This window comes from Vibrio renipiscarius (genome assembly GCF_000827885.1).
In the GTDB taxonomy this organism is placed as follows: domain Bacteria; phylum Pseudomonadota; class Gammaproteobacteria; order Enterobacterales; family Vibrionaceae; genus Vibrio; species Vibrio renipiscarius.
On sequence record NZ_JTKH01000024.1, the window covers coordinates 749728 to 807398 of the forward strand.

Annotated in this window: 48 protein-coding genes (1 of these 48 running past the window's edge); 15 read left to right on the forward strand and 33 right to left on the reverse strand. The window is 46.4% G+C overall.

Annotated features, from left to right (window positions below; all coding sequences use genetic code 11):
• The 4 genes from OJ16_RS16985 to OJ16_RS17000 all read left to right on the forward strand — a co-directional run.
• A protein-coding gene (locus OJ16_RS16985; RefSeq protein ID WP_040992422.1) for a glycoside hydrolase family 38 N-terminal domain-containing protein crosses the window boundary here: on the forward strand, positions 1 to 1720 show its 3' portion. The gene continues 929 nt to the left of window position 1, outside the view; the window shows 1720 of its 2649 coding nt (coding positions 930-2649); the start codon falls outside the window, past its left edge; it ends in the stop codon at positions 1718 to 1720.
• 23 nt (positions 1721 to 1743) lie between these two features.
• Positions 1744 to 3474, forward strand: coding sequence for an alpha-amylase family glycosyl hydrolase (locus tag OJ16_RS16990; RefSeq protein WP_040992423.1), 1731 nt, complete (start codon positions 1744 to 1746; stop codon positions 3472 to 3474).
• Between the two features lie 12 nt (positions 3475 to 3486).
• Positions 3487 to 4095: a fructose PTS transporter subunit IIA gene (locus OJ16_RS16995; protein ID WP_040992424.1), complete on the forward strand. Its 609-nt coding sequence runs from the start codon at positions 3487 to 3489 to the stop codon at positions 4093 to 4095.
• A gap of 229 nt (positions 4096 to 4324) precedes the next feature.
• Positions 4325 to 5062: a class I SAM-dependent methyltransferase gene (locus tag OJ16_RS17000; protein WP_040992425.1), complete on the forward strand. Its 738-nt coding sequence runs from the start codon at positions 4325 to 4327 to the stop codon at positions 5060 to 5062.
• Between the two features lie 86 nt (positions 5063 to 5148).
• Here the strand turns inward: OJ16_RS17000 and OJ16_RS17005 are convergent, their stop codons facing one another.
• The 11 genes from OJ16_RS17005 to OJ16_RS17055 form a co-directional block, all read right to left on the reverse strand.
• Positions 5149 to 5466, reverse strand: coding sequence for a cupin domain-containing protein (locus OJ16_RS17005; protein WP_040992427.1), 318 nt, complete (start codon positions 5464 to 5466; stop codon positions 5149 to 5151).
• A gap of 140 nt (positions 5467 to 5606) precedes the next feature.
• Entirely contained in the window at positions 5607 to 6230 is a 624-nt protein-coding gene (locus OJ16_RS17010; RefSeq protein WP_040992428.1) for an HAD-IB family hydrolase, read from the reverse strand.
• A 20-nt stretch (positions 6231 to 6250) separates the two neighbouring features.
• Positions 6251 to 6598, reverse strand: a complete 348-nt coding sequence (locus OJ16_RS17015; protein WP_040992429.1) for a MazG nucleotide pyrophosphohydrolase domain-containing protein — start codon at positions 6596 to 6598, stop codon at positions 6251 to 6253.
• Positions 6599 to 6741: 143 nt separating this feature from the next.
• Complete coding sequence (locus OJ16_RS17020) at positions 6742 to 7578, reverse strand: arylamine N-acetyltransferase family protein (protein WP_040992430.1); 837 nt, start codon at positions 7576 to 7578, stop codon at positions 6742 to 6744.
• 252 nt (positions 7579 to 7830) lie between these two features.
• On the reverse strand, positions 7831 to 9534 hold the full coding sequence (locus OJ16_RS17025; protein WP_040992431.1) for a leucine-rich repeat domain-containing protein: 1704 nt from the start codon (positions 9532 to 9534) through the stop codon (positions 7831 to 7833).
• A gap of 293 nt (positions 9535 to 9827) precedes the next feature.
• Complete coding sequence (locus OJ16_RS17030) at positions 9828 to 11066, reverse strand: quaternary amine ABC transporter ATP-binding protein (RefSeq protein ID WP_040992432.1); 1239 nt, start codon at positions 11064 to 11066, stop codon at positions 9828 to 9830.
• The gene (locus tag OJ16_RS17035; RefSeq protein WP_040992433.1) at positions 11059 to 11958 is read right to left on the reverse strand and encodes an ABC transporter permease; all 900 of its coding nucleotides are present in this window, start codon (positions 11956 to 11958) and stop codon (positions 11059 to 11061) included. Before OJ16_RS17035 ends, OJ16_RS17030 begins: the two co-directional genes overlap by 8 nt.
• Positions 11959 to 12059: 101 nt before the next feature.
• Positions 12060 to 13049: an ABC transporter substrate-binding protein gene (locus OJ16_RS17040; RefSeq protein WP_040992434.1), complete on the reverse strand. Its 990-nt coding sequence runs from the start codon at positions 13047 to 13049 to the stop codon at positions 12060 to 12062.
• A gap of 245 nt (positions 13050 to 13294) precedes the next feature.
• Positions 13295 to 15046 (reverse strand): SgrR family transcriptional regulator, encoded by a 1752-nt coding sequence (locus OJ16_RS17045; protein WP_040992435.1) that lies wholly within the window; start codon positions 15044 to 15046, stop codon positions 13295 to 13297.
• Positions 15047 to 15315: 269 nt separating this feature from the next.
• On the reverse strand, positions 15316 to 15936 hold the full coding sequence (locus tag OJ16_RS17050; protein ID WP_040992436.1) for a DedA family protein: 621 nt from the start codon (positions 15934 to 15936) through the stop codon (positions 15316 to 15318).
• Positions 15937 to 16177: 241 nt separating this feature from the next.
• On the reverse strand, positions 16178 to 16699 hold the full coding sequence (locus OJ16_RS17055) for an NADPH-dependent FMN reductase (protein ID WP_040992437.1): 522 nt from the start codon (positions 16697 to 16699) through the stop codon (positions 16178 to 16180).
• Positions 16700 to 16825: 126 nt separating this feature from the next.
• Here OJ16_RS17055 and OJ16_RS17060 point away from each other — a divergent pair, with 126 nt between their 5' ends.
• Together OJ16_RS17060 and OJ16_RS17065 are read left to right on the forward strand one after the other, a co-directional pair.
• On the forward strand, positions 16826 to 17725 hold the full coding sequence (locus OJ16_RS17060; RefSeq protein WP_040992438.1) for a LysR family transcriptional regulator: 900 nt from the start codon (positions 16826 to 16828) through the stop codon (positions 17723 to 17725).
• A 277-nt stretch (positions 17726 to 18002) separates the two neighbouring features.
• Positions 18003 to 18443, forward strand: a complete 441-nt coding sequence (locus OJ16_RS17065; RefSeq protein WP_040992439.1) for a BLUF domain-containing protein — start codon at positions 18003 to 18005, stop codon at positions 18441 to 18443.
• A 156-nt stretch (positions 18444 to 18599) separates the two neighbouring features.
• On the opposite strand, the gene OJ16_RS17070 is transcribed toward OJ16_RS17065, so the two are convergent.
• The gene (locus tag OJ16_RS17070) at positions 18600 to 19808 is read right to left on the reverse strand and encodes a NupC/NupG family nucleoside CNT transporter (protein ID WP_040992440.1); all 1209 of its coding nucleotides are present in this window, start codon (positions 19806 to 19808) and stop codon (positions 18600 to 18602) included.
• A 616-nt stretch (positions 19809 to 20424) separates the two neighbouring features.
• Between OJ16_RS17070 and OJ16_RS17075 the strand changes: the two genes are divergently transcribed.
• The 5 genes from OJ16_RS17075 to OJ16_RS17095 all read left to right on the forward strand — a co-directional run bounded on the left by OJ16_RS17075 (position 20425) and on the right by OJ16_RS17095 (position 27566).
• Complete coding sequence (locus OJ16_RS17075) at positions 20425 to 21960, forward strand: DEAD/DEAH box helicase (RefSeq protein ID WP_040992441.1); 1536 nt, start codon at positions 20425 to 20427, stop codon at positions 21958 to 21960.
• A gap of 975 nt (positions 21961 to 22935) precedes the next feature.
• Positions 22936 to 24456 (forward strand): putative glutamine/gamma-aminobutyrate antiporter GadC, encoded by a 1521-nt coding sequence (gene gadC / locus OJ16_RS17080; protein WP_082030269.1) that lies wholly within the window; start codon positions 22936 to 22938, stop codon positions 24454 to 24456.
• Positions 24457 to 24470: 14 nt separating this feature from the next.
• Complete coding sequence (glsA, locus tag OJ16_RS17085) at positions 24471 to 25430, forward strand: glutaminase A (protein ID WP_040992442.1); 960 nt, start codon at positions 24471 to 24473, stop codon at positions 25428 to 25430.
• 14 nt (positions 25431 to 25444) lie between these two features.
• Positions 25445 to 26839 (forward strand): glutamate decarboxylase, encoded by a 1395-nt coding sequence (locus tag OJ16_RS17090; RefSeq protein ID WP_040992443.1) that lies wholly within the window; start codon positions 25445 to 25447, stop codon positions 26837 to 26839.
• Positions 26840 to 26951: 112 nt separating this feature from the next.
• On the forward strand, positions 26952 to 27566 hold the full coding sequence (locus OJ16_RS17095) for a trimeric intracellular cation channel family protein (protein ID WP_040992444.1): 615 nt from the start codon (positions 26952 to 26954) through the stop codon (positions 27564 to 27566).
• A 53-nt stretch (positions 27567 to 27619) separates the two neighbouring features.
• Here OJ16_RS17095 and OJ16_RS17100 read toward each other — a convergent pair whose 3' ends face one another.
• Positions 27620 to 28543: a DMT family transporter gene (locus OJ16_RS17100; protein ID WP_040992445.1), complete on the reverse strand. Its 924-nt coding sequence runs from the start codon at positions 28541 to 28543 to the stop codon at positions 27620 to 27622.
• Between the two features lie 489 nt (positions 28544 to 29032).
• Between OJ16_RS17100 and OJ16_RS17105 the strand changes: the two genes are divergently transcribed.
• A complete protein-coding gene (locus OJ16_RS17105) occupies positions 29033 to 31768 on the forward strand; it encodes a DUF2339 domain-containing protein (protein ID WP_040992446.1) in 2736 nt (911 codons plus the stop codon).
• Positions 31769 to 31900: 132 nt separating this feature from the next.
• Here the strand turns inward: OJ16_RS17105 and OJ16_RS17110 are convergent, their stop codons facing one another.
• The 10 genes from OJ16_RS17110 to OJ16_RS17155 all read right to left on the reverse strand — a co-directional run bounded on the left by OJ16_RS17110 (position 31901) and on the right by OJ16_RS17155 (position 43850).
• The gene (locus OJ16_RS17110; protein ID WP_040992448.1) at positions 31901 to 33223 is read right to left on the reverse strand and encodes an L-cysteine desulfidase family protein; all 1323 of its coding nucleotides are present in this window, start codon (positions 33221 to 33223) and stop codon (positions 31901 to 31903) included.
• A gap of 290 nt (positions 33224 to 33513) precedes the next feature.
• Positions 33514 to 35457 (reverse strand): diguanylate cyclase domain-containing protein, encoded by a 1944-nt coding sequence (locus OJ16_RS17115; protein ID WP_040992450.1) that lies wholly within the window; start codon positions 35455 to 35457, stop codon positions 33514 to 33516.
• Positions 35454 to 35990 carry a YfiR family protein gene (locus OJ16_RS17120; RefSeq protein ID WP_040992451.1) on the reverse strand — a complete coding sequence of 179 codons (537 nt, stop codon included), beginning with the start codon at positions 35988 to 35990 and terminating at the stop codon, positions 35454 to 35456. Before OJ16_RS17120 ends, OJ16_RS17115 begins: the two co-directional genes overlap by 4 nt.
• Before the next feature lie 14 nt (positions 35991 to 36004).
• The gene (locus OJ16_RS17125) at positions 36005 to 38152 is read right to left on the reverse strand and encodes a TonB-dependent receptor plug domain-containing protein (protein WP_040992453.1); all 2148 of its coding nucleotides are present in this window, start codon (positions 38150 to 38152) and stop codon (positions 36005 to 36007) included.
• A gap of 393 nt (positions 38153 to 38545) precedes the next feature.
• Positions 38546 to 39205 (reverse strand): HAD family hydrolase, encoded by a 660-nt coding sequence (locus tag OJ16_RS17130; protein ID WP_040992454.1) that lies wholly within the window; start codon positions 39203 to 39205, stop codon positions 38546 to 38548.
• A gap of 2 nt (positions 39206 to 39207) precedes the next feature.
• A complete protein-coding gene (locus tag OJ16_RS17135) occupies positions 39208 to 40227 on the reverse strand; it encodes an ABC transporter ATP-binding protein (RefSeq protein WP_040992455.1) in 1020 nt (339 codons plus the stop codon).
• Positions 40227 to 41012 (reverse strand): ABC transporter permease, encoded by a 786-nt coding sequence (locus OJ16_RS17140; protein ID WP_040992456.1) that lies wholly within the window; start codon positions 41010 to 41012, stop codon positions 40227 to 40229. The genes OJ16_RS17135 and OJ16_RS17140 overlap by 1 nt, the downstream gene beginning before the upstream one ends.
• Positions 40999 to 41910, reverse strand: a complete 912-nt coding sequence (locus OJ16_RS17145; protein WP_040992457.1) for an ABC transporter permease — start codon at positions 41908 to 41910, stop codon at positions 40999 to 41001. The genes OJ16_RS17140 and OJ16_RS17145 overlap by 14 nt, the downstream gene beginning before the upstream one ends.
• Positions 41907 to 42737, reverse strand: coding sequence for an alkaline phosphatase family protein (locus tag OJ16_RS17150; protein ID WP_040992458.1), 831 nt, complete (start codon positions 42735 to 42737; stop codon positions 41907 to 41909). The genes OJ16_RS17145 and OJ16_RS17150 overlap by 4 nt, the downstream gene beginning before the upstream one ends.
• A gap of 36 nt (positions 42738 to 42773) precedes the next feature.
• The gene (locus tag OJ16_RS17155) at positions 42774 to 43850 is read right to left on the reverse strand and encodes an ABC transporter substrate-binding protein (protein ID WP_040992459.1); all 1077 of its coding nucleotides are present in this window, start codon (positions 43848 to 43850) and stop codon (positions 42774 to 42776) included.
• 237 nt (positions 43851 to 44087) lie between these two features.
• Between OJ16_RS17155 and OJ16_RS17160 the strand changes: the two genes are divergently transcribed.
• Both OJ16_RS17160 and OJ16_RS17165 read left to right on the forward strand, forming a co-directional pair.
• On the forward strand, positions 44088 to 44798 hold the full coding sequence (locus OJ16_RS17160) for a UTRA domain-containing protein (protein WP_040992460.1): 711 nt from the start codon (positions 44088 to 44090) through the stop codon (positions 44796 to 44798).
• A 127-nt stretch (positions 44799 to 44925) separates the two neighbouring features.
• Positions 44926 to 45345, forward strand: coding sequence for a DUF3010 family protein (locus tag OJ16_RS17165; RefSeq protein WP_040992461.1), 420 nt, complete (start codon positions 44926 to 44928; stop codon positions 45343 to 45345).
• A gap of 175 nt (positions 45346 to 45520) precedes the next feature.
• On the opposite strand, the gene OJ16_RS17170 is transcribed toward OJ16_RS17165, so the two are convergent.
• The 10 genes from OJ16_RS17170 to OJ16_RS17215 all read right to left on the reverse strand — a co-directional run bounded on the left by OJ16_RS17170 (position 45521) and on the right by OJ16_RS17215 (position 55676).
• Positions 45521 to 47062: a DHA2 family efflux MFS transporter permease subunit gene (locus OJ16_RS17170; RefSeq protein WP_040992463.1), complete on the reverse strand. Its 1542-nt coding sequence runs from the start codon at positions 47060 to 47062 to the stop codon at positions 45521 to 45523.
• Position 47063: 1 nt separating this feature from the next.
• Positions 47064 to 48173 (reverse strand): HlyD family secretion protein, encoded by a 1110-nt coding sequence (locus OJ16_RS17175; RefSeq protein ID WP_040992464.1) that lies wholly within the window; start codon positions 48171 to 48173, stop codon positions 47064 to 47066.
• A gap of 316 nt (positions 48174 to 48489) precedes the next feature.
• Positions 48490 to 49398, reverse strand: a complete 909-nt coding sequence (locus tag OJ16_RS17180) for a helix-turn-helix transcriptional regulator (RefSeq protein WP_040992465.1) — start codon at positions 49396 to 49398, stop codon at positions 48490 to 48492.
• 72 nt (positions 49399 to 49470) lie between these two features.
• Complete coding sequence (locus OJ16_RS17185; RefSeq protein WP_040992466.1) at positions 49471 to 49689, reverse strand: hypothetical protein; 219 nt, start codon at positions 49687 to 49689, stop codon at positions 49471 to 49473.
• A gap of 2 nt (positions 49690 to 49691) precedes the next feature.
• Complete coding sequence (locus OJ16_RS17190) at positions 49692 to 50978, reverse strand: FMN-binding protein (RefSeq protein WP_236688450.1); 1287 nt, start codon at positions 50976 to 50978, stop codon at positions 49692 to 49694.
• Positions 50979 to 51054: 76 nt separating this feature from the next.
• Complete coding sequence (locus tag OJ16_RS17195) at positions 51055 to 51366, reverse strand: hypothetical protein (protein ID WP_040992468.1); 312 nt, start codon at positions 51364 to 51366, stop codon at positions 51055 to 51057.
• Positions 51366 to 52880 (reverse strand): 4Fe-4S dicluster domain-containing protein, encoded by a 1515-nt coding sequence (locus OJ16_RS17200; RefSeq protein ID WP_040992470.1) that lies wholly within the window; start codon positions 52878 to 52880, stop codon positions 51366 to 51368. Before OJ16_RS17200 ends, OJ16_RS17195 begins: the two co-directional genes overlap by 1 nt.
• Before the next feature lie 19 nt (positions 52881 to 52899).
• On the reverse strand, positions 52900 to 54006 hold the full coding sequence (locus OJ16_RS17205; protein ID WP_040992472.1) for a tetratricopeptide repeat protein: 1107 nt from the start codon (positions 54004 to 54006) through the stop codon (positions 52900 to 52902).
• Between the two features lie 204 nt (positions 54007 to 54210).
• Positions 54211 to 55047: a helix-turn-helix domain-containing protein gene (locus tag OJ16_RS17210; protein WP_040992473.1), complete on the reverse strand. Its 837-nt coding sequence runs from the start codon at positions 55045 to 55047 to the stop codon at positions 54211 to 54213.
• Between the two features lie 35 nt (positions 55048 to 55082).
• Entirely contained in the window at positions 55083 to 55676 is a 594-nt protein-coding gene (locus OJ16_RS17215) for a LysE family translocator (protein WP_040992475.1), read from the reverse strand.
• A 323-nt stretch (positions 55677 to 55999) separates the two neighbouring features.
• Here OJ16_RS17215 and OJ16_RS17220 point away from each other — a divergent pair, with 323 nt between their 5' ends.
• Positions 56000 to 57604: an ABC-F family ATPase gene (locus tag OJ16_RS17220; protein WP_082030286.1), complete on the forward strand. Its 1605-nt coding sequence runs from the start codon at positions 56000 to 56002 to the stop codon at positions 57602 to 57604.
• Positions 57605 to 57671: the final 67 nt, after the last annotated feature.

The window sequence follows — 57671 nt, forward strand, 5'->3', positions numbered from 1 at the left end:
AGCCAAAGCGCAAGGCATGACTGTGCACACAGAGCTGGTGGATATGGCGTGGAAGAAGATCCTAGAATGCCATGCCCATGACAGCATGGGCGGCTGTAATAGCGACGCAACCAATGCCGATATCATGCATCGCCTTAAACAAGCGGAAGAGATCTGTCATGGCCTGTATAACTTAGTGGTGAAAGAGATTGCCGCCAATGCGTGCCAAGACAATGACGTGATGATCTTCAACGCTCGCCCTGCGCCTTATTCAGGCGTAGTGAAAGTGGTCGCTTTCTCTCAATTTGAGCACATCGCGCTCAACGATGGCACGCAACGTTTAGACAGCGAAATCGTGAGCCGTGAAACCTTAGACGGCGGCAAAGTGATTGAAGTAACCAAAGACGGTGAGAAAGAAAAAGACGTACCGCCTTACTACCGTTTTGAACTCAACGTCACAGTGGCCGATTTACCCGCGCTGGGCTATCAAGTATTCCAAGTGACCCCAAGCGAAGCGACAAAGATTGCTCAAGAGCAATCGGTGAACCAGTCTGCCAGTATTGAAAACCAAACGTTGAAAGTGCACTTTTCAGCAGGGCAACTAACGCTAGAAGACAAGCGTTCTGGCCGTGTAGTGAAGCAGTTATTGAGCTTTGAAGAACAAGCCGATGATGGCGACTCTTATGATTTTTCACCGCTAGAAGGCGATACGCCGCTAATGTGCCAAGAGATGACTTGCCTGTCAGTAACACAAGGTGTGACAGAGCAACGCATGTTGCTGCGCGGTGAGTTGGCGGTACCACAAGATTTAGACGCACGTGTTGCCGGAGAAAAGGGCGCGCTAGCCCGTTTTGATGTTGTCCTGACTCTCGTTCAAGACGAACAACAACTGCGCGTGGAGATTACAACCCTTAACCAAGCGTGTGACCACCGCGTGCGAGTGGTGATTAACTCGGACGTGAATAGCCAAGAATCGCTCAGCACTCAGCCGTTTGCTTTGATGACTCGCCCTGTTGCGCCGTCAGTGGAAGGTTGGCGTGAGCGCTTCCGTGAATGCCCAATTGATATTGAAACCACCGAAGGTGCAGTTGCGATTGCTCAGGCAGATAAAGCGATGATCATTAATGGTCGCGGAATTAAGGAGTTTCAAATTCTTCCTGCCGATATGACGTTCGCGCAAGAGGGCACGAATGCGATTGCTTTAACGCTGTTTAAATCGACGGGCCGCTTAGGTAAAGATGATTTGTTATGGCGTCCGGGCCGTGCATCAGGCATCAACAATACCGTGGTGTATACCCCAGATGCGCAGTTGCAAAAGTCGATGACGTTTAATTTCTCGATTGCGTTGAGTGAAGAGGCGAGTCACCAAACGGTGCGTCGCTTAGAGCAAGCGTTTTTAGACCAGCCATTTGCTTACCAAAAACAAACGCTGAACAGTTTTGAAAATCGCTTGGAACGTTTCCAAGTACGCTTTGATGCGCGTGAAGCCAGCCAACGCTTTAGTCTGTTTGAGCTTGAGCAACCATTGCAACTGTCGAGCATTGGCCACTCTTTCTACCAAGACAACGCGGTGATCGTGCGTTTGTATAACGCCACTGATAAAGCGCAGGTGTTGGACACCACAGCCTTTGCACATTTTGCTGAAATAGAGCGTGTTAACCACCGTGAACATACGGTTGAGCAAGAGTGGCAAGTGAAGCCAAACAACAGCATTGATGTTCGCGTTAGCTTTAAAATTTAAGTCGCAGGTTAGGAATAATAAAAATGATTAGAGAACAAATCTATACCAAAGTGGCGGGTCTTTACCCTGCGGTTGATTCGGCTGGAAACGTATCTGAGAACGGCGGTGAAGCGTTAGCAGAATCGATCACCAATGACATTTTAGCGCTGATTGAAAAATGGCGTGGCAAAGCGCCGCAGTACCCGCAATGGGTGGATCAAACCACGTCCTATTTGATTACCTACGGTGACAGCTTTAGCCGTCAAGGCGAGCCAACCCTACAAACCATGAAGTGCTTTGCCGATAAGTATCTAAAAGAGGCCATTAGTAATATCCATATTTTGCCAATGTTCCCATACACTTCAGACGATGGTTTTAGTGTGGTTGATTACCGCAAGGTGGATGAAAACCTGGGTGACTGGGCAGAGCTTAATGCGCTCGCAGAAAACTTTGATTTGATGTACGACTGCGTGATCAACCATATCTCGAAAAGCAGTGATTGGTTCCAAGGCTTTTTAGCGGGCGACGAAGCGTATCAAGATTACTTTGTCGTTTCTGACCCTGAGCTTGATTACTCAAGCGTGACACGTCCACGTGCTTTGCCTTTGCTGACGCCATTTACCAAAGCCAACGGCGAAACGGCCCATGTGTGGACGACCTTCTCAGACGACCAAATCGACATTAACTTCCACTCACCTAAAGTGCTACTGGAAAGTATTGATATTTTGCTGATGTACGCCGCAAACGGTGGGCGTTCTATTCGTCTAGATGCGATTGGTTTTATCTGGAAAGTGCTCAACACGAGCTGTATCCATCTGCCTCAAGCACATGAAATCATCAAGCTGTGGCGCATTGTCATGGATGAAGTGATGCCGGGTAGCTTGCTGATCACTGAAACCAACGTGCCGCATCCAGAGAACGTGGCTTACTTTGGTCAAGGCGACGAAGCCCACATGGTGTATCAGTTCCCACTGCCGCCGTTAACGCTACACGCGTTTTTGGGCCAAGACAGCCAAGTATTGACCAAGTGGGCAAAAGGCTTAACCGCCGAGGCGATGGCATCGTTGGAAGAAGGCCGTAAAACGACCTACTTCAACTTCCTTGCTAGCCACGATGGTATTGGTGTGCGTCCAACCGAAGGCATCTTAACCAATGATGATCGCCAAATGATGTGCGAGCAGGTAGAGCGCAAAGGGGGGCGAGTTAACTACAAGAACAATGGTGACGGTACGCAATCGCCATACGAGCTAAACATCAACTATTTGAGTGCGATTACCGAGCCAGACGATAATGCCGAAACCAAGGCGAATAAGTTCTTGGCCGCGCAATCCATTCTTCTGTCATTTGTTGGCGTGCCTGCCCTGTATTATCACAGCTTGCTCGGCAGTGAGAATGATGTGCAAGGTATGGTGGAATCAGGCATTAATCGCCGTATTAACCGTGAAAAGTTTGCACTTGAAGATCTTGAGGCGGAATTGGCTCAAGTTGGTTCACTGCGTAACCGTATTTATACCGAGATGGTACGCCTATTGGATTTGCGTAAGCAACAAAGCGCGTTTGCTCCAACATCTAAGCAGGTCGTGCTTGAGTTGTCTTCGCAGCTATTTGGTTTACAACGTGGCGAGGGCGATGAGGCGATTCGTTTTGTGGTCAATCTGTCTGCGACAACGCAAGCGGTATCATTGATGGCGGGTGGCCGCGATCTTGTTTCAGGTGAAGCGTTCGATGCGCAGTTTACTCTGAACCCATATCAATTTGTTTGGCTAGCGAACTAACAGGAGCCGATGATGAAATTAGCACAACTTACCTCTCCAGATTTGATCATGCTTGATGCGGTGTTTGAAGACCGTTTCGCTGCGATTAACGCGCTGACTGACCGAATTGATCAAGCGGGTAAACTGACTAACCGTCAGCAGTTTTTAGAGGCCGTATTGCTGCGTGAAGAAGAAGGCCCAACCGCTCTAGGTGAATACCTAGCGGTTCCTCACGGTAAATCAGACGCGGTTATCGAACCGGTTTTTGCCTGTGCTTTCGTGAAAGAAGAGCTGCAATGGCAAGGTCTTGATGGCGATGAGCCGGTCAATATGATCTTCTTGCTAGCCATTCCACCGGCCGAAGCGGGATCGACCCATATGGCGGTATTGACCACGTTGACCTCTTCTTTGGTTGAAGATGATTTCCGTGAGGCATTGCTAAAAGCCAATACCACCGATAAGGTAATGGCTCTGTTTGGTGCGGAAGAAGAGTCAGTGCCTGCTGTTGATCACGTAGAGTGCGAACCAGAGCAAGTTGAACCAGACGAGCCTGAAATGGCGCGCGACATTAGTGGCAAAGCGTACCCAATGGTGTTGGGGGCGGGGATTCTGATTTCGGCCATCTTGTTCTTAATGATTTAGAACATTCGATCGCACGTCATGAGCCCTCTATTCATGACGTCATATTGAGACGGCAAGCATGCTCTATTACCCATAGGGCATGCTTTTTTTGCTTCTCAAAGCGATTCTCAATATGAAATCAAAACCGGAAATGGCGCTAAGTGATTAATAAAGTTTGTTTTATTGATTGGCTTACTCTTTGCATTTGAACTGTATCGAATAAAACCAACGGTCAGTGTAGAGAGGGAATATGAATGACACGGTAAAGTTATTGTCCACAGAGCAAACGCAAGCGTTCGACACCGAATACGTTGATGATGAGATGTTTGAATTAGTGGCTAAGCAGCTTCAACACTATCATATTACCCAGCAAGACTTTCAGTTGATGGATGTTGGCGGCGGGAACGGAAAATACGTTGACCGCATCTTAAGCCGTTTTCCTCAAGCAAGTGTCACGCTCGTCGAGCCTGAGCCGTCATTGGTGGCTAAAAATACGCCCAATACGCGCAAGCACATTATTCCTTCGACCTTTCAAAATCTTGATTTACCGAGTCAGTTGCAAGTGGTGCAATTTAATTGGGTGTTGCATCATTTTGTCACCGATGGCTACGCCAATACCTGTCAATTGCAGCAAAAAGCCATTGAAGAAGCGTATCAAATTTTGGCACCCGGAGGGGTGATCCTTATCTATGAAAATTTCTATGAAGGCGCGTGGCTGAAATCACTTCCAAGTTGGATGATTTATCAACTCACGGCCAGTCAGCGCTTTGCGCCCTTCGCCGAACGGCTAGGGGCCAATACGGCTGGTGTTGGTGTGTGTTTCCATTCCGCCAGTTACTGGCAAACATTATTGCAGCGAGCGGGGTTTTTGACCATTCAAGAAACCCATTGCTATGATTTTGGTACGCTTTCACCGCTGAAAAAATTAGGGCTCATGCTGAAAAAACAAAGCGTTGGTTTGCTGATTGCGCAAAAACCGCATTGCTAGCCGGTCCTTCGTTATCCGGCCATTGCGATTCGTCCGGCGCTTCCCGTTCATCGCTCTTTGCGCAAAGACGTAACGGTTTTTGCCGATTAGGCTGGGTAAAAAACGGCTAACCAAACGGTGGTTTCTTGCGATGATGTGGCCGCAACTCGATGCTTTTGATGGGCCGGAATATTGAGATAGTCACCGTGCTTGAGCTGAAAAAGTTGTCCGTCATCGTACTCAATCACGCCAAAACCGGATAACACCAACACCCATTCATGCTCTGTTTGATCATACCAACCTTGCTCAGGCGAGGTGTGTCCGTGTGAAACAATACGCTCGATCCGAACGCCTTTTGTATTCACTAATTCTTCAAATAATTCGTCGGGTAATGAGTCTGGGATTTTATTCAATAGGTTGTTCATTTTTGTCCTTATCAAACGCATTGATATTGAGCTTACTTGAATTCACTGCAGTGACGTGACGGCAGTATCGATGAGCAGATCCAGTTTAAGGTTGAAGTGAGACGCGTAAACCGGGATTCATTTATGCCATTCTGTCTGACTCATTGTGACAGGTTTAGGATGTCATCTTGATGATCAAAACGTTGCCATTGATAGAATTTATGATCGGCGAGAGCCAGCATCGGCAGATCTTCGTAGGTATCTCCGTAAGCGTAAATCACCGGATAAGCCGCGAGATCGACGGAGCGTTTAACCGCGGTGACTTTATTGTCTAAACTGCAGTCGCCATAAAGATACCCGCCAGTGTAGTGGCCGTTTTTGTGCGCCAGTGTGCTGCATAACAGTTTGATGCCTTGCTGCTGGCACCAAATTGACAGGTACGGGCTGAGCGATGCGGAAACGACATAGATGTCATCGCCTTGCTGCTGATGCCAACGAATTTTGGCGAGAGCGTTAGGGCGAATCATGTGGACGAGACGCTCGGTGACAAACTGTTTTGCTCGCGCGTCGAGTGATTCAATGGCTCGACCGCCAAAGGCCATTTTGGTTAAGATTGGTCGGGTATAGCGCGCTGGCAACCATTTTAAATGGTACAAAGCGATGATTGGCGAGACGAGTAGTCCACCTAACATCAGCCGTATTTTCGGTGTCGCGTAAAATAAGAAAGCGGTGTAGGCATCTTCATTGGTGATGGTGCCATCAAAATCAAACAGCGCAAGGTTCATGGGGTTGGTTTTCATTGTGGTTATGACGGTGAGGTTTTCTTCGTATTAGCCGGTTGCCAAGTGCGTTGCTTGTTTTTTTCTTCTTTGGCCAAAAATGCGCTTTCAAGATCAATGTCATAACGGTTCGCGATAGAGCATAAGTAGATGAAGATGTCCGACAGTTCATCGCCGATCTCACCGACTTTAGCATTGGGATCGATGGCGATGCCTTCGGCTTTGCGTATGGCTTGAAATAATTCGCCCACCTCTTCCCCGAGGAGTAAGCACTTCTCTATTACGGGTTGATTAGCAAAATTTCGTTCCACTTCTAACTCCGCCACATAGTGCTGAAAATCGGCTAATGTCGGTTTTGATGTGAGTTTTGGCATGGGGTTTCCTTTGGCATCCATAGTGAAAGCGATTCTTACTGCCTAGCGTATCGATTTCACGCTCAGATTGCTATTTAAGGCGGTAGCTATCAACGTGAGCACGACATTGCGCTGCTCAACGTCGATAGACCAAGACGGAACGATTAGTCGAGTTTGACGCTCTCTTTTGACGCAAGGAATTGAACTTGATGATCAAACAGTTGTTGGGCTTGCTGCTCATCAAAATCCAGTTGGAAAGTTTGGCGAAGTAATTGATGTAATTGCTGAGCGCTTTCAATGTTCACCACTCGCTCATTTCCCAATTCGTCATCGTATTGGCGCCACTCTAAATTTTTGAGTAGGTTACGTTGAGTTTGGCTTAGGTTTGAGATGACCAAATTACGGTAGAAGCCACTCGCTGGATTCTGTGAGGTGTAGAAATGGCCAATATCGCAGTCCATTTCTGTTACTTCACTTAAGTCGAAGCGGTATAACGCCTGCCAGTGATCATCTTGCCAAAGCTCCAGTCGAAAGTGTGTCTGCGCTTTTTTCAGGCGAAACTGTTGGGATAAATACTCAAAGTTGTGTGTTTCAAGTGGAATCGCCATGCGTGGGGTTTGTACGCCAAAACCCACATCAACGAGGTACTGTACACCATTCAGTTCAAGTAAAGTCACACGATGAGTGCGTCCATTGTCTTCATTGCCGTTGAGCAAAACACGAGCAAGGAGCGGGCGCGTAGTAAAGCCCAGTTCGCTTAGCAGTGTATGGAAGAGCTTATTGTGTTCAAAGCAGTAGCCGCCAGTGCGTTGTTCGATCAGGCGTTGATAAACCGCTTCAGTATCAAGACTAAGATCGCGTTTTAGTAGAACGTTGGCACTGCAAAAAGAGAAGTGCTCTAAGTGGTGAGCAATCAATTGGTTGATGAAAGCCAAGCCCTGAGCAGATTCTGTTTGTAGAGGTTTGGTTAAGTAACGTTCAATAAAGAGTGGCGTCGTCATTGGTGACCTTTTAATTCGAAGTAGTTAACGATAGCGCTATCGCACTATTACATAGTAGCTGACGGTATCGTGCTGCTGAGCCAATGTATGCAAAGCATTAGTATCAATATCAGTATTGGCGTTACTGTAAAACCTCAACCTAACTTTAGGTAAAGCACTTTTTCGTTTGACCACGTTATTCGGGGTAAATCGAATGTAGGGCGACAAAGCCAATACCTTTATTCTGTGGTGGTTGGGCAGTTGTGCCTTTCGCTATCGACAATCATATTTGATGAGTGATCGCAGTTTATCGCGAGGCAGAACGCTGGTGATATTGGTTGTTGTTGGTACATAGTAAAGGCAGATTTCTTTTAAGTTAGGCACATTTCTGATAACCAATTTTTCCAGTGGCGCTTGGAATATCTGAATCTGCTCCAGAGCAGGCATGTCTTCCAGTGTTAAGTGGCGAAGATCGGAGTGAACCACGGTGACCTTGGTCAGTTTTGGCGACTGTTGCATCTTCAGCTCAGGCACACTGACATCATCGAGCTCTAGCTCTTTAAGGCTAGGTTGCGGCGCGATGGTGAGTGTTTCTAACTCGTTTAAACGGTCAAGCTCAAGATCATTGAGTTTGGGCAAGGTCGGTATAGTGAGTGATTTGACGTTGCTGTAGCCAAAGTAGGCCGTTTTGAGCGCAGAGTCGCTTGGCCATTTCAGTGTGACCAGATTGTCGATAGTCGCGTTGAGATATTTGAGATCGGATAAGGTCGATAGATCCAATAGACCATTATCAAATTCGGCTCTTAGCGTAAGTGATTCAAGGCTATTGTATTGGGTAAAGTCACCACTTTCGGCAACGTTACCATCATTATTGCAATGTATTTCCGTAATTTCGGCCATGTAGGGGAGTTGTTCCCCGGCGGAGACGCAATAATAGAGATGGGTATTTTTTGGGAACTGATCTTCCACTTTGGCCAGTGGATTATTGTCGAGGGAATAAGAGGTAATGTTGGGAATGAGCTGAAAATCAAATGATGTCAGCTGGTTATTCTCCAACCCGAGAACCGAGATAAAATTAGGTTGTGCGTACTGTATGGTTTTAAGTTGGTTTTTGGCGAGATACAGATTATTCAATGCTGGTAACGTTCGGCCATCAAACGATTCTATCTGGTTATTTTGCGCTTCTAAATAGTGCAGTGCTGGCAAATGAGTAAGTGTTAAATCAGAGAGTTTATTATCCGATAATCTGACTTCCGTAAGGTTTGGCATGTCAGTTAACGTCAATGATTTTAACCCGGTTTTGGTTATCTCAATATTTTCTAATTGATGGCTGTTGTTGAGTGACAGAGTCTCTAATCCTGGGGTTTGAATAAAGAGTCTAGTCAATGCAGGCAAATCAAGCTCGAGCTTTAGCTTTGCGGGTAAGCGGTGATCTTTTTCGGTATCGATTATGCCCAAATCACGTAATTTAGAGTGTTGTAGCGACAGGGTAAAATCGCCTTTTATTGGCGTGCCGATAAAGGACAAGTCTTCAAGGCTCGGTAATTGCTTTTCAAACGTCGCAGGCGTGATATCGGTTTTTGAAAGATCATCACCGTCGACCGTTAAATGGGTCAGCTCAGGCAGGGTTCCGAGGGTGAGTGATTTTAATCCCTCTTCCGTTATTTGTGCCCACAGCTCAAGGTGCTGCAATTTTTGGTTGGCGCTGACATCCAGTTGGGAAATAAAGTTGCTGCTAAGATCTAGGTAGTTTAATTGAGGGAAATACTCAATTTCATCAGCACTTTCAATATCCATGCGCGAGCATTCAAGGCGAGTGACTTGGTCTAATTCTTCAATGCCTAAATCTAAGACACATTTTTCAAAGTTGTCATCAGAAAAACGAATATCAGAGACTTTCTCTGGTGGAGTACAGCCGACGAGGCCGACTAACATCGAGAATCCAATGGCGATTTTGCCGAGTTTATATTTGAACATAACGACTTTGCTTACTCACTGCTTATGATATGTGCCATCCCTATCTCGTCAGCATACTATGTTGCTTGCATACCTTTCACTCTGTTAATTATCAAATTTGGCCATCACAAGCACGCTGAACAATCGGTTATTGCGATTTTAAAGGCATTTTTGCAGCAGTAACGAGCAAGTTAGCCTGTTTATCCCTGTTTCGAAGCGGATGTCTTTGGGGCCAATGGTTAACTCGGTTGTAAAGAAAGAGCGCCAGCTTGGGCTGACGCTCGTTGTTAGAGATGACTAGAAGAGTCGGCGAGTTAGCTGGCTTTTTCGGCCGTGGAGACGGGTGTTATTTCCTCATTATCAGCACTTGATGGTGTTTCTGAGAACAAATCGGCGACGGCGCTGCGTTCAAGCTCGCCTTTCAAGTTACCGTCTTCATCAACCACAGGCAGCGAGAAATCGCTGGAAATGGTTTCCGTTAGAACGGTTTCAATGACCGCATCAGGTGAAATCGATGGTACAGATTCATAAGTCACATCGCTGAGTTCATCGATATGCGGAGCTTGGGAAGCATCAATCAATCCTTCCTTGGTAATTAACCCTTGGTAGCCTTCGTCGGTCACATGATAGCCGTAATCTTGCTTCGACTTTTTCATTTGGTTGAGCGCATCTTCAATGGTTGAAGCGGTAATGCGTAGCGCGGGTGGCTGCATCACGGTTTCGACCGTCAGTGCGCGGGCGCGGTTGACGTCTTTTACAAACGCTTCCACATAATCGTCAGCAGGATTGAGCAGAATGTCATCGGGTGTGCCTTGCTGAACCAGCACGCCATCTTTTAAGATCGCGATGCGATCCCCGATGCGCAGCGCTTCATCTAAATCGTGGGTAATGAAGATAATCGTTTTGTGCAGTGTTTCTTGCAGCTCAATTAACTGATCTTGCATTTCACTACGAATCAGTGGGTCAAGGGCTGAAAAGGCTTCATCCATCAGAAGTATTTCGGCATCTGTCGATAACGCGCGCGCTAAACCGACACGTTGTTGTTGACCGCCAGACAGTTGAGCAGGGTATTGTTTTTCATAGCCTTGGAGGCCGACGGTGTTCAGCCAGTCAGTGGCGCGCTGAATACGCTCACCTTTTTCAATGCCTTGAATTTCTAAGCCATACGCAACGTTATCTAACACGGTGCGGTGTGGTAATAGACCGAATCGTTGGAATACCATCGACATCTTGTGGCGACGAAACTGCTCCAGTTCTTTGTTAGACAGTTTCATTACATCAATGCCTTCGACTAAAATCTGCCCTTCGGTTGGGTCGATTAGGCGGTTAAAGTGGCGGATTAGAGTTGATTTACCTGAGCCGGACAAGCCCATGATAACGAAAATCTCACCTTGCTTAATGCTGAGGTTAATGTCTTTCAACCCCACGGTGTGGCCAGTATTTTTCAGGATCTCATCTTTGCTATCACCGCGTTTCACTTGATCCATTACTGAGCTCGGGTTGCGGCCAAACACCTTGTATAAACCGCTAATTTCAATCAATGCATCAGTCATGTTTTAGATCCCCTAAGTGAGCTTGAGTTCGCTTGGCATACGCTTGAGAAGCGCGGTCGAATAAGATGGCCAAGGCCACAATGGCGAAGCCGTTAAGAAGACCAAGGGTGAAATATTGATTGGTGATGGATTTAAGAACGGGTTGGCCCAGGCCTTTTACGCCAATCATTGAAGCGATCACAACCATAGACAGGGCCATCATAATGGTTTGGTTAATACCGGCCATAATGGTGGGCATGGCTAAAGGTAGCTGTACCCCAAACAAACGCTGTTTGTTGCTCGCACCGAAGGCCGTTGCTGCTTCTAGTACTTCTTTATCCACTAAGCGAATGCCTAAATTGGTTAAGCGGATGACGGGAGGAATAGCGTAGATCACCACGGCAATTAAGCCCGGAATTTTACCAATGCCCAATAGCATGACGACGGGGATCAGGTAGACGAATGCGGGCATGGTTTGCATCACATCCAGCATTGGCGTCACGACAGATTGCACGCGGTTTGAACGCGCCATGGCGATCCCAATTGGAATGCCCAGTACGATGGCCAACATGGTACAAACGGTAATGATACTGAGTGTGCGCATGGTGTCGTCCCACATGCCGAAATAGCCAATTAGCATCAACGATATCACGCAGCCAACCACCAATTTCCAAGATCGACTCGCGACATAAACCAGAGCGCAGCAACCGGCTAAAACGAGAAACCACGGTGCGGAAAGGAGCAATTTTTCAAACCACACTAAGAAAGAAAGCAGCGGGTCAAAAATGGATTCAATCAGATCGCCATATTCCCGAGAGAAGTCGCGATAGGCGCCGTCTAATGTTTTGCGAATAGCGCGTAGGTCCGCGCGATCCATCGCGGGGAATTCACTAAACCAGTTAGTGTCAGACATGTTAATTTCCTTATCAATACTGAAGCGGCTCCTGCCGCTTCAGAACTACAGATGTATGACTAGAGAAGTCTTGTTCGTCTGCTGAGGTTAGGTGGTGGGTATTAGATAGCCTCGTTGATCTTATCCGCGACGGCTTTTGGCACCCATTGTTGCCAAACGTCAGGGGACGTTTCTAGGAAGTGGAACATGGTATCTTCACCACTGGCTTGATTGTCTTCCATCCATGCCAAGAGCTGGTTCATTTGTGCGTTCGTGAAGCCACGTTTGTTTAGGTACTCTTGAACTTCTGGTGCGCGAGAGGCAAATTCTTCCGTGACAATGGTATGAACCGGTGATGGTGGGTACATGGTGGTTTTTGGATTTTCACAACCATCACGTGAGGTACAGTTTAAGTATTCTTCAGTATCAACCCCGCTGCCAAAGTCGACTTTAACCATATCGAATTTACCGAGAATCGCAGTGGGTGCCCAGTAGTAACCAAACCAAGCTTCTTCACGGGTATAAGCTTTGGCTAAAGAACCAGAGAGACCCGCGCTTGAGCCTGGGTCAACCACGGTAAAGCCGGCATCATCAAGGTTCATCGCATTAAATAAGTTACCCGCACTGATCTGGCAGTTCCAACCTGCGGGGCAAGTATAAAATGCGCTGGTGTCAGGATCTTCAGGGTGCTCAAACAGTTTCGCATGTTTTTTCACCCCTTCGATTGTGGCGATTTCAGGGTATTGTTTAACAAGGTAGGCTGGCACCCAAAACCCTTCTTCACCGCCTTCAACCAATGCTTTGCCGGCGTAACGTAGACGCTTATCAGCGACACCTCGGTCTAGTGCTTCTTTTAGGCTGTTACTCCACATTTCAGGGGCAATATCAGGTTGGCCTTTTTCGATCATAGAAGTGCCGGTTGGCATCGTATCGCCTGGGATCAGTTCCGCATTACAACCATAGCCTTCAGTCAAAATGAATTGATCAAGGTTGGCAAAAAAGCTTGCGGAGCTCCAGTTCATTTCGGCGATGGTGACGTCACCACACTCGTCTGCAGAGGCTTGAGTAGCGGTTAAACCCGCCAAAATAAGAGTGGCTAATTTTAATTTCATTTCGATTTCCATTCTAATGAGTACATCATAAGGTTATAGAAATGTTCGTGATAATTCAAATAACTGTTAATAAGTTTGAGGTTTGTGTTTTCCAGAATTAACAAGGCTTAAGCGCCTAAATAGAAGCGTTAGACGCGGTATTTAGGCACATTTTACGGCGTATTTTGCGAGCAAATTTATTTTCATCTTTGAATGTATCGAAAAGTGTACATTTTGTTGATGTATGAGTTGTACGAGCCCGAAAACTAATCAGCAGACCAAACATTTCTAATGTCTGGCCACCCCCAATTGGTGAGCGCGACATCCTTAAGTACCCCGTGAAAACGCAAGGTTTGGCTGTGATGGAAAAGTGGTAATAGCCAATATTGATTGACCAGCGCAGAGGCGATGGGTTCTAACTCGTGCAGGTAATCGGTGAGCGGTGTCGTTTGGCGCAATGTTTGTAGGGATTGCGATAACCAAGCGCGGGCTTCTTTGCCGATGCAGCCGTGCACAATGGCGTTGTGGTAAAGGCTATTGAACGCCGAAGCATGACGATTGTCATCAAGGTTGATATTCGTGAGCACAAGGTTTTCTTGAAGTTCTGTTTGTGCACAGCGGCTATTGAGATCCCTAAAGGAGTAAGTATTCACTTGCACCTTAATGCCCAATAAACTGAGTTGGTCGGCGATAGCTTGGGCACAATTGACTAATGCATTGTAGTCATACACGGCGATTGAAAGGTGCTGCGGTAGATCGGCCTGGTGCGATTTCGGACGCAGTATTTTGTGCCAGTTAGGCAGAAGATGGTAAGCGTGTTCGCTGCCAAATGCTTTGCCGTTTTGTGTGAGATGATGATGAACGGTTTCTGGTGTGATCAGGCTAGAAAGGTAACGGCGCTGCTGATCGGTAAGGGCATTGGTGCTGTGTTGATTAAATAACACGAACAGGCAACCATCTTCGGTTTGAGTGTGTTGAATCGATGGGGATTCTAGATTCTGTGCCTGGTCCGTTAAATAATAATGGCAGGTTTGATCTCGTTGTTTTTCTGGATGATTGGTTTCAATTTGTTTTTGTTTTAATTCGCTTTCATCGAGCTGCCAGATCGTGACGAGATCGGTCAACGCTCGGCAGGCGTAGTACTGCTCAAATGCTTGCAAACACAGCTTGATCTCTGAATGCTCGACGACCTCAAACACTCCGCTGCCGATAACTTGCCCCTGAAAGTCAGCTTGCAATTGCTGTAGGGGTTGAATTGAATATTTCACGCCAGAAAGCAAACCACCAAAACCAAAATCGGGCTCAGACAGTGTGAAGACAACCTTGTTCGCCATTGGCGCGCTGACATGGTCTAAATGATTGAGCTCTCTTTGATAGTTGGGATGACGGCGAAGTTGTATAAATAGGTCTGCAATATGGCCCGCATCGATGGGTTTTCCATTATGGAAGGTGAGGCCAGGTCGGAGATAGAAGGTCCATTGAATGCCCTGTTCATCATGGTGCCAGTGATGGGCTAATTGCGCTTCTAACTCACCATTGGATTGACTGGTGACCAAGCAGCAATACACTTGTCGGATCAGATAGCGCTCGCTGGAACGATGTAATAAATGCGGCAATAATTTTTCAAATGGCCGTTTGTAAGTCAACTGAATATGCAGACGGCCCTCGCGGATCGATGCGCCAGAAGTGGTTTGTAGCAGTTGACCAAAGGCATGTTCGTCGTTGTCGAGTATCGCGAGTGCTTTTTCATATTTACCTTGCTGGATACGCTTGGCAGCAAGTTGAGCTTTCAGTGTTTCAAGGCTCAATTTTAATATTAAGGTTGAGCGCTGATTACGGCCGACTTTAGGTTGCCAACTGAGCCATTCTTGTTTTTGCATTTCTCCAAGCAGGTTGCGAGCGTGACGAGCACTAGTAAAGAGCGTTTCCGCGACCTCCGCTAAGGCTGTTTTGATCTCTGAGCCCACGCCGAGTGGTGTAAGACGAGCGTAGTAGCGAAGGAGGTTGAGATCAGACATGCAAATAGACTCTTTTTAAGAAATGAAGCAATGAATACGACAGTGATTTCCGCAATTAGGCCATTATACGGATAATTTTGCTAAATTTAGTCGAAATAGGTCAAATTGAGGAGCAAGAAATATAAAACTGAGCAGTTTTTCATTTCCTAATTATAGGCAAGAATAGTGAGGTGAAAGAGTAGAAAGAGCAGTGGTGAACAGACTGTCGCTCCTGTACCCCCAAGAACGCCTGCTTACTGCTGCTTTTTGTACTCTTTTTCAGCGAGCGATTAACTCGTTGAGTTGCGTTTTTTGGATCGTTTACGGCGGAGAATAAGTCCGATTAAACCGATAAAGAACAGCGCTGAAGCGGCCCATACGGCAAACGGATGAGCGGTATAAAAAGTGCTGATTTGGTGCAGATGAGAAAAAGCCACATTGCTCAATAAACTGAAGACAGCAACCCAAATAGTGGCGGCTAACGCATTGCCCCATAGAAACTCGTGCCGTGGCATTTTGGCTATCCCGCACGCCAGCGGCATAAACTGCTTCATTCCTTCAATAAAGCGGCTTACAACTAAACAAATAGGCCCATATTTTTGAATGTTAACTTGCAGCTTTTTCATCTTATCGCCCGATATGTAGCCTTTTTTATCCAACCAACCTTCAAAGTAATAGCCGATTAGATAGCCACAGGTATTGCCGATAAAACAGGCGAGCCATGATACGACCATCACCAGTGGCAGATTCATCACCCCGCGTGAGGCCAGTATGGATGCGGCGATCATTAACGATTGGCCGGGCATCGGTATGCCTATACCTTCAAGAGAGATACTCACGGCTAATGCCAAATAGCCATATTGGGCGAGTATTGGTGACATGGCATTGAGTAATTCGTTTATGTGTTCCACATAAAACTCCTAAGAGACAGAAATGTATAACGACGCCTGGAGAAACGTTCAATTAATCATGACGCAAGATGGGTCTGAAAAGCCAGCCTCGATTTGATATTTGAGCGGCGAAATGGAACGGTTTGGTTTTGATTACTGTACTTTGCTCTCGCTAAAAATAATACAAAAATGCCCGCCAAGTCAGCTTGGCGGGCATTTTTTATGCAGCATAATGTTTAAGGCAAATGGCATTATGGCTGGATTATAGTGTTTCAATCGCGTCTAACAGTTGACGGTTGAACTCTTCAGAAGTGACTTGCGCCGTTTCCATATCGAAGTTGTCGTAGAAGCTTGGTAGTGAGATGCTCGCTTTTACATCTGCGGCAAAGTAAGGCGCGGAGCCTGATGCTGCTGCTAATACGCTACTTGCACCGCCAGGGCCAGGAGACGTTGCAAGCATAATGACTGGCTTGCCTTGGAATACTTTCATGTCGATGCGCGTTGTCCAATCAAATACGTTTTTGTAAGCCGCGGTGTAAGAACCGTTGTGCTCAGCAAAAGAGATGACAATCAGGTCAGCATCGCTGATGGCTTGGAAGAACTGCTTCGCTTGCTCAGGTTGGCCGAGCTCTTTTTCACGTTCATCACTAAAGATTGGCATTTCCAGCTGGTGGATATCAAGCATGTTCACTTCTGCATTTGGTACTTGCTTTGCAGCGTAGTGAGCTAATTGCTGGTTGATTGAGTTTTTGTTGTTGCTAGCGCCAAATGCTAAAACTTTCATATTCTATTCCTAAGTGCTTTTGCTGAATTCGTTTGATGGAGAGAGTTTAGTTTGATTCCATATTTTGATTAATAGGGTAAATGTGTAATTATTATTTCCATATGACTCGCAATAGGATGAAAGACGATGCTTTCACAGACAAATTTACTGGATGGGATGGTGATATTCACCACTGTCGTCGATCAAGGTAGCTTCACCAATGCGGCCAATGTAACAGGGCACTCAACGTCTTTTATCAGTAAAGAAATTAATAAGCTCGAAGAGCGTTTGGGTGTGCGTTTGCTACACCGTACCACTCGTACTCTCAGCCTCACGCCGGAAGGAAAGCTCTATTTTCAGCAAAGTAAGCAATTGATAGAAAGTGCTCAAGAGCTAGAGCAAGCGATTAACGGTCGTCAGCAAGAGCCGAAAGGCGTGCTGAAAATCAGTTGTCCGGTGAGTTTTGGGGCGGATCAATTGAGCCCTATTTTGGCAAAATACATGCAGATGTACCCTAAAGTAACGCTGGAAGTTTTTGCCAGTGATCATAAAGTTGATTTGATCGGAGAAGGGTATGACGTGGTTTTACGCTCGTCGGCCACGGCAGAAGACTCGAGCTTGATCAGTCGACGAGTTCAGCGCTCGTGTACCCGCACGGTGGCATCGCCCAGTTATTTACAACAGCACGGCACGCCAAAGCACCCTAGTGAGTTAATCAAGCATAAGTTACTTTGCTACAGCAATCACAAGCAACCGTATGTGTGGAACTATATTGATAGTGATGGCTCACTATTGCGCGTAGATGTGACGAGTGTAATGACGACGAATAGCCCTGAAATGGAGCTCAGTTTATGTGTATTGGGGCAGGGCATTTGCCGTTTGCCAGAAGCGCATGTGCAAGGGGGGATTGAACGCGGCGAGCTTGTGGAATTATTTACCGATTTACCCGTGCACAACATAGAGATGTGTCTGGTTTATCCGAGCCGTAAACACATGTCAACGAAGGTGCGTTGTTTCATTGACTTGGTGGTAGAAGAGTTGACGTAAGTATTTATACCCGTTGATTACAGTTTTTACGGACTTGATAACGTGATAAACGCGCCAGCAATAATGAATTTAAACCGGATCACGGGTGAATCGTTTTATCGTTAAAATGCGAACCTAACGCATTGACCTGAAATTTTGTCGGTAAACTTGCTGTGATTTCATCAAACGGTCATGATCGAAATCACGCTTTATTATCCCTAAACTTTTGTTTTATTTGATGTGCTTGTCGATTCGTAAGTATCAACTACACTTGCTGATAATAACAAAGAGAGGGATTATGAGTTTAACAAGGCTTATCTACGTTAGTACGATTACTTCTGAGTTTTCTCTTGGTGATATAGATAAAATATTGGAGTCGTCATACCGACGAAATTCGGCAAATAATATCAGTGGCGTACTGTATTTTAGCACTCGCTATTTCATGCAGTATCTTGAAGGTGATCGCGCTGATTTGGAAGAAACCTACGCTCGAATTATTCAAGACCGCAGACATGCGAACTGTATTGTTTACGAATTAGAGCCGATAGAAAAACGCGAATTTGAAGATTGGTCGTTAGCTTATATCCCTCAATCTGAGAGTCTGAGATCGTTAAATTCACGATTTATGCAATCTGCCCAATTCAACCCTTATGACATCCCTCAACAGAATGTTTTTGCTTTTATACTGGAGTTAAAAGCGTATTTGCCTCGTGTCTATTTAGAGGGGCTGACTTGTTAAACCTCGTCAGAACATGACTTCGTAATCACAAATCGCAAATCACAGCAACGCTAAGCGGAAAATGCAAAAAAGCCCACACGTGAATGGTGTGGGCTTTGAGTATCGTTCAAACGCGCAACCGGCATGAGTACTCAGCCGTTGCGACTCTCGATAAGATTAAAGGGCGATAAATAGACCCGCTAGTGCAGCACTCATCATGTTGGCCAGTGTTGCCGCTGTCACTGCTCGGAAACCAAGCTGCGCGACATCTTGGCGACGCTCTGGAGCCATAACACCGATAGAACCCAGTTGGATAGCAATCGAACCGATGTTAGCAAAGCCACATAGAGCAAAGGTGACGATCACTTGGCTGTGTGCAGATAAGGTGTCTTTTACGCTGATGAAATCCAAGAAGGCTACAAATTCGTTAAGAATGGTTTTCTGACCAATTAACGCACCTGCGGTTAGCAACTCGTTCGTTGGGATGCCCGCAAAGAAAGCCAGAGGTGCAAATAGGTAACCAAAAATCAGCTGTAGTGATAAGTTATCAATACCAACCCAGTTGCCTACGTTCTCAAAGCCTGCGTTAACCATAGCGATCACGCTGACAAACGCCAGTAACATCGCACCTACCGCAACCGCGACTTTCACACCATTCATTGCACCAGAAGCCAGCGCATCAATGATGTTCGCATCGGTACTTGCTTCTAATTCAATCGGGTCATCTTGGCTTAGCTTTTCACGCTCAGGTACCAGCATTTTTGCCATCAAAAGACCACCAGGCGCTGCCATGAAACTTGCTGCGATTAGGTATTTTAACTCGATGCCAAGTGCTGCGTAGCCACCAAGCACTGAACCAGCTACTGATGCCATACCACCAACAATAACCGCGAACAATTCTGAACGGGTCATCTTTGGTAGGAATGGGCGAACAATCAGTGATGCTTCACTCATTGAAAGGAAAATGTTGCTGGTTGCGGCTAGAGATTCCACTTGAGAAGTGCCAAGTAGACGGGCAATTGCGCCACCGATGACTTTGACTAACTTTTGCATGATGCCAAGGTAGTAAAGTAAAGAAATAATAGAAGATAAGAAAATGATTAGCGGTAAAACGCGAATGGCGAAAATGAAGTTACCAGAAGCGAGGTCACCAAAAAGGAAGCTAATACCTTCGTTTGCAAAGGCTAACAAACCGGATACTGCGTCGCTGACCGTAATCAGTAAAGATTGACCCAGAGGGAAATAAAGTACCAGAGCAGCAAAACCTGCCTGTAAAGAGAATGCGCCCACAATGGTGCGCCAGTTGATGTCACGACGACTGTCTGAAAGTGCATAAGCACATGCTAATAAAGCCAATATGCCGGCCAAGCTGAAGATGATTTGCATTATGTTGTCTTTGCTATGTTGTTGCAATTTATAGACGAGCAAAGAATTAAACGCGAACAAGCATAAGGTGACACCGCTGAAAATTACGCCATGTCCTCTTTGCCTGAAAGCGAATTCAAGCCCTGTAAACGCTCACAATTGCGCTGGGCCCATTTCCTTGGGGCAAATTATCCGTTTTTCAGTCGAATGAAAGCTGGTGAATGAGTGATTCACGTCAAAGGCTTTAACGTGAGTTAACTTCATATCTAACCGGGCGCGGAGTATACGCAGGCTTTTTGCATGTGACAATGATCACTTTTGTTAAAGTTATGCACGCTAGGTAAACGTTGGCGCAAACGGTTGGCGAGAGTGCTCAATATTAATGCAATGATTGGTGTTTTAATGCTCGTCGCGTAAGCGATAAGAAATTAAATTTGCGCGATATTGTGTGGTTAGTGTCTGATTAATAAGCATCTGGATCGTTGAGCATAGAGGGCGGGAGATAATAGAGAGGGGTTATTTGCAATGTTATGTTGATACGAGGGGGTAAAAGCCTCAGAATGGCGGACTTTTCTGCCTGAGAGGCCCTAATGGGGGCTTTTTAGGCTAGAACCACTATATATTGAGAATCAAATTTATGGGTTTTACCTCGTTAGCTCTTTCTGCTCCAATCCTCAAAGCTATTCAAGAACAAGGATACGATACACCATCGCCAATCCAAGCGCAGGCGATTCCTGCCGTTCTTAAAGGGCAAGATGTCATGGCAGCAGCCCAGACGGGCACGGGTAAAACAGCGGGCTTTACACTTCCAATTTTAGAATTGTTAAGCAAAGGTCAAAAAGCGAAAAGCAACCATTGCCGCGCTTTGATTCTAACACCAACGCGTGAGCTTGCAGCGCAAATCCAAGAGAATGTGCATAACTACAGCCGTTACTTGGATCTGAACTCTACCGTGGTATTTGGTGGCGTAAAAATTAACCCACAAATGATGCAACTGCGTAAAGGCAGTGACATCTTAGTGGCAACCCCTGGTCGTCTTCTGGATCTATTCAACCAAAAAGCGGTGAACTTTTCACAACTTGAAGTACTGGTTCTTGATGAAGCTGACCGTATGTTGGACATGGGTTTCTTCCGCGACATTAGCCGAATCTTAAACTTGCTGCCGAAGAAGCGTCAAAACCTGCTGTTCTCTGCAACGTTTTCTCCAGAGATTCGTGAACTGGCAAAAGGCTTGGTGAATAACCCAGTCGAAATCTCAGTTGCGCCAGCAAACTCAACGGCTGAAAAAGTAGAACAATGTATCTACCCTGCGGACAAAGGCAAGAAGCCTGCGATGCTGCTTAAGCTGATTACCGATGGTAACTGGCGTCAAGTGTTGGTGTTTAGCCGCACCAAGCACGGTGCGAACCGTCTAGCGCATTATCTTAATGAGCAAGGTGTGACGGCTGCACCGATCCACGGTAACAAGAGCCAAGGTGCTCGTACTCGTGCACTGGCTGATTTTAAATCAGGCGAAGTGCGTGTATTGGTTGCGACCGATATTGCTGCGCGTGGTATTGATATTCCTCAGTTGCCACAAGTTGTTAACTTTGACTTACCAAACGTAGCAGAAGATTATGTACACCGAATTGGTCGTACTGGTCGTGCGGGTGAGGCAGGTAAAGCGGTTTCTCTCGTTTGCGCAGATGAAACGGACGAGCTATTTGGCATTGAACGTCTAATCCAAACTTTGCTACCTCGTATGGATCTAGAAGGCTTTAAGCCAAGCAACCCATTGCCAGAATCTAGATTAGATACTCGCCCATTCAAAGCGAAAAAACCAAAGAAAGCGAAGAGCCCAAGAACAGGCCACGCGGATGGTCAGCGCTCAGGTGATAACGCTCGCGGCAACAAACCAGCTGGCAAAAACAAACGTCATTTCGGTCCTAAGTCTGCTGATGGCCAGAAAACTCAAAATGGCAAGCCAAACACGGGTTCTAAGCCTGCGGGTAATGGTCAAAAGCCTGCGGCAAAATCAGGCGGCAACACTGGCGGCAATTCTGGCGCGAATAACGCTAACCGTAGCGCGAACAACAGCGGCAATCGCTCACGTTCTGGTGGTAATGCGAATGCGGCGGGTAAACCGCAACAAAGCCGTCGCCCTCGTCCTGCGAACAATAGCAGTCGCGGTTAAGAATAAGCCAAACAGTTAAAGCGATATGAATTGAAGCCAGTGACTTGTCACTGGTTTTTTTATGTCATTTGATCACTAAACGAGAGATCTATGCTGGAATTTTTGGTAAAAAAAACCGGTCGTTATAATTTACAGTATGGCGTTTATTTTTAAATAGGTCATGTTTTGGAAATTAATTGGAAAATAAATTCGTTTAAAATTATCAATATTTACGCACTTTTTGGCAAAACATTGGGTTATGACTTGCAACCTAAACTTTGTAACTAAACGTGACATTAACGATTGTTGTTATTGATCTTTCGTCGTTCTTATCAAAATGCGGCTTTAGCGTTCAAGCCCAATAGATAAAGGCTCGGTGAGCCGCTCCCCCTAGGTTTTTATACTGAACCGTTATTTCCTTGAATGGGGTAATGCCGGTTTTTAGGGGGTTAGGCACAATAAAAAGGTCAATGAGTTAAAACGAAGGATTAATTAAGAAGGCAAACGCATAGCATTGTCGCTTTAATCGCGTGTTGTCTCATTCATGTCATCGATAACTATATACCCGTCCTACTTGAAGTTGCAGCGGTGTTGACTGGCACTCTCAAGCCTCATCACATAGCGCACCTATGCTCAGAGGCTTTGTTCGCTTGTCGCCTACCTGCATCTTCAAGTTGTTTGGGTATAGGTCGTTTCAATGAAATAACGAATTTCGGCTTATTGATAGAAATAAAGGCCAATATTCCCATTATTCCGAGCTTTGTACGGTCGGACTTTTTTCGCGTCCTTTCTCATGTAACACGAGGTTTCACAACCTCTATCTGTGCAACATTAATTTGTCCGTCTTGGAATTTTCAGTCTAGGCTCATAGTGGTACTTTGCGGGCTCTAGGTTTCTCCTGTGTCCATATAACTCCGTGTTAATTATGGGGTTATAAGCCTACTCGTAGTACCTGACCTGTCTAAATAAAATATGATGAATATGAGGTTGGTTAAGATGGCAAAAACGGAAACGATCAAAAAAGGGGGGATAGGAATATTCGCCCTCGCAATGCTAAATATTGTCGCCGTGGTGAGTTTGAGGGGGCTTCCTGCAGAAGCGGAATATGGTCTTAGTTCTATTTTCTACTACATATTTGCTGCGATTGTTTTTCTTATTCCTGTCTCACTCGTTGCGGCTGAGCTGGCAACAGGTTGGTCAGAAAAGGGCGGTATTTTCCGCTGGGTCGGTGAAGCGTTTGGGCCTCGCTTAGCGCTTGTTGCGATGTTCATGTTGTGGATTGAAGTGACAGTGTGGTTCCCAACTGCACTCACATTCGGTTCGGTTTCCCTTGCGTTTGTTGGCCCTGATCAATCATGGGACCAAGCATTGGCACAAAATAAGTTCTTTGTACTGGGTATTGTGCTCGCGATTTACTGGATTGCGACCTTTATTGCGCTACGCGGTACCGATGCGTTTGCTAAGGTAGCCAAGTGGGGTGGCCTTATTGGTACGGTTATTCCGGGTATTGTGCTTATCGTACTGGGCTTTTCTTATCTTTTCTTTTCGGGCAAGCAGCCAGAAATCGAATTGTCTTGGGCTCAAGTGATCCCGGACTTCTCTAACTTCAATAACGTCGTTCTAGCGGCCAGTATCTTCCTATTTTATGCCGGGATGGAAATGAATGCCCTGCACGTAAAAGAAGTGGATAACGCGGCGAGAAACTACCCGTTAGCGATTATGATCGCTGCGATTGGTACGGTGAGTGTGTTCGTTCTCGGAACGCTGGCGATTGCGTTTGTGATTCCTCAGCAAGACATCAGCTTAACGCAAAGTTTGCTTGTGGCTTACAACAAAATGTTTGCTTGGGCTGGCATCAGTTGGGCATCACCGATTATGGCAAGCTGTTTAGCCTTAGGTGTGCTTGCGATGGTCGTTGGTTGGGTTGCGGGTCCATCGTCAGGTTTGTTGGTGGTAGCAAAAGGCGGCTATCTTCCTCGTTTTTGGCAGCAAACGAACCAGCATGGCATGGCGACGCATATCATGATGGCGCAGGCGCTACTCGTGACGATGATTTCCACCGTGTTTGTTGTACTGCCTTCAGTGCAGGCCGCTTATCAAATCTTGAGTCAGTTGACGGTGGTGCTTTACCTCATCATGTACCTACTGATGTTTGCTGCGGCTATTCACCTACGTTACACCCAGCCGAATCGTCCTCGCCCATATAAAATCCCGGGCGGCAATATCGGTATGTGGATCGTCGCTGGCCTTGGCTTTATTGGTTCATTGATTGCTTTCGTGTTCTCGTTCATCCCACCAAGCCAAATTTCGGTGGGCAGTCCAGAAGCCTACATTGGTATCCTTGTGGCGTTAACGATCATCTTTGTCGCCGTTCCATTTGTGATTTACAAAGCACGTAAACCGCATTGGCGCGACCCTGCCGTGACCGACTTTGCACCGTTCACATGGGAAATTGAAGATATGCACCCGGGTGTCATCAATACATCAGACAAAGTTACGCACACATTGAATTCGTAAGGTAGGGTTTTGTTATGTCACAACGTGAACTCTCTCAATCTCACGGCGATCTTGCTGCTGCAATGCAGCAAGCATTGGACAATAGCGCCAGTAATCATGATGGAGAAAACGCATCGTACATTCCGTTTTTGGCATCCGTTCCTTCTCAATTGGCGGGTTTGGCTTTTGTCTCGGTAACGGGTGAGGTTATTCAACTGCAAGATGCGGGCTATCCGTTCGCAATAGAGTCCATATCAAAAATCATGACGTTGGCGCTCGTTTTGGAACAATCTGGTGCGGATGAACTGCACAATAAAATTGGTTCGGAGCCAACCGGCATGCCATTTAACTCAGTGTTGGCATTAGAACTTCATCAAGGCAAGCCACTCACACCACTGGTGAATGCCGGAGCGATTGCGACGGTGAGCTTGGTGAAAGCGACAGACGCCGAAGATCGTTGGCAGCAAATATTGGCGTTTCAATCCGCACTTGCAAATAGCGACATTGTGCTTTCCGATGAAGTGAATCAATCGGAGCAAACCACCAATACTCATAATCGAGCCATTGCATTATTGCTTGAATCGTCAGGTTGTATCTACTCAGATTCAATGCAGGCGTGTGATGTTTATACCCGTCAATGTTCGACCCTGTTTAATACGGTGGAATTGGCAACCGTAGGCGCTACGCTTGCCAATGGCGGTAAAAATCCGTGCTCAGGTAACGTGGTGATTCAACCCGACAATATTCCCCATATTCTGGCCGAAATGGCGATGGAGGGCCTTTATGATACGTCCGGTGATTGGGCTTATGATGTGGGTCTGCCAGGGAAAAGTGGTGTCGGCGGTGGCTTAGTTGCCGTGATTCCCAATGTCGGGGCATTAGCCGCATTCTCTCCGCGCTTAGACCAATTTGGTAATAGTGTGCGTGGCCAGCAAATGATCAAACAAGTTGCTCAAGCGATGGGCTGGAATTTGTTTAGTAGTCAGCAACATTAAGGAAGGTAAAAATTATGGCACTTCATCGTGTAAATCGAAATAACGACCCAATTTTTGGCTCAGAAGACATCCACAGCGTTGCGGCTGCTAAGAAGCTACCACAGCAAGAACAAGCGCCAGCGGTTATTTATCAGATGATTCGAGACGAGCTTTACTTAGACGGTAATGCGCGCCAAAACTTAGCGACCTTCTGCCAAACATGGGAAGAAGACGAAGTTCATAAACTGATGGACCTATCGATCGACAAAAACATGATTGATAAAGATGAATATCCACAATCGGCAGAGATTGAAAGCCGTTGTGTGCATATGTTGGCGGATCTTTGGAACGCTCCAGACGCAGAGACGACGGTCGGTACTTCGACGACTGGGTCAAGTGAAGCGTGTATGTTAGGCGGCTTAGCGGCGCTATGGCGCTGGCGTGATCGCCGCCGTGCGCAAGGTTTGCCTATCGACAAGCCGAATATGGTGTGTGGTCCGGTACAAATCTGTTGGGACAAGTTCGCGCGCTACTGGGACGTGGAAATTCGTCAAATGGACATGGAGGAGCACCACTACTTCATGGAGCCGGAAGACATGCTGAGTATGGTCGATGAAAATACCATCATGGTGGTTCCGACGTTTGGCCAAACCTTTACCGGTTTATATGAAACCGTTAAACCGCTTGCAGACGCTCTAGACGGCTACGAGAAAGACACGGGCATTTCTATTGATATTCACGTTGATGGTGCCAGTGGCGCGATGCTTGCCCCATTCTGTGCGACTGAAATTGATGAATGGGACTTCCGCCTAGAACGCGTTAAATCAATCAGTACTTCAGGCCATAAATTTGGTTTATCCCCAGTGGGTGTGGGCTGGATTATTTGGCGCAGCAGCGAAGACTTACCGGAAGGCTTGGTATTCCATGTGAACTATCTTGGTGGTGACATGCCGACCTTTGCTTTGAACTTCTCTCGTCCAGCGGGTCAGATCATCGCGCAATATTACAACTTCTTGCGTTTAGGCTATGAAGGCTATCAACGTATTCACTCCGCCAGCTACGATGTGTGCGAATACTTGGTGAAAGAGCTGAATAAGTTTGATTTGTTTGAGTTCTTGTTTGATGGCAATCGTGAGAAAGGCATTCCGGCCATTGCTTGGCGTCTAAAACCCGGTGTGGAAGTGAACTACACGCTTTATGACTTAGCTGATCGCTTACGCACACGTGGTTGGTTAGTGCCAGCATACAGCTTGCCTGCGAATATTGAGACGATGGTGATACAACGTATCTTGGCTAAACAAGGTTTAACCATTGATCTTGCGAATCTATTAATTGCTGATTTCAAACGAGCGATTGAGTTCCTTGATAAAAATGGCTCAACCAATTGCAGCGCAGAAGATTCGAGTTCTTTTGACCATAGCGGCCATTAAATCATTGATATCGATGCCTCGGTATAAAATGAAGAACTAACGTAAAGGCCAATTGTCCCCGCAATTGGCCTTCTTTTTTTGAAGCTCCCTAAACGCAGAAGAGTGAAAACGCATGTTTGTTCATATCACGGAAATTATCTGTATTTGCGCTTTTGCATTGAGCGCCGTGTTGAGTGAAGCGAATAAAGGCAAAGACATTATTAGCGTGTTAGTGCTTGGTTTAGTCACCGCATTAGGTGGCGGAACGGTGCGTGACGTGATTCTCTCGACCGATCAAGTTTTTTGGATTCAGTATCCGGATTACTTTTGGGCGGCGATCGTCAGTTCGTTGATTGGTTTTTTTATTGCCGAGGAATTGAGAAAGCTTAAAGCTGAGCGCCTTATTTTGCTTTTGGATGCGATCGGTATTTCGATTTTTTCTATCCTTGTGACCAAGAAAATGATTCACCAAGATTACGCGGCTTATGTGGCCATTACGATGGGGGTGATCACCGCCGTCTTTGGGGGAGTGGTGCGCGATATTATTGTTAATCGTCCGACTATGTTCAACAACACGGAGTTCTACGCCACTCCCGTTATCATGGGGTGCTCGCTGTTTGTGTTGTTTTCTCATTTGGGGATGAATGTTGATGTGAACACCATCGTTTGTATCGCCTTTATTATTATTTTCCGCGTCTATATTGTGGTGACAAAGAAAAGCTTTCCAAGTTACTTGCTGCTTAAGTAGAGACCCTGCCTATTTCTTAATTGTTGGGAAACATGATGATTACGTTTGCTTGGTTAAGCGTATTTGGCTTTGAGCCAGCGCCACAATCGCCCATCAATCGCCGATAGCCCAAGAGCAATGAGTAACATGCCAACAAAATGAATGGGTTGCAGTGATTCATTTAAAAATAGTGAACCAAGTAGTATCGCTGAAACGGGCACCAGTAATGTGACTAATAAGACGTTCGTTGCCCCCGATAAGGCCAATATTTTGAAATAAATAATGTAGGCCAGCGCCGTTGAGACTAAAGCGAGCGCGATGATTGCAGCCCATGTGTGGAGAGTAACTTGCTGTAATTGAGGAGCGCCATCAATGGCCCAAGTAATAGGCAATAAAACGAGGGTCGACGCCGTCACTTGCCCCGCCGCTGTGACGATAGGGTTAACCCCATAGCGTTTGAATCTTCGACCGTATACCCCCGCAAAAGAGTAAGAAAGCGCTGCACCAATAATGGCGAGTTGGGGGAGAACATGGCTGACGTCTGAACTGGCGGGCACGCCAATCATGACTACAACCCCCATGAACCCAGCCGCCACACCCAACAGTTTTAAAGGGGTGATACGTTCATCGGGTAATAACGCCCCAGCAACAACGACAGCGAAAATCGGCGTGGCTGCATTTAAGATAGAAGCAAGTCCAGAAGCGATTTGCGTTTGCCCCCAAACGATGAGTGCAAACGGAATAACGTTGTTGAGTAGTCCCATACCGAGAAAAGCCCGCCAAACACTGGGATCCGTGGGTAATGCAATATTACCGGCGGCAATCACCAACCAAAGTGTTAATGCCGCTAAGCCAACTCTGAGTGTGACAATGGTCAAAGGGGGTAATTCAGTGACGGCGACGCCGATAAAGAAAAATGATCCCCCCCAAAGTATCGACAGCAAAATCAGCATTGCCCAAGCGCGCCCACTCATGGATGTATCGATGGTTGTGGTCATAGTTTCTCATTTGAGTTAGGGGGACAGAGTGATGAGTTTGGCAGATAAAATGATCGTTTGGGCAAGGAGTTTGAGCGCTTGTGATGAAAATGGAATATTCCGCATGGTTAGAGTGCGCGAAATACTATGCGTAATATCTAATCAGAAAAAGGCCGTTAGAAGAAAACCGCCATCGAAAGGAAGCTTGGCTAAGTTCCTCAGAAGAAAAGCAACGAAATCTCGATGATCACCGTCTATGCTGATTGAGGTGAGGGCTCTCCACTCAATCATGCGGGTATATGGATTAAGAGTGATGCATGTAGACGCCGCGGTGGTGTTATTTGTTTCGGTTGAATTGTTCAATGCTTAAGGCGATTTGCATAAGTTGACATAGAGTAGTACAGCCGACGTCATACATTGACGATACGGGAAAGGAGTTGAAAAGCGAATTGATTACAATGGTTTGCTGATGAAGTTGACGCTTGAAGAGTGGTAGGAGGGACATCAACGATGGAAGTTATTTTGCTACTCGTAGGGTTGGTGGTGATTGCGACCCCCATTTTTGCGATCATGGCCTTTTTTAAAGCCCAATCACTCGCGGCACAAGTGGCCATTCTGACACAAAAAGTAGATGAGCTTCGTTCGGCTTCTGGTGATTCCCATATTCCTATCAAAACGAGCGACACAAATAAAGACAACCCGGTTATCCCTGCATCTGAATTGGACTCGCCCCACGGTATGGTTGACCAAGCTGCCATGCACATCCAGGCAGTCAAACCGGCTGAAGCTGCAGCGTCCAAAATAATATCGTCCCCCAAAGCTCCGCCTAAAACAGCATCGGCCAAAATCGCAGAGCGACATCCACCACATTCTGAACCTGCACAATCGCTCGACCACGCTGCCGTTCACACTTCACACCAAGAAAAGTCATTTTTTGTTCGCGGCATGGCGCACCTAAAAGAGAATTGGCTGGTTTGGGTTGGGGGAATCGCGATGGTGGTTGGCGTGACGTACTTGATTGAAACCGTTGGCAATAATTTTACGATTCCTCCTTATATTCGAGTGCTCCTTGCCACGGTGCTATCGGGTTCGATGATTGGGCTGGGAGAATGGTTGCACCGGAAAATAACGGTGCTCGATGGCAAGTTTTTGCATCAACAAGCAGATGCCTACATTCCCGCCGCTGTCTATGGGGCGGGGATGAGTGGTCTATACGGCACGGTGATATTTTCTGCTTTGGTGCACGCTTTTATCCCTCAAAGTGCGGCGCTGGTATTGATGGCTGTACTGGCAGTGACGGCGTTGGCGTTGACTTGTCGGCTCGGGCCTTTGATGGCCGTATTGGGGCTCTTTGGCGGGTATACCGCACCGCTTTGGATTGGCGGTACGGAGTCTAATTTCATCTTACTTTCTTGCTATGTGAGTAGCATTACTCTTGCCGGAATGTGGGTGCAAAAGCAGTCCCGCATCCGTTGGTTGACCTATGGGATTATTGCGCTGCATAGCTTTTGGTTTATTGCGATCGCAGCGGCTCTGTCACCTTCGCAATTATTGCTGTGGTATAGCCTATTTATCCCTCTTTCAATTTACGCTTTAGTGTTTGTCCCCCAAATGGGCTGGATGTTGCGTTTCCATTATCGTTATCGCACGCGTCGCCCATTTTTTTATGCGGTTATTCCGGCGGCGGTTTTCGGGGGGATCTCACTGCTACTACTCGAAAGAATGCCTGCGCTGGAGTCGAACGCGCTGATCTATTTCATGACGCCATGGCTTTTGCTTCTGCTTCCTATCTTAAGGGCGGGGCGTGCTGTACGAGCACTGTCATGGGTCAATATTGTGGCCACGATCAGTTTTGTTTACACCGCATTATGGTTGATCCACGCAGACAGTGACACGGTGTCTCAAGATCGAGTGGTTCAAACGCTGCTTGTGAGTGCGGGCACGATTCTTTTGGTATTGTTCAGAACGGTAGGCCAATGTTGGCAGGGTGATAAGTCACTGCTTAGTGCTTGGCAGGCGGTGATATTAGCACCGCTATTGATGGTGAGTTCGCTGTTCTATGTCGATCTCTTTCAACCAGAATACCGTTTGGCGACGACGCTGTTTTTGTTGATTGGTATCGCTTTGTTAGGGTGGTTTGCCAGCAAACTGCATCGACTACGAGCTGAGCTTTCTGCGGCAATGCACGCCATCCTACTGAGTATTAGTGTGGTCTACAGCGACGGTGGTGAATTAACGTGGCTGATTGCCGGGCAAATGTTATTGATGTCGATTCAATATTTTTATTATTGGTTAATCCCTAACATCATGGCCTTTAAAGCGCTTGGCGCTTTGCTGCTCATTCGCTTGTCGATATTGCCGTTTTTCCCAGATCTTCAAACGTTGCCGCTGCCACAATGGAGCTGGTTGTTGTGTACGATTTTGCCAAGTGTTGCCGTGTTTGCTTGGATTCGCCATATTCTGAAGCAAAGAGGCCATTTTTTAGCGGAATGGTTTAATGCGGCGATACTGCATCTCGGAGTGATCTTACTGTTTGCTCAAACGAATTATCTCTTACTCGGCAATTTTAATTTCCTTGACCAATTGGCGTTTGAAAATATTGCCATCTTTGCAGGGCAAGGGCTTGCTTTGGCTGGGGTGTATCAGCTTAAAGCCACGTCCAGTCAATCCATCGGGCTATTTTACCGTGCTTATAGTCTCTTGCTTATCGTGTTAAGTGCTTTGTGCATTGTCTTACTCAATACGGTGTTTCAACCTTTCATGACATTGAATGTGCTGGGCAGCGATTGGCCAATATTGAATTGGTTAATGGTCGGCTGGTTGTTCCCTGCGGGTATTTTGATTGCGATGGTTCGCTTTGGGCTGTATCCGCGCCAAGATCGCTGGGTATATGGCGCGGCAGCGTTCAACATCGCACTGTGGGCAATTTATAGTATTCGTCAATTTTGGCAAGATGGCCCACTCACCCTCGATATGCCAACCAGTATGGCGGAATTGTTTAGCTATTCCGTTGCGTTAATTTTTGTAGGGGTCGCGCTTACCTATCATGGCTTGCAGCGGGAGTGGCCGTGGCTACAAACGATAGGTTTTATTACGCTGGGTATTGCGGTGTGTAAAGTTTTCTTGTGGGATGCGGCGGCGTTAGAGGGCCTGTGGCGAGCCATTAGCTTTATGGGGCTGGGTGCCTGCTTGATTGGCTTAGGGTGGCTGTTTCAGCGATTAAGATTGACGTTGGATGATGAATAATCAATACAGCACGAAACTCGTGATGGTATTAATATCGATGCGTCGATCTGAAGGTATTGAATGAAATGCCCCTATAGCACACGGCTTTTTCATTAGCGCGCTATAGGGGAGCAATAGTTTATGTATTAACGTTTATTTTTGTACCATGATTTCTAAAATCTGCACATCAGTCTGGGTCATTGCCCCATTGGCTAACGCAGACATATTGCGAATAGTGGCGTCGACATCGTTTTCAACAATACCTTCTGAACCCGTCACACGAATGCCATCTAGCGCCATCATGGCAGCTTTGATTGCTGCGCTTGCTGAAGATGACACCTTCATGGCGCAGCTTGCTTTTGCACCATCGCAGATAATGCCAGTGATATCGCCAATCATGTTACAAATGGCGGAACTAATGTGAGTGAATTGACCACCCAATAGCCATGTCATACCGGCGACTGCGCCCATTGATGCGGTCGTCGCACCACAAAGAGCCGACAATTTATTTTGGTGACTCTTGATATAAATAGCCATTAGGTGCGAAAGCATCAGTGCGCGAATCATGGTTTCACGATCGGCGTTCAAATGTTCTGCAACCACGACCACAGGCATGGTTGCCGCGATACCTTGGTTGCCTGAGCCAGAGTTGCTCATGGCTGGCTTCATTGCGCCATCCATACGCGCATCAGAAGCTGCGGCTGTGCGGCGCATAATGTCAGTCAACAAGTCTTGGCTTAATAATCCACGGTCGATATTACGTTGGAATGTCGCGCCAATCTGTAGGCCATAATTCCCCGTCAAACCTTCCAGCGATAGGGCGTCATTCAATTTGTGCGCTTGTTCGATAAAGGCAATATCTTGCAAATCGGCTTGAGTCGCAAATTCAAAAATGTCTTCAGCATTGGCGTCTGCGAAAGGCAGATCTTGCGGCGTTTTATTGTTTTGGTCAGTGGATGCCGGTTCCGCACTGTAAATCACTTGATTGTTTTCGCGAATCTCGATTACTTGCGTGTGCGTGTCGGCAATGGTGACAGAGATTGATGCGTCGCCAAGAGAAAGCGTGACTTGCGCGTATAAAATTTGGGGAACCGCCGCGACGCCGACAGAGACACGTTTTTCATCGAGCAGTACACAGGCTTGCGCGACATCGTCTGGTGAAATGGATTTCAGCACTTCCAATCCGGCATCGGCATCACCAGCTAACGCACCAACTGCGGCGGCGATAGGTAAACCGACCATGCCTGTACCTGGAACGCCCACACCCATGCCATTTTTCATTAGGTTGGGAGAGACAAGAACATCAATACGCAGCAGCTGGTGGCCATCACTTTTGCTCAGATCATTCATGCTCATTAGGCGACGCATGGCAATCGCAGCACCCAGCGCGACGGATACCGGTTCAGTGCAGCCTAGAGCCGGTACGACTTCTTTCTTCACAACATTGATAAAGCCATTCCAGAGATGTTTTTTCACGCTATCCACTCACTATATTGTGTTCTCAGCGGGAAAATAATCGCTAAGAAACGAATTGATTAGGCATTGATGCCCTTAGTTGTTATGTGGGTTAATATAGCGCTATAGCAGGGGAAAAGGTTTGCTTTATTAATGATAAAGTAATGAATAAAAGGAAGATTTTTCTCTGTAAATGGATGAATTGAGAAATTATTTCCAAATCAGAGCCCGATCACACTGTGAAATGATACCTTGAGTCGAGGAATGCCCTCCCTCTGAACTTGGTTTCGTTAAGAGGGAGATCGGTGGCGTTATCTCACATGGTCACATAAGGCGATATAGCCATCATTGTAACTGTGGTCTAAGCAGTAAAATTGGTTTTTACCTTGGCGTTTAGCGATGTACATCGCTTCGTCCGCTTCGGTGATCTTCGTATCTAAGCTCGTTCGATCGCTGGCTGGCCAATAACTGATGCCTAAACTTGCGGTGACCTCACAAGTAATATCGTCAATGAGAAATGGTGTGGCGAGCCTTTCAACAACGCGCTTAAAGATAGAAGGGGAAGAACCCATGCCATTAATCCCCAATAGGAATTCATCGCCTGACAGTCGAGCGACAATATCTTCTTGGGCGAGACAGCCCAATAGGCGTTTGGCCACGAGACACAATAATTTGTCGCCTACAGCGTGACCGTGTTGATCATTAATGGCTTTAAATCCATCGAGGTCGATAAAGCAAATCATCTGCGATGTATTGTTATCATGCGTTTCTTGTAAGCGATCGACGGCATTCACTCGATTCGCCAGCCCCGTGAGTGGGTCGTGGTTGGCGACATAATTCAGCCGTTTTAATTCAAGCTCGACACTTTGGTCAATGAGCGTGAAGACAAAGGCTTCCACTTTGCCTTTTGCGTTGCGCAAGCTACGCACCGTTAATAAGCAAGGTAACCATTCATCGTTACATTGCACGCGTGTTTTTATCGAAAACTGACTTTGTGCCAAGAGCATTTTAAGCTGCGCCAAATTGCCCAAGCCATTTTCAAAAATCAAATCGCGAATGGAGTTCAGGTGCCCGAAGAGTTGGTCGCTTTTTTGGTTTTGCATTTCAATTTCAAAACCACGAGATAGCACAAACACCGCATCTTGGTTTTGTTCAAACATTAATTCCACGAGCTTGCGGCGATGTTCAGCGAGATTACGTTCAGTAATATCTTCAAACTGCAGTAGTACATGTTTGTTTTCGCCCATCGGGTGGCAGCTTACTTGGTAATGTTTGTTTGTATTGATGGAATGCATTTCAATTGCGTGCAACGCTTGTTGCTTTTCGATGGCTTCTCGCACTTCTTCAATCGCTTGGCGAGGCTCGAAACATTGCTCAAGTACATCTCGGGTATGATTAAGGTTTGAGATGTTTGTTAGCTCTCGCGATGCCGCAGGGTTGTAGTAACTGATGCTGTCTCCCGGAGAGACCACCACAATACCCCGTCTCATCACATCAAGTGCACGGAAGATATAACGATTTTTTTGTTCTACGCTGTTGAGTGCCGACTGTAATTGATGCTCACGTTCACGAAGGCTGCTGACCATTTCGTTGAAGCAGGCAGTGAGTTTGCCCAGTTCATCATTGTGTACGATCGGAATTTCTTTTTTCAATACCCCGTCTCGCGTCATTTTTTCCATCGATGAATGCAGCGTCGTTAACGGCGTGACGATCACACTGTGCAGCGCACGGGCAAATAACCAAGCCAATACCGACAATGTTAAGGTGATGATCACCAGCGACATCCACATTTTGTTCGATATCGCATGCAAAAACTCTAGCGACACCCAAACCTTTAGAGTCCCCAGCGGTTCATTGCCTAAGAGTATCGGGATGGAATGAACATCAAATTGCGTGTCTTGGCATTGCACGACGCCGTTATTCCAAGCACAGCCACGTGGCATTCTTTGAATATCAACAAAATTCTCGCCGTGAACATCGATTATCTGTGCCGCAATAATGTCGGGGTCAACACTCAAGTTATTCAGTTGCTCTTTGGCTGTGATGGCATCTTCAAACGTCATTGCCGCTTGTAGTGTATTTGCGACGGCTTGCGTTAGCACACTAATGCGGTGCGAGAGATTGATGCTTTGAGAGTTCACATTAAATTGAATGGCAACGGCACCAATGATCCCAATGATGAACGTGACCATCAACCAGGTAGGCAAGATCATTTTGTAACGTAGCGGTAGGCGGGCAAAAAATTGGGTAATCATGATTCTGCCTCGTTCGCTAAAATGGCGATACTCAATAGCTGTGATCGCAGTTTTATTTGGCTGGACGCGACATTTTTTCGCGAGATCATCGGTTTGATTCGATTGTTGACTTTGACAAAAGCAATCATGCCGCCACATTGGATAAATGCTTTGCCGGAACCGACCAATAAGGCATGTGGATAATCCATTTTAAGTTGGGCTATCTGTGCTTCATTCGTATCGCCCACATACAGTACATGGCATATTTCGCTGATGGGGTTTTGCGCGATGTTGTTGTAAGTCGCCATCTCGGGTTTGCTCAATACAATCTTTTCTAAGCGATCCGCGACATCCGATGATTCTGTCACGCAGAATTCTAATGGACTAGTCGCGACCCCAGTCTCTTGCCAGTCAGACATCAAAGCAAAGCGGTATAAATACACCGCCATGAGGTCTTCATCGCCATACTTGGCCAAGACCCCATGAGAAAAAAAGAGCAGCCCCAACACCAAGGTGAGGCGGCTACAAAAGCGCTGTAAAAAGCGTTGAATCATAAATGTCTTCTATTTCATATATCTTGAGCTACCGCCCATTCAACGGTGACCCAATATTGCGTGCCGTTTTGGAATGAACCTTTAATCTCTGCAAATTCAGTTTCTTGATCCGCGCCAATGCCTTCAACGGTGGCGGTAATCCTTGGTGCGTATTTATTGTATTTCCAACTTAGCGCTAAATCGAGATTCACCACTTCAGGCCAAGTGTGATCATAACCATCATTGGGTTGATAATCTCGGTGTAATTCCGATTTTCCGACGTACTGCAATGTTGCATTCGCCCACCACTGTTTATTGATATCCCACATTATTTGCGCGTTAACAAAGTGATTTGGTTCATTTTCAATTTTGCGTTTATCATCATTACTGCATAAATTGGTGTTGCAATGTCCAATAATACGCTTATAGCTGTAGTTGGTATTGATTTGTAGCTGTTCTAACGGCTGCCATTTGGCTGAAATTTCGCCACCGTAAGTTTCTGTCCAAATATCATCAGTAATGAAGCTTCCTTGCATTACAAATAATGTTTCAGGGTAAGACTCCCAATCCCCGTAGATGCCTGTATATAGGTAATTACGTACATTTTCGTGAATACTGTAGTATGAGCTAAGGCTAATATGAAGCTTGTCATCATGCCAAAAACGATAGCCTAGCTCATAAGTTTCAACGGTTTCTGTTTTTAGTTTGTCATTACCCAATTGACCAGTAACAATATAAACATCATCTTGTTGCCCCGTACCTACACCGCACCAAGGGGACTGGTACTGAAGCGGGACATTGCAATCGTAAACAGTATTTGTTCTTAAGTTAGTGTCACGCTCTAAACGAGAAGGTGTTACTACAGCTTTACCCCAACCAAACCATAGGTTTTGATTGTCGGTTAATTGCTGGCTTAATCTAATCTGAGGCTGAGCATCGATTTCATCAGAAATGTTATTATACTGCCAGCGATGCCCCAATGTTAGATTAGTTGAGTCGCTTAAAGGAATATTCCAATTGGCATAGATACCATAGCTTTCATTGAGGAACCGAGAGTCATCATTAATCCGTAAATATGGCATGGTCAATATGTCGTATTCACTGTAGGTTGCCAACTCCTCATCAATTAATCTTATGTTCCCACCAATGGTAAATTTGGTATTCCATAAATCGTTGTTGTTCCAACGAGAATCAAGATCAAAACGGAAATATGCAGCGTCTCTATCAGTACCGTCATTCGAGCTATAAGTTAACCAAACATCGCTCTCTAAAGTATTGTCATTGTAAATATCATAAACATGATGCGCTCCAATGAAATACTCTTCCATAGTCATCTCGGTATCATATTCAATAAATCCGGGAGTGTTAGGGAAGTATGCATCAGGCAGATAGTTAGCCCACAAGTAATCTTCACGAGATCGAATGCCGCCCGCTTGCACATTGAGGGTATGGGCTAGGTTTTGATAGTCGTAACGGCCACCGAATCGCTCGGTATAGACGGTGAAGTGGTCAATGGCTTGAACGATCTCTTGATCGCTGGTCCATGGTGGGTGCTCTACGAATTCAAAATAGCCACTGACATAAGCGTAATCACTCACTTGTGCTGCGTGGCGCATTTGGTACTCAGTATAACCCCAGTTACCAGTTTTCACGGTTAACTGCGCTTCAAGAGCATTTTCTGCTTCAAGAGTAATAATGTTGATTACCCCATTCACGGCGTTGCCGCCCCAAGTGGTGCCTACGGGGCCTAAAATGATTTCAATTTGTTCAATGTTGTCGATACTGACGGGGATAAGATCCCAGTCAACGCCGGAAAACATAGGGTTAAACACACTGCGACCATCCACCATTACAAGCAGGTTGTTACTCAGCGCTTTATTGCTTCCGCGCGCAGTTATTCCCCAGTCATAGTTCGAGAATTTGGCAACGTGCAGACCGGGGGCTAAGGCCAGCGCATCCGCGACGGAGCGTGCTCCGGATCGATTAATCTCCTTGGCCGTAATCACATACACCGCGGCAGGCGTATCCGCCAAGCTTTGTGAGGTGCGCGTTGCGGACGTCACTTTCGTGTCGGCCAAAGAGGTTAATGACATATTGAGTAAGTCATCAATTGAATCACTCGCCGTGGCTGAAAGTGCACAGGTTAATGATGTTAGTAGCGTTGTTTTCGTTATTATATGCATGGTGAATGTTTACCTAGCGACGGCGTTCATTTTTGTTTTTAGCTAACTGCATGAAATAGGGTCATATTTTAGGCGGGAATGTATCATTTATGAGATTTACTTACATAAATATGCGTCGCATGGCACATGAAAAAATTTTTGTACTGTCGATTATTGATTTTTATGAAAATAAAATAAAGAAATGTGAATGGGATTTCGAGGGGGAATAATTAGGGTTTTGTTACTGCGCGACCTATCTAAGGCCACGCAATAAGGGGAGTGTTAATCGGTGCTTGGTGCTTGGTGCTTGGTGCTTGGTGCTAGAAGCTCGGAACTTCGTGAATCCGTTACCCGTCGAGAAGAGATTTGGTCGATAACGTAACGAGATAATAGCAGTGAGCCATCATCGGCTTATTATTGCCAATGCAGCACCGTCCAATTTGGCTGGGCTTGATACGCTTTCAAGCGCGGGCAGGGATTCACGAGATAAGTGAAGTCAGCGTGCAGGCACAGTGGTAAGTCATTAATGGAATCGCTATAGAAATGGATGTCTGAATACGCATCGGTTTGTGCCATCTGCCAGGACTCAAGGCGGGTGACTTTGCCTTCTCTGTAACTTGGAACGCCCAAAATCGTGCTGCTGTAACACCCATTGATTTGCATAAGATCAATGCCCAGAGCATTCGAGATGCCAAGGCGTTTTGCCACCGCTTCAACCAAAAATGTCACGCTGGCTGAGATGATGACCATGGTGATGTTGTCGCGTGACAGTTGGGCGATCAGTTGTTTTGCTTGCGGGTATAGCCTAGGCATAATGTGGCTATCAACACATTCATCGGCGAGCGCGTGAACGTGTTCGATCGGCATATTAGCCAATGGCGCCATAGAGAACTGCAAGTAGTCTTCCATGTCCATTTCCCCAGCCGCATAAAGCGCCATCAAACGGCGATCTTCGGCCAGAAAATCGTGCTGTGTGGCGATGCCTTTTTCAACTAAGAACGTATTCCAAATCATCGCGCAATCGCCGTTGATCAGGGTGTCATCCATATCAAAAACATAGAGTGGGTTTGACATTGTTATGCTCTCACAGGCTGAATTTCGTTAAGGTTAAACAATAGCTCAAGTTGGCTGCCATTCGTGAGCAATCGTTCCGAAGAGCGATTTAATAAATCGACCGTGAGCTCACATTCATCGACTGCGACTTGGTAGCGAATCACATTACCAAGTAGCTGGTGGTTTTTGATCGTGCCGGTTTGTGGCGCGGAAATATGCTGGCCGTACTGGCGACCCGCCTCTTTGACGTAAATCGATTCAGGGCGAATGGCGACCTTCGATTGAGAATCAATGTTGAACAGCTGTTTTGCTTTATCGGCATCGACTAAGTTGTAATGGCCCATAAATCCCGCGACAAATTCATCGGCAGGCTGAGTGTAAATTTCTTCAGGTGTGCCCGCTTGAACAATCTGACCTTTGTTCATCAGAAAGATGCGATCGGACATGATCATCGCTTCTTCTTGGTCGTGAGTGACAAAAATGGTGGTCAAATTCATCTCTTTTTGGATATCGCGGATTTGCTGACGTAAGTGCTTACGTATCTTGGCATCCAGAGCAGACAACGGTTCATCTAGCAGTAAGATACGAGGTTTAACCACCAAGGCGCGAGCAAGCGCGACGCGTTGGCGTTGCCCGCCAGACAGTTCGTGCGGGTATTGTTTTTCTTTGCCTTTGAGATCGACCAAATCAATCACTTTCGCCACTTCACGTTGGATCTCAGTACTGGCCAGTTTCTTCATTTTTAGGCCGAAGGCGATGTTGCCTTCCACCGTCATATTAGGAAATAACGCATAAGATTGAAATACCATGCCAATGCCGCGTTGCTGTGGTGTTTGGTGGGTGATTTCTTCGTTGCTCACCCAGATTTCGCCACCATCGACCGGATTTAGGCCAGCAAGGCTGCGCAGTAGGGTGGATTTACCACAGCCACTTGGGCCAAGTAAGGTAATAAATTCGCCTTGTTCGATGCTAAATTGGATGTTTTCGAACACGGTGTTGTCACCAAAGCGTTTGGTTAGGTTTTTTGTTGTTACGTAGCTCATTATTTGGCTCCTTGACTAAAGCGACTGGCTAGCCAAGTCAGTAAGAAAATAAACAGGAAGTAAGTCATCACCAAAGCAGAGGTAAAGTGGCCACTGGTTTGACGCATATTAAATAGGTAAATCTGTAGGGTTTCATAGCGTGTGCCGACTAAGATATTCGCGAACACAAACTCACCGAGTAAAAACGAGAAAGAGAGAAACAGTGATGCCATCAAGCCTTTCTTTAAATTGGGTAAAATGATCAGCAAGAAGGCTTTGCTGGTGCTCGCGCCTAATAAATGCGCCGCATCCATCAGGTCATGCAAATTAATCGCCTCAAAGCTGTTTGACAGCGCGCGATACATAAAAGGCAGCGCGATGGTGAAGTAAGTGCCAATCAATATCCATGGTGTGCCGATTAGGGCAATGTCGCTATCGGCATAAAGCTGTAGCAAGCCAACGGAGGACACCACCGGTGGCACGGCAAACGGCAATAAAATGAAGAGGTTCATCAGTTTGTCGAGCTTAGGGAAATAGTAAAACACCACAAAAATGGTCGGTAAAACCAGAGCCACACTCAAAGCCAGCGACGCGATACAAATAAACAATGACCGAGCAAAAGCCTGCAAAAATCGCGGGTCGGTGAGTAAGTTTGCGTACCAATCAAGCGTAAAACCATCGGGTAAAATGGTCGCGCCCCAACTGGAAGAGAGCGAGTAAATCAGTGTCGCCACAATCGGGACCAGCATGATGCTGACAATCGAATAGACCACGAATTGATGAAAGCGAGGGTTAACGTTTTGCATGTGACTTTTTCCCTGCGTAACTCTTTGAGATGAGCCATTGGTTGATCACAGTAATAAAGGCCAGCATCGCCATCAGCACCACTGAAATGGCGGCGGCTAAGTTGGGTTCGAGGAATAGATCGCCGGATACCAGACTCGCAATGCGAATCGTGATGATGTTGTAGTTTCCTGAGGTTAGGGCATAAACGCTGGCGTAGGCGCCAATCGCATTGGCCACCAAAATGATAAAGGTGCCAAGCAAAGCGGGAGAAAGCACAGGCAGTGCCACTTTGGCCCAGTATTGCCACGTTTTTGCACCAAGTAATGACGCGGCCGCTTGCCAATCATCGCTTAGAGCATCAAAGGCAGGGTAGAGCAGTAGCACGGCTAATGGAATTTGGAAGTAAATGTAGATCACCAGCAACCCCCATTGGCCATAAAGGTCAAAACTGCCCAGTAAACCGTACTGTTTTAATAGCAGAGTGATCGCGCCATTGGTGCCAAGAATAATGATGAAGGCAAAAGCGAGCGGCACACCAGAGAAGTTACTGCTCATGTTAGTAAACGCAATCACGGCATCTCGCAGTTTGGAGTGAATTCGACGCAACGAAGAGACCAGCAAAGTGGCAATCATAAGACCAAATAGGCTCGACCAAACGGCTAGCCACAAACTGTTGCCGAAAGCTTGCATCATAAAGGTGGAATCGAGCACTTCGATGTAATTATCTAATACAAACTCACCTTCATAAATGAAGCTATTGATAAACACCCAACCCATCGGGGCGAGTTGAAATAAATAGAAAAATAGTGCGAAGGGCGCAATCCATAACGCCGGTTTTAAGCGCTTCGCTTGGCGAACGATGCGTAATGGCATCGAGGGTGAGGCAGCATTTGACTGCGCAATGACAGTGGTACTCATAAGGCCAACAATTCCTGCGTATATGCTTTGTTATGCTCAAGGCCAAGTAGTTGGCAAACCGTGCCGCATATCTCGGTTTGTTTCACCGTGATCGTGTTTTGGGACGATGCTGGCTTAGGTTGATGAATGAACTTGTCGCCAATCACAAACATCGGTACTTCACGCTCTTCAGGTAAAATTCCGCCATGAGAAAGGTCATTATTCATCCCGTGGTCACTGGTGACGATCACTTGGTAGCCATCAGCTAACCATTCATCGATATAATCAGACAAGAGGATGTCAGCATGGCGCGCACTGTTACGATATTGGCGGGAATCGACGCCAAACTTGTGCCCTAAATCATCAATGTTCATTGGATGAATCAGCAAGAAATCTGGATTGTGGGTTAGACGTAAATGTTCAGCGTCTAAGAATAGCGCTTCATCAGGGTAATGGTCCCAGTGATAGAAACAGCCATGCTGAATGTTGAGTGTTTCATCATGCGTGAATCGGTCACGCACCGCGTTGTAAGGGGCGCGGTTGTATAGCTCGCTCACCCAGTGATAAGCCGCCGCAGCGGTAGTTTTACCTTGTTGTGTCGCAAGACTAAATATCGATTGATGGTGGGATAAGCGCACAATGTGATTGTTCACAATGCCGCTCTCGACTGGGCGAACCCCAGTCAGAATGCACTCATACAAAGGGCGCGACATCGATGGCAATTCGCATTGCAGCGAGTAAAGCGTTGCGCGTTGTTGTTCTAGCAGACCATTCAGGTAACCCATACAATCACGGGCTACCTGATAATTTAGTCCATCTAGAACCACAAGGATGACCTTGTTGTTCATGGTGTGTTCTCTCGTACTTCTTAGTGTGACGATGTCTTACTGTTGGTGAATCAGCACGCTTTCTTGCCATTGACGTGGCAGTTTACGTGAGGACTTTTCCCAAGCTGAGAAATCGGTGACTGGATGAACGTTGTTGTACTGATCGTTGGCAAGCAGCTTGTCTTGAATTGATGCTGGCAACGTGATGCTAGTGCGAATTGGGCGTGCATAACCATCAGCAAGGTTTATCTGACCTTGATCACTGAAGATGTATTCACGCGCGAGTTTTGCTGCGTTCGGGTTTTTAGCGTATTTATTGATGATGGTGGTGTAACCAGAAATCACCGAACCATCTTGTGGAATCGTGACGGTAAAACGTTCGCGATCAATCTTGTCGCGATAGTTAAGGGCGTTGAAATCCCACATGATCGCCACTTCCACTTCGCCCTTTTCTAACGTTGCCATGTTCGGGTCAGTAAACGAAAGGCGACCTTGTTTTGCGAGTTCCGCAAAGAATTTGATGGCAGGTTTTAAGTTTGCCTCATCACCACCATTAGCAAAGGCAGCCGCGAGAATCGCGTTGTTGGCTTGAGCAGCAACGCCAACGTCACCCACCGTCACTTTGTAATCACCAGTTAGTAAGTCATCCCATGTTTTAGGCGGGTTATCGACAAGCGTATTGTTGGCAATAAAAGAGATCGTGCCTGTGTACGCAAGCGCCCAGTGTCCCTCTTTGTCTTTCGCCCAATCCGGAATGTCATTCCAAGTCGTCGGTTTATAAGCTTGAGTGACGCCTTTCTTCACGGCAACGCGCGCAAAGGCGAAACCGACATCACCGATATCTGCGGTGGCGTTTTTCTTTTCTGCTTCAAACTTCGCGATTTCTTGCGCTGAGCTCATATCGGTATCTTGGTGCTTCAAGCCGTAGTGAGTATGCAAATCACGCCAAGTACCTTCCCAGTTAGCCCAACTATCAGGCATGCCCACGCTGTATACTTCGCCTTCTTGTTGCGCTGCGTTGATGAGCGCATTCAGTTGGGCGTCATCCGTTGACGCAGAGAACGCGGGCAGTGAAAGAGTGGCGGCAACCAAGGTGGCTGATACGGCAGTGGAACGACTTAACAAAGTTTTCATAGTCTCTATCCTCTTGGACTAGGTCAGTAAGTTCGTTGTGTATGCTAGGCAGGAAATATGACGTTTTCGCGCAACTAATTTGACAGTTTTAATGATTTTTTGTGGCGGTAATATTTCACCGACAGAGATGGCGGTGGGAAATAAAGTGGATAAAAATCAAAAGGTACGCTGTCATCATTCTGTGATAAAAATGGCTTAGCGTGTGGTGAAAAATAGATGGACTAGATCAGCAAGGCTATGCAAGCACGAACGCAATTAGGGAAAATTAAAACCAGCTTAAGAACTCAAATTGATTCCGGTGCTTTAGAAGAAGGCCAGAAACTGCCGTCTGAACGAGCGTTGAGTGCGTTCTTTTCAACCACACGCATTACGATTAAGGATGCTCTCGTGGCTCTGGAAACCGAAGGATTGATTTATCGGGAAGACCGACGTGGTTGGTATGTCTCACCGCCGCGCGTTTGTTACAACCCACTGACACGATCCCATTTTCATCAAATGATTCGTGACCAGCACAGAGTCGCCAAAACTCAGTTAGTGAATGTGCGTACCGATATCGCAACAGGGGAATACGCCCAAGCGCTGCGCACCGCTCAAATGACATCGATTTATGTGATTGAACGTTTGCGACATATTGATGGTCGTGCGGTGTTGTTCGTCGAAAATGTACTTAAAAGTGCGTTATTTGCAGACATATTGAATGAAAATCTAACCGATTCACTCACGCACTTGTACCGAATTAAATATGGTTATGAAACCACCCAGTCGTATTTTGATGTCATCGCCACATCAGCGCCGCTTCACGTGGCGAAAGCGTTGAATTTAGTCGAAGGGCAGCCGGTGCTGAAAATTTGTCGGGTAAACTATAAGCAAGACGGCGAATTGATGGATGTTGAATTTGAGTACTGGCGACCGGATGCGGTTTTGATTCGGATTGATAGTCATGGATGAAAATCGAGGCAATGATTCGCGAATAGGCTGTCTCTTGGGCTCTTTTTTACCTCAAACGCCTTTAAGATAAAGACATCGCCAGTAAACTTGCTTAAACTTAGGGGCTAACTAAAAGATAGGTGAAGACATGAAAATTTGTGCTGTTGAGTTGCGTAGTAATGAAGCGATTATCTGCTTGTTGAATAAAAGCGAGAACATGATTGATATCCCTGATTGCCGAACTCAAAAGTTTATGATCAAGGATTCATTGGATAACAAAGAAATGCGTGATTTCCAATTCGCATTTAAAAAATTGCTTGATGATTACCAAGTTGAACGCGTGGTTATTCGTACTCGTGAAACTCGCGGTAAATTTGCAGGTAGTGCAATCGGCTTTAAACTTGAGTCAGCGATCCAGCTTATCGACGGCCTTGACGTTAAGTTCATGAGCTCTGTTGATATTAAGCAAGCGCTTAAGCACACTGCGCCGATCATTGATTTCCGTGATACTGGCTTGCGTCAATTCCAAGAAGCGGCATTTGTCACCGCTTACGCACACCTGAGCTAATCACTGCGATTTAGCCCAACCTTGCGTTAACAAGAAAACGAAGCCATTCGATTAAATCGAGGCTTCGTTTTTTATTGCCTGCAATATGCTAGACGATTGAGCCTATTACTCCGATAAGCCGATATCACGGGCTGTCACGTCAATGAATCGATTAATATCGCTCTTTCATCCATCATTAGTCTTCCATTTTGGGTTTGGGTTTAAACAAGGCCAATAATGGAATTAAGCATAAATACGAGAACAGCAAGAAGCCAAAGGTGTAAACAAACGCGGTTAAGGTCGATTGTTGAAGCAGTAAATTTTGGATCTGCGCTAAAAACGATGGGTCGGTAATCGTGGTTCCTTGGGCATGAGCGGCTTGTTGTAAGGCTGGATTCATCGGAGATAGCGCCCCTCCGAGTTCATTCCACTCTTTTTGCTGAATGCGAGAGAAGTAAGTATTCACTATCGAAATGCCAAACGAACCACCAATGGTACGGCACAAGTTAAAGATCACGGCACCGCCGATGGTGTCTTTTGGTGCCAATGTCGCGTAGGCCAATTGGCTCAGTGGCGCAAACACCAGTCCCATTCCCGCCCCCTGAATAATACTTGGCAGCAAAATCCAGTAGATGTCGATCTCCAGCGAATAGAGCGTCATCAAGTACGTGCCTAGAGCATTAAGCGACAAACCGATGACAATCAATAGACGGGCATCAATTTTGTCCATATAACGCGCCAGCGCTAGTAAGACAATCGCTGAGGTTAATCCGCGCGGAGCCATCATAAACCCAGTGGTTTCGACGGGATAATTGAGCAACTGCTCAAGCATCATGGGTTGCAACTGCGTAATGCCAAACATGCCCATTGAGAACCCGGCCATGACAATGCATGACATGGCTAAGTTGCGGTCACGCAATAACCATACAGGGGCGATGTCGCCTTTAGTCATAATGGAGCGGCTGACAAAAAAGATGATGGCGAAAGCACTAATGATGGCAGCGAGTAGAATTTCGTTCGATTGGAACCAAGATTCTTCGTTACCTCTATCCAGCACCATTTGCAGTAAACCGATACCAATTGTCATCGCAATCACAATTGGCCAGTCAATCTTACTCTCTCCTCGGCCATCGAGTTTGACAAAGAAATAGAGCAAAGCAAGACAGACAGCGCCGATAGGCATATTGACATAGAAGATCCAGCGCCAATCCATATTTTCGGTAATGATGCCACCCAGCGTTGGGCCTAATATAGGGCCTAATAAGACGCCGACACTGAACAGGGCCATGGCCTTACCGCGCTGACTTTTAGGATAAATCTGCACCATAATCGATTGTGATAGAGGGATCACCGCAGCACCAAAAGCGCCTTGCATGATACGGAAAGTGACCATTTCAGCAATGCTGTCCGCTTGCCCACACATCGCCGATGTGATGACAAAACCGCTCACAGAGATGAGCAGTAACCGGCGGATACCAAATTTGAGTGCCAAAAAACTCGCCAATGGAATAAAGATCGCTTCCGCCATTGAGTAAGACGTTAATACCCAAGTGACTTGGTCTGAGGTGACGCCAAGCGCGCCCATCATATGCGGCAAGGCGACATTGGCGATGGTCATATCAAGCAATACCATGATGGCAGACAGCATCACCGCCAAGGTCACCAGTTTGCGTGTGCCTTCACTCATTACATTGGCTTCTTCGTCCTCTGAAGAAGCGGTATGGGCTAGTTCCGCCATATTACTGATCTTGCTGGCTAGGTTGAGCTTGGCTGACACCGTTGGCGGTATTGCTCGGCGATGTTTGGACGGTCGCAGGCGCCGCCGCTATAGGAGAGTCCGATACCGTATCAATCGTGACGGTGGCACTGGCCCCCACGCGCAATGGAAAATTAGGGTGCTCAGTTTCATTGGTTAAGTGGATCAAGATCGGAAAACGTTGTGGGATTTTCACCCAGTTACCGGTGGCATTTTCTGGTGGCAGCAGTGAGAACGATGAGCCACTGGCCGGAGAAATGGCTTTGACCGTGCCGTGATATTGCGCATCTGGATACAGATCCAACTCAATGGTTGCCGGCATATCAGTGGTGATACGCTCAAGTTGGGTTTCTTTGAAGTTGGCTTGAACCCAGAAAGTATTGTCCTCAATTAAAGGGACTAACGCTTGGCCAGGCGAGACAACACTGCCTGCGTGCGCACTCAATTTGCCTAGATGACCATTTTTGGGTGCAAAGATATTGGTGTAAGAAAGGGAAAGAGTCGCTTGGCTTAACGCGGCCGCCGCTTTTTTCACTTCTGGTGCGGCTTCGCCTTGTGCGCCTTGTGCTTTAATCAGTTGCGACATATTGGCACGAGCCGCAATGACGTTTTCTTCCGCGCTGGAGAGCTTGGCTTTTGCATCATCGAGTTGTTGCGCTGGTAGCAGTTGTTTTTTCACTAGATTGTCGATGCGTCGGTAAGTGGATTGAGCATCAGAAAGAAGCGCAAGGGTGCTCTTAACGTTAGCACTGGCAGCCAAAATCGCATCGTCAGTCGCGGCATTGCTTTGAATTGCGACTTCGTAAGCTGCACGGGCCTCATCGAGTTTCGCTTGGAACGGCGCGGGATCGATTTGGTAAAGCAAATCCCCTTGGCTGACTTTTTGGTAGTTTGAGACATTGACGTTGAGTACTTTACCGCTCACTTGGGGGGCAATATAGATAATATTGGCGTGAACGTAAGCGTCATCGGTGCTGGGATAGTTTTTTTGGTGCTGAACGTAAAAGTAGCTTAGTGCAGCGAGAATGAGCACAGCGATGGCTGCGATACTGAGATTACGAATAAAATGGGAAGGTGCGGTATTTTCACTCATTATTATTAACCAACTCGGAGAATTGCCTTTATTAGGGCATTTGATATTTACGCAGAACGCGCGGTTACAATTACTTACATAAAGGGTAGACCTGCTTTTTAAAATGAACAATGACTTAGAAGAAAAAAGGTGAGGGAGACTGGTGCGCTTACTTTACAGGTGTAAAGTAAATGTGCTGGCGCCTTATCGCATTGAGAATGCATGGTCGCGCGAGTCAAATTGGCGTTGATAAACGACGAAATGGAAAAAGGGGGAATGCTGATTACAGTGATCTTCTTGACGATTTTATTGTTCGAGGCTTCGTTGTTCGAGAGTGTTATTTTTGTTTCAACCCCATGCGACACAGTTGACGAAAATCTTTTGGGCTGACATCGGTGTGGCGTTTGAAAAACTTGGTCATATTGGTTGCTTCATTAAACCCCAATTGTGCCGCGATATCGGCAATTGAATATTGGCTGAAGGCAAGTTGACGCTTGGCTTCAATTAAGACTCTTTCATCGAGCAATTCTTTTACGCTTATGCCCGCATTATCTTTGGATAGCTTGTCTAATTGCTTCACGCTCTTCCCCATGCTCAGGGCTATTTCAACCACAGAAGGACGCAGATTAAAGTGCTCATCAATGTAGTTCTTTAAACGATAGAAATCACTCGAACTAATATTAGAGTGGAAGCGGGCACTGAGTGCTGAACGATCGTTTTGCGTGAGATTGGCCTTTGTTTTGTATTCCGGCACGATGGTTTTTAATAAGATGCTGCGTAACAAACTACGGATAATTTCAGCGCGAAACTCCGAATCGGAAAAAAATTCATTGGCCATCACACGCAGCAGCGCATCCACATCATCGCTGACGGCGTGGATACAGTTTATTTGCACCAACGCAGCAATGATGGAGTCGAAATAAGGGTCATGCTTGCTGTCGGCAAGAAACGTGCAATTAAAAGGCATGACAAAGCCATCGACCGTCCGATTTTTAGCAAACGCATGGATTTGATTTTTTCCTAAGGTCAGTAGCGTGCCCGCCCGAATTTGTTGCCGTTGATGATCAATATAGTGCTGACCAACGCCTTCGGTAATGTAAATCAGCGCACTGAAATTGAGCCGATGATGACGTGACACATCCTCTATTCCTCTTTGGTCATATAACTCAGAGATACGATAGATATAAGGATTAGTGAGTGCGGACTCTGAACGTAATCGTTCTAAAGGAATATTTTTACAATTCATCGTTAAGGGAAAGGCGCTGCATGATGTTAAGCGCCTTTATGTTATGCCATCTACTTAATGATCTTGATTCGGTTAGTATTTTTCGTTCGCCATATCTTCCGCCATTTTCTGGAAGTCGATTTTGGGCTTACTTTCTACTACTACTGGGGCTTTTTCTGCTTGCTTGGTCACAGTATGAAGCAGCTGCTGTTTTGTTTGTTCATTGCTTAAGCTGATGAAGCTGGTGGAGAGTTGCAAAACAATCACCACGGATGCCAAACAGTAAAATGCCATAGAGATATGTTGTCTCATTGTTATTCCTTATCGTGTTTAACCACTTCATTACTCATCACGCTTTTACGCGGAGCTCTTGGTGTGTTTGAGCGCGATTTTTTGCTTTTTTGGCTACGAACTTGTTTCACCCAGTTTTTATTGAAGATCAGGAAATCCGTCATCGCATTGATTGGGCAAAGGCTTTGACACCAAGGACGTCGAACCACGAGAGAGGTCAAAATAATCATGACGGTTAATACGAACAGGTACATGCCACCAATCATGCCAAACGCAATACCAAACGGTTCATACACGAAAGCCGCAGGGCTGCGGAAATAAGCCCCTAAGCACAGAGTGATTAAAAGCAGTACGCGAGGAAACCAGACAAAAAACGAGTGACGCACCGGTGAAGATTTTGCATTGCCGACTTTCGCTAAACACTGCTGCACGGCCCCAAAAGGGCATAAACTTTGGCAGTAGACGTTACGATTATAATAAAAGATATAACCGATGCTGAGTGCCAATAAGATAAATGGCGTGTAGTTGGCGACGCCTGAAATCCACGAACCGTAAAGTAACCCCCCCATGGTCGAAGCGGAATACAACGAGGCAGAATGAAAGCCAAAGATAAGCGTGGAAACGGCCAGTAAGGTAACGTTCATTTTTACTTTGTGTTCAGAACGCGTGCGGTTCACCCAAACGGCTACAGCAAACAAGACAAGTGCAGCCGCGTCGAGCCATTTAAAATAGCTCCAAGTTGAGGCTTGCTCCGATAAACGATAACCGTAGATCGCCTCACGAACCGGATCAGCAGCTTGGTCAAGTGCATGGGAGTAAGCATCTGAGGTGAGCGTGGCGCCAGAAATCGCATCAATGTGAATCGCCGTTTTTATGTTTTTTCCGAGCAAAGATTCAGGCAGCTTTTCTTCAACAATTTTAGCGAAATAAGAAGAGGTTTCTTTTGAAGAAAGAAGCGAAATGGTTTCGACAACACCGGATTGCGTGAATACAGCGCCGATGGTTAATTCACCACCATAGCCAATACCGTTGCCAAAACTTACCCATTTTTCGGCTTTTGGTTCGCCATCGGTGTTTGATTGCGTTGAATGGGCTTCAGAAGACGAGCTGACGATTTGGTATAAATTAGGCGACACTTCAACCACTTCTTGGCCGGCTGAGGTGATGTGCTCAAAAAACTGTGCTTGTGAATTGTTTGGTCGCAATCCGCCTAGATACCATGCGACGATCAGTAGACAGATCGAAAAAACGCTGAGGAATTTTTCGAGGTTTTTGTTTCTATTCGGTGTTTTTGATTTTTTTATTGCCATAGAGAAATAGACAAGCCACAAAATGAGATTCTTGTGGCTTGCTCCTTAATATATTACTCATTCATGATGAATGGGATCAGTGTGCGGTTTTTGGTTTTAGTGCAATCAGCACGCGCAATAAAATCGCACCGCCGATGATAAGCCCTGTGCCGGCAAAGCCTAGGAAGTACCAACCGGCTAAGCCTTCGTTTTCACCCAGTAAGGTAAACGCACCTGCGATGGTCAGCACAATCGATGCCCACCAACCGCCGACTAAGGCCCATTTCCACCAGTTCATACCAAGGTTGAACTGTTTTGCCCATTGATTCGCACCGGCAAAAACCAGTACCTGCATTGCACCAAACGCCATCCAAAATAATGGATCAAGTACAGTTGATTGTGGAAACATTAGAAGCCCTCCCAGTTACCATCGTATTCCCAAGTTTTTTCAACCTTGAGGTAATTCTCGCTGCGCATCCATTCTGGTGGTTGGTGGTAGCCGGCAAAACGACCGCCGTTCCAATCGCCGTGATAAGCCTCTGCTTCTGGGTAGTAGAAGAAGTTGTGTTGCATCGCGAGCAGCGTTTTGCGCGTAATACCGGTTGGATCGCGAGGATCGGTCTCTTTGACCAAGGCGTGAATCCAGTTGTTTTTACGGGTGTAAGGACAAACGGCAATACACACACGACAACCCATCGCGGTTTCAGTTGGGCCTTGACGCCACATGGTCCAGCAGCTGTCTTGGTTAAAGTCGAACTTACGGTAGCCACGAACAATGGCATCCGGTTTGTCGGCTGTGCTGATTGAGCCACTTGGGCATGAATCCGCACAAATCTTACACTCTTCGCAGAAGTGCTTAACCTTGGTATCGATAGGTCTGTCAGCTTCGAGATCAAGCTCGGTAATCACAGCCGCAAGACGAATGTTTGGCCCTAATTCTGGGGTCAGCAAAATGCCGTTACGTGCTGCTTCACCCATACCCGCTTGAATCGCCAGCGGTGGCACTACGATTTCGTAATCAGAACCCGGCCATTGTGGGCGAGCAGCGTAACCAAGCTCGCCAAGGAATGCAGCCATTAAGCCAGAAGCATTTTTTGCACGGAAGTAACCATCGTAAGAGGTCGAATAACCAATCGCCGCGTACATTGGGTCCCAGTTCATTGGGGTGCCAAAGATGATGACGTTCTTCCAGTGTTTTGGAATCGATTCATCCCAATCAGGCATGCCGCGCATGGTGTTTTTAAACACAAAGTTCGGGTCCATCTTGGTGATGCCCACGATACTCATGCCAAATTTAAAGGCCATTTTTTTGATCAAATCTGAAGCATGTTTCGGCGATTTAAATTCTTGCTTTGTGCGCTTAACCCACTGGAAATCCACGTCATCTGGGTGGCCTTTCGGGCTTGGTGGGAAGTCACTTTTCACCCCACGCATATACGCGGCAGAGTAGGCCCAACCAAGCGCAAAGCGAGAGCGGTGTTGCTCAAAGTTTTGTGCGTGTTCGGCTTTCTCTTCAAAGGATTGGTACATGTCTGCCCAACGCTCTGGGTAGCGTGAATAGTATTCACGTACACGGTCGTTAGGAATGTCACGCCAGTCATGGGTTGGTATCCAACCGTTTTTCATTTCAGCGCCAAGTACTCGGGTGCGGTGAAACAAAAAATCGCTCCATTCTGGGCGAATAAGCTCTCCCGCCACTTCCATCGTTGGGGCAACGTCAACGCGAAACGGTTCGCGGTTAAAGTACATGTCGTGACCTGATTCGGTGCGGCCCCAGCCAACATTCGCATCAGGATCGCGACCCAAAACAAAGCCTGCACCGGCAGCCGCGCCGATGGTGGCCGTGGCAGCCGCGGCGCCGCCCAATTTTAAGAAATCGCGTCGAGACGTATCGGCTACGCCTGATTCAATTTTTTCGTTCACAGTAACTCCAGCGTTTTAATTATATTTCGACCACATCAAGGCTCAGCGCTTTGTTTATTGTATTTAGCTGCTCTCGATAGGTAATTTTGTAGTGTGCTGCCAGCTTGTTCAGCTCAACCATCACCAGCTGAGCCTCTGCCCATCGCTTGGCATGGAAGTGACAGAGGAACAGTTGCTCAAGGCACCATTCATCGTGAGGTTCAAAAATCAGCAGTTGTTGAATGTCTTCTTCTAGCTCGGCATAACAACCAAGGTCTGCCTTTACTCGTGCCCGAATATTGACCACATCGTAACTTTCAGGTTTGAGTAATAAGTAGTGATCAAGAGCGTTGAGTGCTTCTTCAAGGCGACCGTTTTGATGCGCAGTAATACCCGCAAGGCGCACCAACTCAATGGACGAGATGTCGTGGTCAAATGCGGCATTGATCCACTGATCGGCTTTGTCATTTTGACCCAGTGCTAGGTATGAGCTGACGGCGGTAATGTAAGTGGAGACTAACGATTTATCGCAAGCGAAAGCTCGCTCTGCGAAGTCCGCCGCCTGCTCAAATTTGCTGTCTTGGTAATAAAGACCGGCGAGATTTTGATAACCCCCAATAAAGCCTGGTGCGACCTCAATACTACGTTCGAATTGTTCAATGGCCAATTCACGTTCATTGAGGTAGAGATAGTTGAAGCCAAGGTGGCAATAAACCATCGGGTTTTGGTCATTTGCGCTGATCGACTCCTCAAGCATGGCTTTGGCCATCTCGTAGTCGCCCAATTGCTGATACACCAATCCGCATTTCGATTTGAATTCATCGATATTGAGTAACGATTTGTATCGATTGGTCACAACCATGGCAAGTTGACACATTTGCGCCGCCATCAAGGTTTCAAAGAGAAATTGCAGCTGTTCTTGTGTGATAGAAAGGGATTCAAATATGTCACTCAGGACAAGAGTAAAGCTCTCATGCTCTAGCCAGTCGAGTTGATTTTTGTCTTGTTCTTGGCCTTTTTTGGCAAATTGCGCGCTTAAAAACATCAAACGATCGTTAAGCTTTGGCTCAACGTCGGCCTGTAAAGGAAGAGAAGGGATTTGGCTATTGAGATATTGGTATAGTTCGAGCCACTTGCTGCTGATCATGCATAACGTCCTACTTAAATTTCAGCGCTAATATTGAGTATTCTGTAAATGGTCAAAAGGTCGTTTTTACCCATAAAGTGGTAGTTTTATACCCTTTGCAGGCAAACATGATTTTGATCAATAGAATTCACAAGTCGCGCCCGCCGGATGTGTGGCGGGGTACGCGTAAGAAGATGTTGGCGGGAATGGTAAGCTGACTGCGATTTATCGCGATAAAAAATGCGATTGGTAGAATTTCGGTGTGACCGCTAACTTCCGTTTAAATTGGCGTTGGAAATGCGCTTGGTCAGAAAAACCCAGTTGTAAGGCGACATCGGAAATTGTTTGGCCAGATTTCAACATCTGTTTGGCGCGTTTTATTTTCTCATCGATTAAATAAGCATGCGGAGGTAAACCAAACTGGTGTTTAAACGATCGCACCAATTGGTAACGGCTGATGCCTGCGGTATCGGCCAGAGATTGGAGTTGGTGATTGTGGCTGATTTGATCTAGCAATGTGTCACGCACATGAGCAAGGCAAGGACGCGATGGGTGGGCGGGTTCAATCGGCGCAGTATGAGATGAAAAACATTCTGCAATAAATTCAAATAAACACACCTCGGCCTGCAATCGGCTGGTGCCATTAGAGAGCGCGTTAAATAGAGTGTTGAATTGGTGTTGTAAAAGGTCGCTTCGTTCTACATCATGGGGGAACGGCGTGTATTGGGCGGATTGTTTGGGCAGGACTTCTTGCTGCATCTCACCCATCTTTATCGCGTCAACAAACAACATTCGATAAGACCAAGCGCCATGGCGAGTGACGCCGCTTTCTGGGTTGCATGAATGCACATCCAAAGGGTTAATGGTGACAAGATCCCCTTGCTCGACGCGATAGTTGTTGCCCCGATTGCAGTAGGTCGCAATACCACTGTCGACCATGCCAAAAGAGAACTCATCATGGGAGTGGGCTTGATAGCAAGCCGAGCTTTGATTGGCGATTCTGAGCTCTATCCAAGGCAATAACGTACTTTGAGTGAATTGGACACTGTTATCTTGTTTCATCTTCCTTTATGCCCCTTTCTACCTATCCATTAGGTTTACATCCACATTGCGCCGACAGAGATCGCCAAGAGAACGGCCATGACACGATTAAACAGGCGATAGCGCTGAGTATTATTGAGTGTCTTGGTGAGCAGTCGCCCAATGACGGCCCAAATACCGACGCCAATTAAGCATAAAACTAACGAAATACCGGTAAACAATAACAGCGATAACGACTCGTTCTCTTGCCCTATAACATAAAGGCTCACGCCTGACATGGCAACTAACCACGCTTTCGGGTTGAGTATTTGAGTGAGTGATCCCGTCCAGAATCCGGATTGTTGAGTGGATGCTGATTTAATACCTGTGACGGGCGCTGTGTAGATTTTGTAAGCCAAATAGAAGATAAACCCGCTCCCAATGATTTGCATGGTGGTGGCGAGTTGCGGGATCAGCGTTGTGACGGTTTGCATCATACTGCCCGTTAAAAACACGACCAGAGCGTAGGCCAACGAGGCTCCGCTGACGAATTTCGCTGCGACTTGCTTACCATGATTGATCGCCGTGCTGGTGGCGAGAAGGTTGACGGGGCCAGGCGTGGTTGAGCCGACGAAAGCAAACGCAACCATAGAAAAAATAAGACTATTCATTTCACAATCCTTTGTTTGAAGCCAATACGATAGCGTACAAATCGAGGATGATATTGAACAAAATTGCAGCGCCAGTATAAGGATTAACGGCTTTGATGTTATTTTTACCCTCTAAGGCGTGTTTTATTAGCAATCAAAGCGGGTAAAGTCGCCTTTAGACGTGTTTTTTTGCAGGTTTTTGCATCAATATTAACGTGACCTATATCACCTTATCATTGAATCAGCTAGAATAGCGCCCACATTCAATATGACCTTTTTTAACAGTATCTCGAAAGTGAATTAAGAGCTTGTTATTAAAAGAAATTTACTTCGAGGGCACTGCTATCATAAGTACAAATAATATCACCATGCAATTTGGTGCTGAGCCATTGTTTGAAAACATTTCAGCAAAGTTCGGTAACGGCAACCGCTACGGCCTTATTGGCGCAAACGGCTGTGGTAAGTCAACATTCATGAAAATCCTTAGCGGCGCATTGACGCCAAGCTCAGGTAACGTTTCTGTGACGCCAGGACTGAAACTGGGCGTACTAAGCCAAGATCAGTTCGCTTTTGAGCAACACAACGTGATTGATGTTGTGATCATGGGCGACCGTAAACTGTGGGAAGTGAAGCAAGAGCGCGAACGCATCTATTCACTACCAGAGATGAGCGAAGAAGACGGCATGAAAGTGGCTGAACTTGAAAGCGAGTTCGCTGAGATGGATGGCTACACCGCAGAAAGCCGCGCGGGTGATATTTTGCTACAAGCAGGTATTGAAGAAGAGTTTCATTTTGGTTTGATGCAGCAAGTTGCACCAGGTTGGAAATTGCGTGTGCTATTGGCTCAAGCACTGTTCGCCAATCCAGATATCTTGCTTCTTGACGAACCAACCAACAACTTGGACATCCACACCATTAACTGGTTGGCTGAAGAGCTGAACCAACGTAAGTGTACGATGATCATTATCTCGCACGACCGTCACTTCTTGAACTCTGTGTGTACGCACATGGCGGATATCGACTACGGCGAGTTGCGCATCTACCCGGGTAACTACGAGTACTTCCTTGAAGCATCCGGTTTGATTCGTGAGCAATTGCTGTCTTCAAACGCGAAAAAAGCAGCTGAAATCAGTGAACTGCAAGACTTCGTAAACCGCTTTGGTGCGAACGCATCTAAAGCGAAGCAAGCAAGTTCACGTGCAAAGAAAATGGATAAAATCCAACTTGATGAAGTAAAATCAAGTAGCCGTATTAGCCCATCAATCGATTTCGGTGAAGGTAAAAAACTGCACCGTTTAGCGCTTGAATTGCAAGATATTGGTCATGCATTTGGCGATGAGTTATTGTTTGAAAAAGGTAATCTACTGCTTGAAGCGGGCACACGCCTTGCGGTTATCGGTGAAAACGGTGTGGGTAAAACGACGTTACTGCGCTGCCTTGTGAGTGAGCTAGAGCAAACTCAAGGCGTGGTAAAATGGTCAGAAAACGCATCGATCGGTTACTGCCCACAAGACAGCACCGCGGATTTTGACAACGATCTGACGATCTTTGAGTGGATTTCACAGTGGCGCACAGTGAAGCACAATGATTTGATGGTTCGTGGTATTTTGGGTCGTCTACTCTTTACTGCTGACGATGCAAACAAACAAGCGAAGAACTGTTCAGGTGGTGAGAAGAACCGCTTACTATTTGGTAAGTTAATGATGCAAGATATCAATGTGCTGGTAATGGATGAACCAACCAACCACATGGATATGGAAGCGATTGAAGCACTGAATAGCGCACTTAAAGTTTATACAGGTACATTGATTTTTGTCAGCCACGACCGTGAATTTGTTTCGTCTTTGGCTACGTCTATTATTGATGTAAAAGGCAAGAAGTTAGTGAACTTCCAAGGTACATTTGACGAGTACATGGCTCATCAAAAAAAAGTACTGACCGCAGCATAATGACGTGATGGCGTTGAACAACGTCTATTCGCTGTTATGAATTAACACTTGGTGGCTTGCCCTTTGG

Excerpts from the sequence above, each read along its gene's own strand:
- OJ16_RS16990 (WP_040992423.1), top strand. The coding sequence starts at position 1,744 with ATGATTAGAGAACAAATCTATACCAAAGTGGCGGGTCTTTACCCTGCG.
- OJ16_RS16995 (WP_040992424.1), top strand. The coding sequence starts at position 3,487 with ATGAAATTAGCACAACTTACCTCTCCAGATTTGATCATGCTTGATGCG.
- OJ16_RS17000 (WP_040992425.1), top strand. The coding sequence starts at position 4,325 with ATGAATGACACGGTAAAGTTATTGTCCACAGAGCAAACGCAAGCGTTC.
- OJ16_RS17005 (WP_040992427.1), bottom strand. The coding sequence starts at position 5,466 with ATGAACAACCTATTGAATAAAATCCCAGACTCATTACCCGACGAATTA.
- OJ16_RS17010 (WP_040992428.1), bottom strand. The coding sequence starts at position 6,230 with ATGAACCTTGCGCTGTTTGATTTTGATGGCACCATCACCAATGAAGAT.
- OJ16_RS17015 (WP_040992429.1), bottom strand. The coding sequence starts at position 6,598 with ATGCCAAAACTCACATCAAAACCGACATTAGCCGATTTTCAGCACTAT.
- OJ16_RS17020 (WP_040992430.1), bottom strand. The coding sequence starts at position 7,578 with ATGACGACGCCACTCTTTATTGAACGTTACTTAACCAAACCTCTACAA.
- OJ16_RS17025 (WP_040992431.1), bottom strand. The coding sequence starts at position 9,534 with ATGTTCAAATATAAACTCGGCAAAATCGCCATTGGATTCTCGATGTTA.
- OJ16_RS17030 (WP_040992432.1), bottom strand. The coding sequence starts at position 11,066 with ATGACTGATGCATTGATTGAAATTAGCGGTTTATACAAGGTGTTTGGC.
- OJ16_RS17035 (WP_040992433.1), bottom strand. The coding sequence starts at position 11,958 with ATGTCTGACACTAACTGGTTTAGTGAATTCCCCGCGATGGATCGCGCG.
- OJ16_RS17040 (WP_040992434.1), bottom strand. The coding sequence starts at position 13,049 with ATGAAATTAAAATTAGCCACTCTTATTTTGGCGGGTTTAACCGCTACT.
- OJ16_RS17045 (WP_040992435.1), bottom strand. The coding sequence starts at position 15,046 with ATGTCTGATCTCAACCTCCTTCGCTACTACGCTCGTCTTACACCACTC.
- OJ16_RS17055 (WP_040992437.1), bottom strand. The coding sequence starts at position 16,699 with ATGAAAGTTTTAGCATTTGGCGCTAGCAACAACAAAAACTCAATCAAC.
- OJ16_RS17060 (WP_040992438.1), top strand. The coding sequence starts at position 16,826 with ATGCTTTCACAGACAAATTTACTGGATGGGATGGTGATATTCACCACT.
- OJ16_RS17065 (WP_040992439.1), top strand. The coding sequence starts at position 18,003 with ATGAGTTTAACAAGGCTTATCTACGTTAGTACGATTACTTCTGAGTTT.
- OJ16_RS17070 (WP_040992440.1), bottom strand. The coding sequence starts at position 19,808 with ATGCAAATCATCTTCAGCTTGGCCGGCATATTGGCTTTATTAGCATGT.
- OJ16_RS17075 (WP_040992441.1), top strand. The coding sequence starts at position 20,425 with ATGGGTTTTACCTCGTTAGCTCTTTCTGCTCCAATCCTCAAAGCTATT.
- gadC (WP_082030269.1), top strand. The coding sequence starts at position 22,936 with ATGGCAAAAACGGAAACGATCAAAAAAGGGGGGATAGGAATATTCGCC.
- glsA (WP_040992442.1), top strand. The coding sequence starts at position 24,471 with ATGTCACAACGTGAACTCTCTCAATCTCACGGCGATCTTGCTGCTGCA.
- OJ16_RS17090 (WP_040992443.1), top strand. The coding sequence starts at position 25,445 with ATGGCACTTCATCGTGTAAATCGAAATAACGACCCAATTTTTGGCTCA.
- OJ16_RS17095 (WP_040992444.1), top strand. The coding sequence starts at position 26,952 with ATGTTTGTTCATATCACGGAAATTATCTGTATTTGCGCTTTTGCATTG.
- OJ16_RS17100 (WP_040992445.1), bottom strand. The coding sequence starts at position 28,543 with ATGACCACAACCATCGATACATCCATGAGTGGGCGCGCTTGGGCAATG.
- OJ16_RS17105 (WP_040992446.1), top strand. The coding sequence starts at position 29,033 with ATGGAAGTTATTTTGCTACTCGTAGGGTTGGTGGTGATTGCGACCCCC.
- OJ16_RS17115 (WP_040992450.1), bottom strand. The coding sequence starts at position 35,457 with ATGATTACCCAATTTTTTGCCCGCCTACCGCTACGTTACAAAATGATC.
- OJ16_RS17120 (WP_040992451.1), bottom strand. The coding sequence starts at position 35,990 with ATGATTCAACGCTTTTTACAGCGCTTTTGTAGCCGCCTCACCTTGGTG.
- OJ16_RS17125 (WP_040992453.1), bottom strand. The coding sequence starts at position 38,152 with ATGCATATAATAACGAAAACAACGCTACTAACATCATTAACCTGTGCA.
- OJ16_RS17130 (WP_040992454.1), bottom strand. The coding sequence starts at position 39,205 with ATGTCAAACCCACTCTATGTTTTTGATATGGATGACACCCTGATCAAC.
- OJ16_RS17135 (WP_040992455.1), bottom strand. The coding sequence starts at position 40,227 with ATGAGCTACGTAACAACAAAAAACCTAACCAAACGCTTTGGTGACAAC.
- OJ16_RS17140 (WP_040992456.1), bottom strand. The coding sequence starts at position 41,012 with ATGCAAAACGTTAACCCTCGCTTTCATCAATTCGTGGTCTATTCGATT.
- OJ16_RS17145 (WP_040992457.1), bottom strand. The coding sequence starts at position 41,910 with ATGAGTACCACTGTCATTGCGCAGTCAAATGCTGCCTCACCCTCGATG.
- OJ16_RS17150 (WP_040992458.1), bottom strand. The coding sequence starts at position 42,737 with ATGAACAACAAGGTCATCCTTGTGGTTCTAGATGGACTAAATTATCAG.
- OJ16_RS17155 (WP_040992459.1), bottom strand. The coding sequence starts at position 43,850 with ATGAAAACTTTGTTAAGTCGTTCCACTGCCGTATCAGCCACCTTGGTT.
- OJ16_RS17160 (WP_040992460.1), top strand. The coding sequence starts at position 44,088 with ATGCAAGCACGAACGCAATTAGGGAAAATTAAAACCAGCTTAAGAACT.
- OJ16_RS17165 (WP_040992461.1), top strand. The coding sequence starts at position 44,926 with ATGAAAATTTGTGCTGTTGAGTTGCGTAGTAATGAAGCGATTATCTGC.
- OJ16_RS17170 (WP_040992463.1), bottom strand. The coding sequence starts at position 47,062 with ATGGCGGAACTAGCCCATACCGCTTCTTCAGAGGACGAAGAAGCCAAT.
- OJ16_RS17175 (WP_040992464.1), bottom strand. The coding sequence starts at position 48,173 with ATGAGTGAAAATACCGCACCTTCCCATTTTATTCGTAATCTCAGTATC.
- OJ16_RS17180 (WP_040992465.1), bottom strand. The coding sequence starts at position 49,398 with ATGAATTGTAAAAATATTCCTTTAGAACGATTACGTTCAGAGTCCGCA.
- OJ16_RS17185 (WP_040992466.1), bottom strand. The coding sequence starts at position 49,689 with ATGAGACAACATATCTCTATGGCATTTTACTGTTTGGCATCCGTGGTG.
- OJ16_RS17190 (WP_236688450.1), bottom strand. The coding sequence starts at position 50,978 with ATGGCAATAAAAAAATCAAAAACACCGAATAGAAACAAAAACCTCGAA.
- OJ16_RS17195 (WP_040992468.1), bottom strand. The coding sequence starts at position 51,366 with ATGTTTCCACAATCAACTGTACTTGATCCATTATTTTGGATGGCGTTT.
- OJ16_RS17205 (WP_040992472.1), bottom strand. The coding sequence starts at position 54,006 with ATGATCAGCAGCAAGTGGCTCGAACTATACCAATATCTCAATAGCCAA.
- OJ16_RS17210 (WP_040992473.1), bottom strand. The coding sequence starts at position 55,047 with ATGAAACAAGATAACAGTGTCCAATTCACTCAAAGTACGTTATTGCCT.
- OJ16_RS17215 (WP_040992475.1), bottom strand. The coding sequence starts at position 55,676 with ATGAATAGTCTTATTTTTTCTATGGTTGCGTTTGCTTTCGTCGGCTCA.